This window comes from Serratia grimesii, from assembly GCF_900186025.1.
Classification (GTDB): Bacteria; Pseudomonadota; Gammaproteobacteria; order Enterobacterales; family Enterobacteriaceae; genus Serratia; species Serratia grimesii.
In genome coordinates, this window is sequence record NZ_LT883155.1 from 3,288,828 (window position 1) to 3,345,870 (window position 57,043).

A 57,043-nucleotide genomic window follows, 5' to 3' on the forward strand; every position below is an offset into this window, starting at 1 on the left:
ATCGGCCCAGCGAAACTGGCGATGATGCCCAGGCACTTCACCATCTACGGCAGATCGTGGCCCATGGCGATGAACACCGGCTGAAAGTCCTCGGACTGAGCTATCTGTTTTTTTCTGCGCTGATCGCCAATTCGGTACAAAGCAGCACCGACTACCCCAGTGACAAAACACTGCATCTTCACAAGGCCGTTAAACACATAGAAAACCGATACCATGAACACCTCACCATTGCGCGTCTGGCAGACTACTGCAATATCAACCGCAGCTATCTGTGCAGGCTGTTCAAAGGCGCATACGGCATTGGGCCGAAGGAATACTTACTTAATTTCCGCATGAATATCGCCGCCAGCCTGCTGCGTAATAGCCAGACGGCAATCAAAGTGGTAGGGATTTCTGTCGGTTATGAAAACCAACTGCACTTTTCCAAAGCCTTCAAACAGGTCCACGGCCAATCGCCGGCGAAATGGCGGCAAGAAAACGCTCAGGAACCACGATCCAGCACGTGACGATCAAACATCGTTACTGCCTGCCACAGCGCTTTCCTCAACAGCATGCGATTTTACGCGCGGGTACTTCCACAACCAGCGACCACTGACCATACGCCAATAGAACAAGGCACCGCGTACCGCCCAATCCATAAACATCCCCAACCAGACACCAACGACGCCCATTCCCAGCATAATGCCCAGCGTATAACCGGCTACCACACGGCAGCCCCACATGCCCAGCATCGACACCCACATGGCAAAACGCGCGTCGCGCGCGCCTTTCAAACCGGCAGGCAGCACCCAGGATGCAGCCCAGATCGGCATAAAGGCGGCATTAAGCCAAATCAGGACCTTCACCACCTCTTTCACGTCGTCTTGTTGGGTATAGAATGCGGCGAACACGCCGGCCAATGGCGCCGTCCCCCAGGCGATCACTGTAAGTCCAATCGTCGCTAGCCAGAAGATATGCCGCAGTTGCCGTTCTGCCTGGGCTATCTGCCCTTTCCCCAGACGTTTTCCCACAATAATGGTCGATGCCGACCCCAAGGCATTGCCCGGTAGGTTAATCAATGACGCGATAGAGAAAGCAATAAAATTGCCGGCGATAACATTGGTGCCCATACCGGCGACAAACATTTGTGTCAGTAACTTGCCACCGTTAAACAACACCGACTCGATGCTGGCGGGAATACCGATCCCCAACACTTCCCAGAGGATATTGAGTTTTAATGGGGTAAAGTAACTTTTCAGTGTGATGTGCAGCGCCGGGTTAAAACCGATCATGAGGACATAAATAATCGCAATAGCACCGATATAGCGCGAAATGGTCAGCCCCAGCCCGGCGCCGACGAAACCCAGGCCGTGCCAGCCCAACATGCCATAAATCAGGATGCTACTGATGATGATATTCAGGATATTCATGCCGCCGTTAATCAGCAGCGGGATTTTGGTATTCCCGGCGCCACGCAGCGCGCCGCTGCCAATCAGTGCAATGGCAGCAGCCGGGTAACTCCATACCGTAGTTTGGAGATAGGACAGTGCCAGCGCCTTTACCTCTGGCGTGGCAGCACCGGCGATCACATCAATAATTTGTTCGCCCGCCAGGTGAATACCCGCGGCCAACACCAAGGCAACCAGGGTCATCAACACCAAAGATTGACGTGCCGCCGCGCGTGCTCTTTTACGATCCCGCTTGCCCAGGCTGAAAGCCACCACCACCGTAGTCCCCAAGTCCACGGCGGCAAAGAACGAGATAATCACCATGTTGAAGCTGTCAGCCAACCCCACCCCGGCCATTGCTTCCTTGCCGATCCAGCTCACCAGAAAGGTACTTAAGACCCCCATCAGCAGGACACAGGCGTTCTCCATAAAGATCGGCACCGCCAGCGGCGTGATCTCACGCCAAAACAGCACGCGGTAGCTTTTCCGTTTGGCGTACCAGGGGGTATTTTCTACGCGCTGACGCAGGGCGGCATATGGGTTCAAGATCGGCTCATGAGATAAAAGTGAAACAACATTTCAAATAATGAGCGACAGATGCTTATCCTGCAAAGAATATTTTGAAAATGCGCCGAGAATTGGGGATTGCCAGGTGCGCAGCGTGCCGCACCGGCATTAATCATGCACTCACTACTCCATATAGTCTTCCTGATCGGACTTTGCTGCGGCAATAAAGTTCGCGGTGCGATTTTCCATCGAAGCGCATTTATCCGACAGCAACTGGCGGTCCTCCAGCACAGCCAGATAACGTGCCTGGGCCAATGCCGGCAATTTCTGATAGCCCGCGGCATGGGTATCCCAACCGCGATGCTCCGCTACCCGCATCGCGGTACGTTGTAATTTAACATCATCAGGAATGTCCGAACGGTGGCAGTTTTGTCGCAGGAAATGGCTACCAGCCAACATAGTGGAAAGATGATCCAATTGCGCTTGCAGCGGTGGAGCCGGTTTATGCTCCTTTTGCTGGCAACCCGCGATAAGTAACAATGCCGCAGCGCCAACAATGGAAGTGCGTAACAGTACAAACATAGTGATTACCCGCAAAAATAGTGATGGTTAAAATGATATTAGGTGAGCCATAAAATACTGCAAGGCGATGTACGGGCATTATTTCTGAGGGCGATGGGGAGAAAAGGCACAGTACATAACGAGCCGAATGCTGGTTGAAAACACAGTATTTACCGTGCAATGATAACGAAACACCTAAGGAGATTGGATGAAAACCGTCGAAATTCTTTTGTATAGCCTACAGCCCAATACTGGCGTGGCATTTCATCAAATTATGCATGAGATAAGTGTGCCATTGCACCTGGACTGCGGCATGGATGTCGTTCGCTACGGTCAATCCCTGCATGATCCGGACAACTATTATTTAATCCGGGCCTACGATAGCGCAGAACATCTCGAAGCTTCCCAAAATGCCTTCTATAGCAGCCATGCCTGGCGTGCAGGCCCACGGGAATCCATCATTGCGCTCATCGCCACCAGCATAAAATCCGTCATTACACTGGATAACGTCGCACTTGGGGCATTAAGGCAAGCTGACTTATGAACAACGCCAATGCGATGCGTTATTTTTTGGCTATTTGCTTACTCATTGCGACAATTAATCACCTTATTGCCGGCGTGAAGTTTGGTTTTCTCTGGGATTATGGTTACGGCGAGCAGGCATTCTTCGTCAGCCGTCTATTTTGGGGCAGTCTGACTTTCCTTGATCCGCTGGCGGCCTATCTTCTTTTTGCCAAACCCAAGGCCGGTATTGCCAGTACGTTAGCCATCATTACCCTTGATGTCCTGCACAATGGCTATTACGTTTACCTTAATCACCAATGGCTCGAACCTTTCTTTATCTTCCAATGTGCATTTCTGGTTATCAGCTATCTCTTTGCCGTCAGAATAAAAAGAATGGGTTTTGTTCAGGCAAGACAGTAAAGGGTGAAGCCGTAGGCAGCAGAAGTGATTTTTGATCGCGATGGGGCATGTGAGGCGTGGATCACAGACAAAATCGTCTGTAAGTGATTGAATAATGGCGGAGAGAGGGGGATTTGAACCCCCGGTAGAGTTGCCCCTACTCCAGTTTTCGAGACTGGTCCGTTCAGCCGCTCCGGCATCTCTCCTTCAAGTGCTTGCTATCATGCCCCTTTTTGCGGCATTTTTACAGAGTTAGCCTCCAGCCGAATGTGCAAGTGACGACTTTACGAGCAACGCGATGATTAAATGGCCGTGGAAAACGCATCAACCGCAGGCGGAAACGCTTGCCCAGTGGCAAGACGCGCTGGCAATTCCCCTGCTCTCTCCGCTGGACGAGCGGGAACAACAACGGCTGGTTGCCGTTGCCGGGCAGATTTTGCAGCAAAAACGCATTGTCCCCTTACAAGGGCTGGTGCTGACGTCGCAAATGCAGGCGCGCATTGCCCTGCTATTCGCCTTGCCGGTAATGGAGTTGGGCGCCGAATGCCTCGACGGTTTCAATGAGATCTTGCTCTATCCGACCCCTTTTGTAGTGGAGGATGAATGGCAGGATGATTTTGGGCTGGTGCATTCCGGGCCAGTAGTACAATCTGGCCAAAGCTGGGAACAAGGGCCTATTGTGCTCAACTGGCAGGACGTACAAGACTCTTTTGATCTCTCCGGTTTTAACCTAGTGATCCACGAAGCAGTGCACAAGCTGGATATGCGCAACGGCGGCAGCGCGACAGGCATCCCACCTATTCCGCTACGCGATATTGCCGCCTGGGAGCATGACCTGCACGCCGCGATGGAAAACCTACAGGACGAGATCGACATGGTCGGTGAAGATGCCGCCAGCATGGATGCCTACGCCGCGACCGATCCCGCCGAGTGCTTTGCCGTGCTGTCAGAGTATTTTTTCAGCGCCCCCGAACTGCTGGCCAACCGTTTTCCGGCGCTGTACCAGCATTTCTGCCGTTTCTATAAACAGGATACGCTCGCACGTTTGCAACGCTGGCAAGCTGACGGCGGCGCAGAACTGCTGTAACCACGCCCGCATTGCTCAGATGCTGAGCAGTCGCACCGAATCGGCGAATTTAGCGTTGACACACTCTGGGTGGCTGGATATGATGCGCCCCGTTCAGACAATTCCTCTGTAGTTCAGTCGGTAGAACGGCGGACTGTTAATCCGTATGTCACTGGTTCGAGTCCAGTCAGAGGAGCCATATTAGAGACGCCCGCTTAAGGAAACTTAAGCGGGCGTTTTGCTATTGCGCCGTTTCACACTTCCCCTTTCTCGCTAACCTCATCTTGTTGATCTTCCGTTTTTACTCGCATATAGTTAGGTGCCATACTATATGGCGAGATCAATCATGAAACTCGAGCAAAAATACCTCTCCCTGCTTCAAGAAGCTCACCGACGCCAGCTTCCTGATCTGGAAAATATTCGATTATGTTTTCAGACACTCTCGCTGGCTTCAGCCATCGATCGGGATTGCGCCTCACTGCTGGCACCTTATGCCCTGTCTGAGGGCCGCTTCGTCATGTTGTTCTTGCTTGATGCCGCCAAAGAAGGGCTGGCACCTAATGAACTGGCGGAAAAAGCAGGCGTGACCCGCGCTACAGTCACGGGCCTGTTAAATGGCCTTGAGCGAGAACATCTGCTTGAACGCCACGCCGATATCAGTGATCGCCGTGCACTGCGCGTTCGACTGACTCACAAAGGTGAACACGTTGCCAAACAGGTATTTGAGCAACATAGCCAATGGATTGCGGGATTGTTTGGAAACCTCTCCGCTGGCGAACAAGCTCAATTGGGTTTGTTACTCGAAAAAGTCGCAGCCAACTTAACACCGGTCGAAGAGGAGCCATCGATATGAGCCACTCTCCTACACGTAAAGGGGCAACCCGCGTTTCAGACATTGCTCCTGATATTCTGGATGCATTATCCCGTGGCGAGCAACAGAGCGCCACACTGGTCGAGGTATTGGCCCTTGACCAAATCTTATTGTTACACACCGCTTTTCCTGCCCTTTCCCCCCACGCACTACAAGCTGCCGAATCGGCTTGCAAGCAAGGAATCGTCAAGCGAATGGAAGGCATTGGTGCCATTTTACTGAGTGAACTTGGTACAGCAGGCATTGAACAATGCATGGCACACCGTTCAGATACAGTACGAGGCTGGGCCTGTTTTATGATTGGGGCGCAGACTGAAATGCGCTTAACCGAAAGACTGGACACCATCCGCCCTCTGGCTGACGACGGTCATTTCGGTGTTCGTGAATGGGCTTGGCTGGCGGTGCGCCCGCATTTGGCGAAAGAGCTCGATAAGGCTATCGAACACCTGAGCGTCTGGACAGGTGCGTCCTCTGAGCGTATTCGTCGTTTCGCCAGTGAAGCATTGCGGCCACGCGGCGTTTGGTCTGCGCACATCGCGGCACTTAAACAACAGCCTGAACGCGCATTACCCATTCTTTCTCCGTTGCGGGCTGATCCGTCCACCTATGTGCAAGACTCGCTGGCCAACTGGCTCAACGATGCCGCAAAAAACACCCCCAAGTGGGTAATGGATTTGTGTCAGCAATGGTTGCAAGAATCCCCCTCTGCCGCGACCCACCGTATTTGCCAACGCGCGATGCGCAATCTGAAATGAAGGAGAAACTGCCCATGGCCCATTATCTGATTGAGTTATATTCCCCCAATGCAAAATGGGAAGCATTGCCCGCCGAAGAACGGCGGCAGTTCATCGACAACATCCAACTTGCGATGGGCAATCTATCCCACCTTGGCGTCGACGTTCTGGCATTGGGTGAAACGGACAGCACTGTCGACAAACCAACGGAACATCGTTTTCTGGGTATCTGGCGTTTTGCTGATATTCAAACGCGGGATAGGTTGCTGGCGGGCATTAAAGCCAGCGGCTGGTATAACTACTTTGACCATATCAATGCCGCGGGGAGTGCCGCTGGTTTCGAGACCCATTTAGCTACGTTAGCCGCTGGCTAATCACGCAGTAGCCCCTCATGAGGTGTAATATTACGCCGATATCAGGCACCACGAATGGTCCCACGCCAGACAAAATCGGCGTGGTACAACCGTGTTTCACCCGGCATCTCCTGCCCTAATGCCGGCATCATGCTCTCTTCTTTCTTTTCTTCCGCCATCAGCCACGAGACCGCATCCTGCGCAAACAACGCCACCGGTTGCGTAAATGTGGTCAGGTTGTAAGAGGACCAGGCCGCCTGCGGAATATCATCGTAACCTGCAACACACAGGTCCTCTGGAATACGGAGCCCAAAACGATGCCGCGCCTCATCCATAAAACCGCAGGCCAACAGATCGGTCACGCAGAAGACCGCGTCTGGGCGCTCGCGCCGGGTCAACAGCCGGTGTGCCAGGATCTGGCCGCTTTCATAAGATGTGGTGCCAAAACGTTCAACGCTCACCTGCAACCCCGCACCTTCTGCCGCCTGAAGAAAGCCGCGTTCACGCGCCATCAGGCTGGGCGTGCCGGCCAATGAGTTGGCAAAAGCAATGCGCTGGCAACCTGCACGGGCAAACGCCATCACCACCCTGCCCGCCGCCTCTTCATTATCGAGTCGGATGCTGAGTGACCCCGGCAAGGTGTCGTTGCGGTTAATCAGCACCAGCCGCTGACCATGCTTGTGGCACAAGCGGGCAATGCCACTGTCCGGCATCCCAGATAGCACAAAAGAGGCATCTGCCCGAAAGTTAATTGCCTGCTGCAATGCCTGGGAAACGCTGTCATCAGAGCGATCGGTATTAATCAGCATGGCAATTTTCCCCGCATCCTGCAGATGTTGGGTCAGCAAGCGAACCAGGCTGGCCCGATAGGGTGTCGCCAGCTCTGAGACGATCAGGCAGACGATACCGCTACGGTTACGTACCAACCCCCTCGCCAGATGATTAACGTGATAACCCAGTTCTTCCGCCGCGCGCATCACCCTTTCACGGGTCGTTGCGGACACGCTGGCACCGGGCGTATAAGACCGCGAAACGGCCGAGCGGGAAACTCCGGCCAATTCCGCCACATCTTTCGCACTGATCATCACCTTATCCACTGCCATCTTCACGTCCATCCGTTTGTGCTCTGAGAAAAGTTTGCCGCACTTTGCAAAGCTGTGCAAATTTTTATCGGTTAAATTGTTTCATTTTTGTGACGGATAGGTTGAATTGTTTCATCACGCGATTGACAGCACAATTTTTATCCTCTAGTTATTTGCACACACGTGCAAAAAAAATAGGCGACAACGTATCGCCACCCTACACAACCAAGGAGAACACCATGCATCGCGTTACTCTGATAGCGGCCCTCGCCGCTGGCTCTGCACTCTCTGCTTCACCTGCTTTCGCCGCTGGGAAATTGAACATGATCTGCTCCGCCGATGTTGTGGTCTGCGAACAGATGACCAATCTATTTGAGAAACAACACCCGGACATCAAAGTCAGTATGGTGCGCCTTTCCGCAGGTGAAGCCTATGCGCGTATTCGTACCGAAGCCCGCAACCCACGCACCGATATTTGGTGGGCAGGCACGGGCGATCCCCATATGCAGGCCGCCGACGAAGGGTTAACCCAGCCGTATAAATCTCCACTGCTTGATCAACAGCACGACTGGGCGCGCAAACAGGCTGAAAGCGCTGGCTACCGTACCGTCGGTGTCTACGCCGGGGCGCTGGGTTGGGGTTACAACACCAAGCTATTGGCAGAGAAAAAACTCAAAGTACCTGCCTGCTGGAGCGATTTGCTGGATCCGGCCTTTAAAGGCGAGATCCAGATGGCCAACCCAAATTCGTCCGGCACCGCCTACAACACCCTCGCCACATTGGTGCAAATCATGGGGGAAGAACCGGCCTTCGATTATCTGAAAAAACTCAACGCCAATATCTCACAGTACACCAAATCTGGCTCTGCGCCGGTGAAAGCAGCGGCACGTGGCGAAACGACCGTCGGCATCGTTTTTATGCATGACGCCGTCGCAATGCAGGTGGATGGGTTCCCAATCAAAGCGGTCGCGCCTTGCGAAGGTACCGGATTTGAAATTGGCTCCATGTCTATCGTCAAAGGCGCGCGTAACCTCAATGAGGCCAAGGTGTGGTACGACTGGGCACTCGGTGCTGACGCTCAGTCACACATGAAAGATGCCAAATCCTTCCAGTTACCCTCGAACCGTAACGCGGCCATTTCCGAATACGCGCCACGCTTTGAGAACATCAAACTGATCGATTACGACTTTAAAACCTACGGTGCGACAGAGAAACGTAAGGCACTGCTCAGCCGTTGGGATAAAGAGATCGGCGCCAGCGCCCAATAATTCACGTCCTTTTCCTCACGCATGTTATGCGCTCTGCGATAAACCGGGCGAGGCAACACTCGCCCGTGCAAGCAGGGTGAAGGAAATATAAACACTCGAGGTTACGATGAATGCTCAAAACCGCCGCCTTGACGGGGCTCTTGTGCTGGGCGCATTGGCTTTGCTGCTACTGCCCTGGTACAGCCTGGAGGCCGGGTTCTTTGACTTTGGCTGGCTAAGTACGCTGTGGCAGGATCAAGCAAGCGCACCGGCACTGTGGCAAATTCTGGTGTTTCAGCGCCCCTGGCTGACAATCGCTTTACTGATGCTAGTGGTTTGCGCACTGGCGCGCTTGCTGCACGTTAGCCGCTTACGCTCACAGCTCCTGATGTGTGCCAGTGCCGTCGGCGTTGTTTTTCTTTTATTTGAAGGCCATGCCATCGGCTACAGCGGTTGGAATTGGCAATGGAGCGAGCATCTGTTTGGCGCGCTCAGCGACGGTCAACCGGCGTTTGGCGCGGGCGCTATTTTGCTGATCACCACGTTTCTGTTGCTGTTCTCTTTTGCACTTGCCGAACGCGGTGTACTGAAAGGTGATGCCTTTGTGGTGGCTGCCATTGTGCTGCTGGTCGCGCTGGTCACCACCTTTGTGCTTTACCCGGTGTTGAGCATGTTTGTCGCTTCCGTACAGGACGTAGACGGTTCATTTAAACCCGATGGCCTGATCGCCAATATGCAAGACCCGGCGATTTGGAGCCTCAGTTGTCTGAAAGGCGGCAGCTGTGGCACCGCCTGGCGAACGCTGACGTTGGCGCTGATGACAGCCAGCGGTTCTACGCTTCTCGGTCTGGCTTTTGCGCTGGCTGCTACACGCACGCCGTTGCCGTTTAAGAAAGGTCTACGCTTACTCACCGTCCTGCCAATCATCACGCCGCCGTTTGTGATTGGCCTGGCGCTAATGCTGTTGTTTGGCCGCGCCGGCGTCGTCACCGAACTGCTTGCCAGCCTGTTTGGCATTGAGCCAGGTCGTTGGCTGTACGGGCTGACCGGTATCTGGATTGCCCAGGTTCTTTCCTTCACTCCGATCGCCTTCCTGGTACTGATTGGCGTGGTAGAAGGTGTCAGCCCCTCACTGGAAGAGGCTTCACAGACGCTGCGTGCGAACCGCTGGCGCACCTTCCGTTATGTTTCGCTGCCGCTGATGGCACCCGGTTTGGCCAACGCCTTCCTGATCAGCTTTATCGAAAGCATGGCGGACTTTGGTAATCCGATGGTGCTTGGCGGCAGCCATGGCGTGCTGTCGACCGAGATCTTCTTCTCGGTGGTGGGTGCGCAGAACGATCCGAGCCGTGCCGCGGTTCTGGCAATCATCCTGCTGTGCTTTACCCTCAGCGCCTTTATCCTGCAACGCCTGTGGCTGGCCGGGAAAAGCTTCGCTACCGTGACCGGCAAAGGCGATTCGGGCATGCACTGTGGGCTGCCGCGTGGATTGCGTTATGGCGTGTACGCATTGGTCATTCCTTGGGGTCTGTTCACGCTGGTCATCTACGGCATGATCCTGATCGGCGGTTTCGTCCAGTCATGGGGACTCGACAGCAGCCTGACGCTGGGCCATTACGCCCGTGCCTTTGGCTTCCAGTGGAATGGTGGTCAGATAGTCTGGACCGGTGTTGCCTGGAACTCGTTCTGGACTACGCTGGAGATCGCGTTGATCGCCGCACCACTCACGGCCATCGTTGGCCTGCTCACTGCGTGGTTAATTGTGCGGCAGAAGTTTGCCGGTCGCCAAACCTTTGAGTTTTTATTGATGCTCAGCTTTGCCATTCCCGGCACGGTCATCGGTGTCAGTTACATCATGGCTTACAACCTGCCACCGCTGGAGATCACCGGCACCGCGCTGATTCTGGTCGCCTGTTTTGTGTTCCGTAATATGCCGGTTGGTGTGCGCGGTGGCATTGCCGCCATGAGCCAACTGGATCGTAGCCTGGATGAAGCGTCACTGACGCTACGCGCCAGCAGTTTCCGCACCCTGCGTAAAGTCATACTGCCACTGTTGAAACCGGCGATCAGCGCAGCGCTGGTGTATGCCTTTGTGCGTGCAATTACCTCCATCAGTGCGGTGATTTTCCTGGTTAGCGCCCAGTACAACATGGCCACTTCCTACATCGTTGGATTGGTCGAAAACGGGGAATACGGTGTAGCTATCGCCTACTCCTCCGTGCTTATCGTCGTGATGTTGGCGGTAATCCTCACCTTCCAGTTGCTGGTCGGCGAACGTCGCCTGCGCCGCGCAATCCGTATTGCCACACCGCCGGTGACGCCTCCACCGGCTCTACATCAGGAGAATGCCGTATGACTGCCATTTGTTCCGGCTCGGTGGTGTTTGAGAACGTCACCAAACAGTTTGCCGATTTCACCGCCGTACCCGGCCTGTCACTCACCGTCGAACCGGGCACACTGGTGACATTGCTCGGCCCGTCTGGCTGTGGCAAAACCACTACCCTGCGCTTGCTGGCAGGCCTGGAGCACCCAACCTCTGGCCGTATTCTGATTGGCGGCAAGGACGTCACGCATCTGCCCGCCAACGAACGCGACGTCGCGATGGTGTTCCAATCCTACGCATTATTCCCGCATATGAACGCGCTGGACAACGTCATGTACGGTTTACTCGCCAGCGGCCTGCCGCGTAAAGAGGCACAGGACCGCGCACGCGAGGGGTTGAAACTGGTTGGCCTGGAAAACATGGGCCAACGTCTCCCCGCAGAGCTCTCTGGTGGACAACAGCAGCGCATTGCCGTAGCGCGTGCGCTGGTATTGGAACCGCAGGTGTTACTGCTCGATGAGCCATTATCCAACCTTGACGAACGCCTGCGTCGCCGTGTTCGCACCGAAATCCGTGATTTGCAGCAACGCCTCGGTTTCACTGCGGTATACGTGACCCATGATCAAGAAGAAGCTTTAGCGGTCTCCGATAAGATTATCGTCATGAAAGAAGGGCATATTGCCCAACAGGGCGCGCCTCAGGAGCTTTATCATTCACCAGCATCCGTGTTTATCGCTGACTTTATGGGCGAAGCCAATATCCTGCCCTGTGATATTGAACGCGTCGAGGATGGTGAGGCGCTAATCACCCTCGGCAACCGTCAGTATCGGGTTCCGGGTGCCAAAGCACGCCCCGGCACGGCGCAACTGTCGGTACGCCCGCAATTTATTACTCTGCAGCCGGAGCAAGCTGGCGCATTAAACGGGGAAATAACCCATAGCACCTGGCTCGGGGACCATATCGAATATGAAGTGAAAACCGATCTCGGTGCGCTATTCATTGTCGATGTACAGATGGAGCGCCAACTGGCGCCAGCCACACGCGTGGCCGTTGATTTCAAATCTCAGGGGCTGGCACTGATAGCTCAGTGAACCTCAAAACGTTAAGGATCAAACATGAATGAGCCCATTTCCCAGCGTCTGTCGCTGGCCGAACAGGCGGCGCGTGCCGCCGGCACCAAAGCGCTGGACTATTTTAACCGCCGTGAAAGCCTGGTGATTGAAACCAAACGTGATGCACAGGACGTGGTATCCATTGCCGACCGAGAAGTTGAACTGTTGATCCGTGAACAGATCGCCAGTCAGTTCCCGGACGACGGTTTTTTGGGGGAGGAGTTTGGCTTGCAACCCGGTGACTCAGGTTACACCTGGGTGGTGGATCCCATCGATGGCACCAGCCCGTTTGTTAACGGCATGCCAAACTGGTGCGTGTCCATCGCCGTGATTCACCACGGTGAGCCGGTGATCGGTGTGATCGTCGCACCCTGCCAGCAAGAATGTTTTATCGCGGCACGCGGCGCGGGGGCGACGCTCAATGGCAAACCGCTGCGGGTCGATCCAAAACGTACGATGCAAAACCACGTCACCGGTTTTGGCGCTAACAGCTATGTCACACCGGAACGCGTCGGTGAGATCGCCGCCGGTATCACCGCGGCGGGCGGCAATTTCTTCCGTAATGGGTCGGGTGCCATGATGCTGGCTTGGGTTGCAGCCGGACGTTTGGTGGGTTACTACGAACCCTATATGCATGCCTGGGACTGTCTGGCGGGTTACTGTCTGGTCAACGAAGCCGGTGGCTGGACGCATCCGTTCAATACCGACGGGGAACATCTACTGCGTGGCGGGCCGGTGCTGGCCGTCGCGCCAGGGGCCAAACAAGATTTAATGCATATCGCACAACTGTAATTCAGACGGCTCACAAATCTGTTTAGAGTTAAACCGGTGGGGTCGAGCCTGTTCGACCCGATTTAACCCATTGATTATGTTATAGGGCGCAGTATGCAGCGCCCTTATTCTTAGAACCTACAACCCGCGTTTTTCCATCAACACAGCCAGATCAACCAAACGGTTAGAGAAGCCCCATTCGTTGTCGTACCAGGCCAGAACCTTGACCAGATTCCCACCAATAACCAACGTAGAAAGCCCATCAATAATGGATGAACGTGGGTCGCCTTTATAATCGCTCGATACCAAAGGCTCATCGCTGTAACCCAGAATATCCTTGAGTGGGCCCGACTGCGCCGCCTGACGGAACGCGGCGTTGATCTCTTCAGCCGTCACGTCACGTTTCAACGTCACCGTTAAGTCAACGATAGACACTACGGGCACCGGCACACGTAACGAATAACCGGTTAAACGCCCGTCCAATGCCGGGATCACCTTGCCAAGGGCTTTGGCGGCACCGCTGGAGTAAGGCACTATCGACTCCGCTGCGGCGCGAGCGCCACGTAAGTCTTTTTCCGGTTGGTCATGCAATGCCTGGCTGTTGGTGTAGGCATGGGTGGTATTCATCAGACCATATTCAATACCGAAGGCCTGATGCAGGACCTGAGCCGCGGGCGCCAGGCCGTTAGTGGTGCAACTGCCGTTGCTGACCACACGGTGCTTCGCCGGATCGTACAGATCCTGATTAACGCCCATCACTATCGTAATATCGTCGTCTTTGCCCGGAGCCGAGATAATCACTCGCTTGGCCCCGCCTTTCGTGATGTGCACTTCGGCCTTGGCTTTGTCAGTGAAGAACCCCGTCGCTTCGATAACGACGTCAACGCCCACGCTTTTCCATGGGATAGCGGCCGGATCTCTTTCGGAGAAAACATGAATCGGCCGACCATCGAGCAGTAGCTGGTTTTCACCGGCTTCAACATTGGCTGCCAATGTGCCCGACAACGAGTCGTATTTCAGCAGATGCGCCAAGGTTTTGCTGTCGGTTAAATCGTTGATCGCCACTATCTCAAAGTCACTGCGCCCCAACGCAGCACGCAACACATTTCTGCCGATTCTGCCGAATCCATTAATGCCTACTTTGACCATGATCTACTCCTTCGTTATTGGCTCTGCTGCCAATGTAGGTCGAAGGCGTTATGACGTAAATGACGTTTATAGATCAATTTACGCCAACATGCGTGAATGGAAACGTTCGCGATACTCGGTAGGTGTCAGTTGTAAATGTCGTTCAAAAACGCGCCGCAGATTGAGACCATTACCAAACCCGCAGTTCATGGCGATTTGCTCAATACCTTCAGCACTCTGTTCCAAACGTTGCCGGGCCAGATACAGGCGCCCTTCTTCAACAAATTTAGCGGGTGAAATGCCCGTCTCACGCGTGAAAACGCGGGTAAAGTTTCGCGGGCTCATCGCGACCCGCTCTGCCAGTTTTTCTACACCGAGATCGCTGGACAGGTTTTCCAGGATCCAGGACTGGAGATCGCGGATCGGGCCAGGGTTTTTAGCCTGATTCAACGGATAACGACTGAACTGCGCCTGACCGCCAGGCCGACGCAGGAACATCACCAGGTCTTGCGCCACTTCGCGTGCCTGAACAAAACCGTAATCGTCTTCCACCAGCGCCAGGGTGAGATCGAACCCGGAACTGACACCGCCGGAGGTCCAGACAGAGCCATCCTGAACATACAGCGGCCCATTTTCGACGTGTATTTTGGGGAAGCGGGCCTGCAACGTTTCCAGCAGTCGCCAATGGGTGGTTGCCCGGCGTCCATCGAGTAAACCAGCCTCTGCAAGTAGCAAAGCGCCACCGCATACCGACGCAATACGTCGCGCTTTAGGTGCGGCGCGGCGCAGCCAATCGACCACATAAGCACTTTCTTCCGCGGTCGCCCCTTTTCCCGTCACGATGATGGTGTCGCGCTCCTGATCAGGATCGAGATCCGAGAGACGATGATCGGCGAGCAGATTCAATCCAGACAAACCGTGCACCACCCGATGGGGTTGTGTGGTGGCCAGCGACATTTGATAAAGCGGCGCGTCATGGGGCCTCAAGCGGTTGGCCTGCATCAGGATGTCAGCGATTCCCGCCGACTCGAACAACATGCCCCCTTCGGGGACGATAATCAGAAATGTATGCATGTCCTTAAAATACAAATTGAGCAAAATAAGTCAAGAATGTGCTATCCGCAGAGGCACGTTAATTTGCTGCCCCTGCTTTGAATTTCAGAGAAGCCCACCACAGGCAGTTCAGGCGGGCTCGTCGTCATCGAACTATCAGCGCCAACCCAGCGCCGGGGCGACATGCGTCAAGATCGATTCAATCACATGGGCGTTATAGTCAACGCCCAATTGGTTTGGCACGGTCAACAGCAAGGTGTCCGCTTCGGCAATGGCTTCGTCCTGCGCCAGTTGTTTGATCAACAGCTCTGGCTCAGCGGCATAACTGCGGCCGAATATGGCTCGGGTCTGCTGATCGATATACCCCACCTGATCGCCTTCCTGACCGCTATTGCCGAAATAACTGCGATCCTGCGAATTCATCAATGCAAAGATACTGCGGCTGACCGACACACGGGGTTCGCGCTGATGCCCTGCTGCTTTCCAGGCTTCACGGTACTCGCGAATTTGCTTGGCCTGCTGCACGTGAAACGGCTCGCCCGTCTCGTCATTTTTTAACGTCGAGCTTTGCAGGTTCATCCCCAATTTCGCCGCCCAGACTGCTGTGGCGTTCGAGCTGGCCCCCCACCAGATACGATCCCTCAAGCCTGCGGAGAAAGGCTCAACACGCAACAGTCCCGGCGGGTTGGGGAACATCGGCTGTGGGTTCGGTTCGGCAAAACCTTCACCACGCAGCGCATCGAGTAACACCTCGGTATGGCGACGGGCCATATCGGCTTCGGTCTCGCCTTCGGCGGGCGTATAGCCAAAGTAACGCCAGCCCTCAATGACCTGCTCGGGAGAACCGCGGCTAATGCCAAGCTGCAAGCGTCCACCAGAAATCAGATCAGCAGCACCGGCGTCTTCGACCATATAAAGTGGGTTTTCATAGCGCATATCGATCACACCGGTGCCGATCTCAATACGTTGAGTTTTTGCGCCAATGGCAGCCAACAGCGGGAACGGCGAGCCTAGCTGACGCGCAAAGTGATGCACGCGGAAGTAAGCCCCATCCGCCCCCAATTCTTCTGCCGCGACAGCGAGATCGATGGATTGCAGCAACGCATCCGCAGCAGAACGGGTACCCGACTGTGACGAAGGCGTCCAGTGACCAAACGAGAGAAATCCAATTTTCTTCATAGGAGTAGCCCTTAGATTCAATTATGACCGGATTACAGTGACAAAAATGCCCCCGCTCAGGCCAGAAAAATTGTGTGCGATCGCACTAAACGAACCGTTTTGAGCTAACGAAAGACGCCCTTATTGCAGCCCAACTCGACCGCCCGATCGTTGTAATCAAAAAGTAAATATCGTATAACAGGCTCCTCCGAGGGGTGTCCTGTTACGGGCTGAGATGGCACAAGCCGAACCCTTTGAACCTGATCTGGGTCATGCCAGCGAAGGGACGGGTCGGCAATAACACCATCAGTCATTGCCTGTTCATACCTCAGCGCGCCCGGATCTCCACACACTTTTGGAGGTCCCATGTTTACCCCTCAATTTGATAATGGTCTTTACGGACGGCTGCGCCAGCAGGCCGGTAGCCACTGGCAGGACTATGTCGCACACCCTTTTATTCAGCAACTGGCTGCCGGCACACTACCTGAGCCCGCATTCCGCCGCTATCTGACCCAGGATTACCTGTTCCTGATCCACTTTGCCCGCGCCTATGCGCTGCTGGTCAGCAAACTGCGGACCCTGCCGGAGATGCGTGCGGCCACCGCCTCCCTCAACGCCATTGTCGCCGAACTGCCTTTGCATCTGGCCTATTGCGCAGACTGGGGGCTGAGCGAACCAGACATTGCCGCCGAACCTGAGGCCGCAGAAACCCTCAACTACACCCGCTATGTACTCGATATCGGCCACGCCGGTGATGCGCTTGATCTGCTCGCCGCGCTGATGCCCTGCGTCGCCGGTTATGCCGAAATTGGTTTGCGGCTGCTGGGCGACCCTGCCACGGTAATGCAAGGCAACCCTTATGCCTCATGGATCCGTAACTATGGTGATCCTGCCTATCTGTCCGGGGTGCAGGCCGCACTCGATCTACTGGAAAACGTTAGTCACCAGCGTGGAGCTGAAAGCCGACTGGCCGAACTGTCGACCATCTTCACCACTGCGACCCGGCTGGAGTCTGCCTTCTGGCAAATGGGGTTGAATGCCAAATGAGTAGCGGTAACGCTCAGTATGACGGCGTGCGACCGGGTATTCAGGTGCGGGATTTGACTCTGCGCTTTGGCCCGCAAGTAATTTTCGACCGGCTAAATTTCGATATCGCAGGCGGCAGTTTTGTCGCCTTGCTCGGCGCAAGCGGTGCAGGGAAAACCAGCTTACTGAAGATCATTGCCGGGTTGGCGAAACCCACGTCCGGCACGGTCACAGGCAGCGATGGCCTGCCGATCCCCGGACGCATCGCCTACATGGGGCAAAAAGATTTGCTCTATCCGTGGCTAACCATTGCTCAAAACATTAGCCTCGGCGCACGGCTACGGGGTGAAAAAGTCGACCGTTCCTGGGCAGAACATCTGCTGGAACGCGTAGGTCTGAGCGGGTATGGCAGTGCCTTGCCGGCGGCCTTGTCCGGTGGGATGCGCCAACGCGCAGCCATCGCCCGCACCTTGTATGAGCGCCAACCGATCGTATTGATGGATGAACCTTTCTCGGCGCTGGACACCATTACCCGCGCAAAAATCCAGCAGCTTGCCGCCGAGCTGCTGGCACAACATACCGTGTTACTGATTACCCACGATCCCATGGAGGCCTGCCGCCTTAGTCACCGCTTGCTGGTCTTGTCACGCTATCCCGCCGGCATTGACGACAGCCATGTCATTGAGGGCCTGCCGCCACGTGCACCGGACGATCCCCAACTGCTGAAAAGCCAGAGCGAGCTGCTGCTGCAACTGGTGAGGGCAGCCGAATGAAACCTATGGTGGAAAGCCGCCTGTCACGAATGCGCCGCAGCCTGACAGTATTTGTCGGCCTGTTATTGCTATGGGGATGGGCCACCTTGGGTGATATACCCGCCTTCCTGTTGCCTTCACCGTCTGCGGTCGCGCAGGCGCTTTGGAATGACCGGGCTTATCTCGCTTATCACACGCTGATTACGGCCTCAGAAATAGCCTGCGGCCTGCTGGCAGGGGTGTTGCTGGGGGCCGCACTAGCGCTGTGCATGATTTTCTCGCCACGGCTGCAACGCTGGCTGATGCCCCTGGTGCTGACCAGTCAGGCGATCCCGGTGTTTGCGCTGGCCCCGCTGTTAGTGCTGTGGTTTGGTTTTGGCATGAGCGCCAAAGTGGTGATGGCGGTGCTGGTGATCTTCTTTCCTGTCACCTCTGCGTTCTTTGATGGACTGCGGCGGGTCAATAACGACTATCTCGACCTGGCACGTACCCTGCGTGCCTCCCCCTGGGCCCAACTGCGGCATGTGCGGCTGATGGCGGCGTTGCCGGCCTTCGGTTCCGGGCTACGCATGGCCGCCGCCGTCGCCCCGATAGGCGCCATCATCGGCGAATGGGTCGGTTCGGCGGAAGGTTTAGGTTACGTAATGCTTAACGCTAACGCACGCATGCAGACCGACGTCTGTTTTGCTGCGCTGTTTATTCTGGTGCTGATGACCGTCTTGCTCTGGGTGACGGTAGACGCGCTGCTGCTACGCCTTATTAACTGGGCGCCGGAAAATGACTGATAAAAGGAATCAACAATGATTAAAAATACCCTCTGCGGGCTGCTGCTCAGCGCTACGCTGGCCGGGCAAGCAACCGCTGCCGAAAAACTGACGCTGGTGCTTGATTGGTACATCAACCCCGATCACGCGCCTATCATGGTGGCCGAACAGATCGGAGCTTTCAAGGCCGAAGGCCTCGACGTCAAGATTGTGCCCCCGTCTGATCCCGCGTTGCCTCCGCGGCTGGTTGCAGCAAAACAGGCCGACCTCGCCATCACTTATCAACCACAATTGCATTTCTTTGCCGATCAAGGTCTACCGTTAATGCGTGTGGGCACCCTGATTAACTCACCGCTGAATACCATCATCACGCTGGATAAAACCATCACCACTCCTGCGGGCCTAAAGGGCAAGAAAATCGGCTATTCGGTCAGCGGTATTGAACAAGCGACGCTGGCAACTATGCTCCAGCATGAACATATCAACCCCAATGACACCCACTTGATCAACGTTAACTTCCAGTTGACCAGCGCCTTGCTGGCAGGACAGGTCGATGCGGTTATCGGCGGTTATCGCAATATTGAAGCGCTTGAATTGAAGTTACAGGGAAAAGATCCGGTGGTGTTTAACGTTGAAGATTACGGCGTCCCCGCCTACGACGAACTGATCATCGTCGCCAATCGCGACACCGTCACAGAGCCGAAAATTAAAAAATTCCTCGCGGCACTGAAAAAAGGCAGCGATTACCTGCATGCCCATCCTCAGGAAAGCTGGTTAGCGTTCGCCAAGGCCCATCCAGAACTGAACACCGAGCTGAACAAACAGGCGTGGCAGGCCAGCTTACCGCTGTTTGCGCGTGATCCGGCCAAACTGGATAAGGCACGCTATCAAGCCTACGAGCAATTCCTTTTCGACAACAAGCTGATCAAGAAAATCACCCCCGTGGAACAATACGCGGTGGAACTGCATTAAGCCGTTATCGGGCGTAGCATGCTGCGCCCTTATCTATAACGCCCTACCTCAATGGGGGAAGCCATACAACACCATGATTGGCCTCTCTCTTCACTGGCGTGATTAGTGTCACACTATTGTCACAAAAACGTCCAATCACACTCTGACGCACCGGAGCAATGCAAACACGCATTGCCCTGACGGTTTCAATGCGCTATACCCTCCTCTTTCTCGCTGCGGCAGCGGTCAGCGGCGTTGGCCAGGACAGTAAAGTTTTTCTTTTTAATTAGACAGGGTACGGTGGATGGTTTCAGCATTAATCTCGTTTGCACTTTTTTTAGCCTCAATTTTAATCTACCGGACCCGGGGCGCTGCCAACCGTTGGTGGCTTGCCACTCTGCTGACACTGCTGGGCAGCTATCTGATCCTCAACGTTGTCCTGATCGCCAGTAACTACTTTACCGGTGACGGCATTACCGATGCAGTGATCTACACCCTCACCAGTAGCCTGAAAGGCGCGGGCGTCGGAAAATACCTGCTGCCGTTTATAGGGCTACTGGCAGTCCTGGCGCTGATCTTCGCCGTACTCACCTGGAGTCTGGTGCGGCGCAAAGCGAAAAGCAGCAGCGTGGTATACAGTGTGATCGCCGTGCTGCTGGCCTTGTTTTCCGTCGGTACCACCCCCGCCTTTCAGGATATCTCCCTGCTGGTCAGAAGCCAGATCAGCGGCGATACCGCCGACTTTGATACCTATTACAAAGCCCCCAAAAGAAGCGTACAGGGCAAGGCCCCGAATCTGGTGTATATCTATGCTGAGAGCCTGGAAAGAACCTACTTCGATCAACAACTTTTTCCCGGACTGGCTGACGAACTGAACCAACATCGCGAAAACAGCATCGACTTCAGCAACACCCAACAGTTGCCTGGCACCGGCTATACCATTGCCGGCATGGTGGCCTCGCAGTGTGGCATCCCGCTGTTTGCCCCTTTCGACGGTAACGCCTCCAGCGCCGTGTCCACCTTTTACCCGGAAAACGTCTGTCTGGGCGATGTGCTGAAGTCCGCCGGTTATGACAACTACTTTTATCAGGGTGCCGAGCTGGCCTTTGCTGGTAAAGACACTTTCCTGAAATCGCACGGTTTCGATCATGCTTACGGCTTCAAAGAACTGCGTGGGCAGGTCAGCGATCCAAGCTACAAAAATGACTGGGGCTGGTACGACGATACCGTTCTGGATGTGGTGTTCGACAAGTTTGTTGAGCTGTCTAAACAGAATAAAAAGTTTTCACTGTTTGCACTGACCGTGGACACTCACCACCCGGATGGTTTTATCTCCGCCAGTTGCAGTAAAAAATCATTCAGTTGGCAGAACAAAGAAAACCGCTCATTAAGCGCGGTCGCCTGTAGCCAGCAGCACATCGCGGCGCTGATCGATAAAATCAAGGCATCCGACTATTTCAAAAATACCGTTATCGTGGTGTCTTCGGATCACCTGGCGATGAACAACACCGCCTATGACATTTTGACCAAGCAGAAACGCCGTAACCTGTTCTTTATCATTGACGGCACTCGCCCGCAGACTGCGCTGCATAACGAGAAGCGCAGCACGCTGGACAACGGTGCCACGGTGTTGGATGTGATGGGCGGCGATAACTACATTGGCCTTGGCCGCAGCAGTTTCTCTAGCCCAACGTTGTCCACCGTTTTCATGAATATCGATGAGAAAATCAACGCATGGAAACCGGCAGTGGTGAAACAATGGGGGTTCCCAAACAGCATTAGCAATTTCACTTTGGGCAATCAGGGCAACAGTTTTACCTTTTCCGGCATTACCTTTAAGGTGCCGTTTATCCTGAAAGTGACGGATAACAAAGTTGAACCGATGTTTAATGTTTACCTGTCAACACCGCTGAAAAAACAGCTTGCTGGCCTGGGCGCAGGTGAAAAGTTCGTTTGGGTCGACAAGTGTTATGAAATAGGCCGGATATGGGCACCCGAAATGGCGCTGAGCACCGAAACCTGTGTTGCGTCAGGCAACCTGGCTTCACCGCCGCAGATTGTGCAGGCCAAAGGGGGGAACTACCGTGGCAAAGTCAGCTTTAGCGGCCCGGAAGCAGACAGCGTTGCTGCTTATCAACGTGCCATCGAACAGTTGAACGTGGACGATGCTGCCGTTAAATATCAGGCAGATGCCATTGCATTTATGCTGCCGGGCATGCCGGAAAAAGTGAAGGCAATTACCGGGGTTTCCAGCGTTGAAGACTGGGGGCGCTGGTCAGATGCCAATCTGGCACCGACGGTGAAAATCGACTATGTCGACCCATTACCGTCCACCTTCGATCTGGTGTTACGCGCCCGCGCTTACGGTAAAAACATCGGTGAACCGATCTCCGTGCGCGTCGGTGAGCAAGAGCAATTTGTGACACTCAGTGAGCAGGACACCACCGTGACCCTGCGTTTCGACAATACCGGCGGCGCACGGAATATCAGCATCACCCCACCTGCACCGACTGAACCGCAGGAAGGTGCCAGCGGTGGCTTTACCCCGAAAAAACTGGGTATTGGCCTGGTATCATTGAAGGTAGAACAGGCCGCTCCCGCTTCCTGATCGTTGCCTTGCAGAGGCGCTGCATGCAGCGCCCACGTTATTCGGGGCGAATTTATTCGCCCCTTACCGTTTCTCCAAAGCTTTTGTGCCCATCTTCGGCTAACCTGTGGCTGTGAATTAATATCCGCCTGCCTCCCACCACGAGTAGGGAGAAACAAGGAGAGAGTATGAGCAGTCAGCAATCCGGCACCGGCCTCACCCCCACTCAGGCGATCGACAAACTGGAAGCGTTGTATGACGCCTCAGTTGCCGCGCTGCGCCAGGCTGTGGGGGATTTTATTAGTCACGGCGGCCTACCCGACACACAGGCCCGTACGACAGGGTTGTTTGTTTATCCGGAACTGCGCGTTAGCTGGGACGGCACATCACCCGGCCAGACCAAAACCCGCGCCTACGGCCGCTTTACCCATACCGGTTGCTACACCACCACCATCACCCGACCACAACTTTTCCGCCACTATCTCATCGAGCAGTTGACGATGCTGGCGAGCGAATACGATGCGCATATTGACGTCAGACCATCACAGCAGGAAATTCCGTTCCCTTACGTGATTGATGGTTCCAACCTGATGTTGGATCGCACGATGAGTGCCAGCCTGGCACAGCATTTCCCGACAACCGAGTTGGCGCAAATCGGGGATGAAACTGCCGACGGCCTGTTCCACGCCACCAGTACCTTCCCGCTGTCACATTTCGACGCGCTACGGGCCGATTTTTCACTGGCGCGGTTACGCCACTACACCGGCACCCCGGTGGAGCATTTTCAGCCCTTCGTGCTGTTCACCAACTACACCCGCTACGTGGATGAGTTTGTCCGCTGGGCCTGCGCCGAAATAGCCGACCCGGCCAGCCCTTATATTGCGCTGTCCAGCGCCGGTGGCATCTACATCACGCCGGAAACGACCGCGCCAGACCAGGCCGTTTCTGACTTGGCCTGGAAAAATCACCAGATGCCGGCCTACCATCTGATCTCACGTACCGGCCAGGGCATCACACTGATCAATATTGGTGTCGGTCCGTCCAACGCCAAAACCATCTGCGACCATCTGGCGGTACTGCGCCCTAGCGCCTGGTTGATGATCGGCCACTGTGGCGGTCTGCGTGAAAGCCAGTCGATTGGTGACTATGTATTGGCCCACGCCTATCTGCGTGATGATCATGTGCTGGACTCGGTGTTACCACCGGATATCCCGATCCCCAGCATTGCAGAGGTACAACGTGCGTTGTATGACGCCACCAAAATGGTCAGCGGTATGCCGGGTGAAGAAGTTAAACAACGTCTGCGCACCGGCACCGTAGTGACCACCGACGATCGCAACTGGGAACTGCGCTATTCCGCTTCTGCGCTGCGCTTTAACCTCAGCCGCGCGGTCGCCGTAGACATGGAAAGTGCCACAATTGCGGCCCAGGGTTACCGTTTCCGGGTGCCATACGGCACACTGTTGTGCGTATCGGATAAACCACTGCACAGTGAAATCAAGCTACCAGGCCAAGCCAACCGCTTTTATGAAGGAGCAATTTCAGAGCACCTGCAAATCGGTATTTGCGCCATTGATTTGCTCCGTGCGGAAGGCGATCGCTTGCATTCCCGTAAGCTGCGGACCTTTAACGAGCCGCCGTTCCGCTAACGCGCTTCGGCCTACTACCGATCGGCTAAGCCTGTCGCGCTTTTTTTATTCGGTCTTTGTCAGTTCAGTACTGAAAGAAGTGCCGTTCATTTCGCTGCCACCGTCATGAACGGCATTGGAGGGGCCGAAGGCGCGGGTTGTAAGGGGCCGCACTTACGGCCCCTTGCTCGGCCTGAGCATAAAAACCTGAAGTGAACAGCATCCCCGCTTTTGCGGGCTTTTTAACTTTTCATCCTCAGACCGTTGATGTCTACGCCGCAAATCTGTTACAACAGCGGCTCCCATTCCCCAGTCATTACCACTCATATGATTGTCAGACCTCAGCAACACTGGTTCAGGCGGCTTTTCGTCTGGCACGGTTCGGTGCTCTCCAAAATTCTGTTTCGCCTCAGCCTTAACATCGCAATGTCGATCGTTGCCGTGCTGTGTTTTCAGTGGTACGAACATCTGGGCGTCAAACTCACCCTGGCCCCCTTCAGTCTATTGGGCGTGGCGATCGCCATCTTCCTCGGGTTCCGCAACAGCGTCAGCTATGCCCGATTCACCGAGGCGCGGCTGTTATGGGGCAGCTTGTTGATCGTCCAGCGTTCACTGCTACGTCAGATCAAAAGCCTGCTGCCTCAGCAGGATGAGGCAGCGCGCGAATTTGCCGCCCTGCTGATGGCGTTCAGCTACTGCCTGAAACACCAACTGCGCGGCACCGATATCACCGCCGATCTGCAACGCCTGTTACCCCACGCGGATTTACGGGCGATTGAAACTAGCACTTCTCCCTGTAACCGTCTGCTGTTGATGATGGGGCAATGGCTGGGAGAGAAGCGGCAATCGGCACAGCTGTCAGATATGCTGTTTCACAGTATCGATCAGAACCTCAATCGACTGTCCGAGATCCTCGGTGGCTGCGAACGCATTGCCAATACGCCGATCCCGTTCGCTTATAGCCTGATCGTTCACCGCACGGTATATCTGTTCTGCACGCTGCTGCCTTTCGCACTGGTGCCGGACCTGCATTACATGACGCCATTGGTGTCGGTCTTTATTTCCTATACCTTCATCTCACTGGACTCTCTGGCGGAAGAACTCGAAGATCCGTTCGGCACCGCCGCTAACGATCTGCCACTTAACGCCATGTGCAACGCCATTGAGATCAACCTGCGCGAAATGAACGACGAAACCGATTTACCACCAGCGGCGCGACCGGACAGCCATTATCAACTCAGTTAATTGACGACAATTTCAGGTGCGGTGATGACCGCGCCTGAAACGGCATGCGCATGCTATCCTCTACCAAAACCCCCTCCAACACCTTCGGTTTCTCACTGGCACTGTCGCTCCCGGAGGAACGCCAGACACCACCAGCACCAGGCTCGGTTCAGGCGGCCCCCGCCATCAGCAAACTTAAGCGGGAAAGCCTGTCCTGATTACTGCACCAACGCCAGCACGCGTTTTTCCTGACTGCGGCTGGCGGCGATTGACAGTAAAATCTCTTTCACCACCAACGCTGGCGCCGACAACGACTGCTGACTGGAGATACACAACGACAACGGGACGCTTAACGACGGCGTATTGATGCGTGCCATCCACGCCTTCGCGGGGCCAATCATCGCGCGCGCCACCGACTCCGGCAAAATAGTGGCGCCAAGGCCGCTGGCGATAGCCGCGCTCAGGGTACCTGGGGATTCAATTTCACCAATTACGTTGGCCGCCAGCTTGCGCACTGCCATGGCTTCATCCACCTGGTTCCGCACCACATCACCCTCGCGTGGTAAGAACAAATTCAGCCGCGCGACATCAAGCAGATCAACACTGTTGCCGGGGTTTGGTACCGCACGCGTCGCCACCAGATAGAGATCTTCCCGCATCAATGCTGTGGCCTGCAAACCGGTGGGCATTTTAGTCCCGTAAATTACCGCCATATCCAGGTTCTGGTTGGCGACCTGCCCGGCCAACGTTGAACCGATGTTCTCGTTCAAACTGAGCAAAATACCTGGGTGCTGATCGCGCACCGCCTGCAACAGCGGCAAGGCCAGTTGAGACGCCAGGCTACCCGGTGCCAACCCAACGGATACATGGCCGCTCATTGCCTGTCCGGCACTGTTGACCGCACTTTGCGCCTGCTCACACTGGCGCAAAATGGTTTGGGCATGCGCATAAAGAATGTTACCGGCCTCGGTCGGCATCACGCCACGCTTGGTGCGGATCAGCAGTTGCTGTTTCAGCTCCCCTTCCAGAGTGGCCAATTGTTGGCTGAGCGCTGGCTGAGCGATATGTAGCACCTCTGCCGCCTGCGTCAGGCTGCCAATGTCGACGATTTTCACAAAATACTTCAGACGTCTGAAATTCATATTGCCTCCGTCATGCCACTTAACTGCGTATGTACAGGAAGAAATACAGCAAGATCTGGGCCAGACCGACACAATAAGAGAGCATATGAACTAATCGACGGAAAAATAAGAAAAAATGATGCTGTCGTCGATAAAAGCGCCAGATGACGCGACGGGAAATAACAAAAGTGTGCACCAACATAAGGCATGGCAACGGTGGCAAATGGCCATCCCTGGATCACTGCGCAGCAGTGCATCAATAAAAGCGATAAAAAGCAGCAGGTTGAATAATCTTGCAGCAAACGAAACGGCAAGGTGTTTTCAGGCTTTACAAGCCAGAGCCACCCCGCTATTATTCGCCCCGTTCACACGATTCCTCTGTAGTTCAGTCGGTAGAACGGCGGACTGTTAATCCGTATGTCACTGGTTCGAGTCCAGTCAGAGGAGCCATATTAGAGACGCCCGCTTAAGGAAACTTAAGCGGGCGTTTTGCTTTGCGTCAAATCCGATCGTCGGCGAAAAACGGTCGTCATTCGTCAGCAGGCTAAAAATTCGTTATTATCCGCTCCCACTCTCCATCCGGCAGCCTGATGTCTACGATTATCGATACCTTTATTGCCCCACCGTGCCATGACGAGATAGAAACACTCTATCAGGACGAGCATCTGGTGCTGATCAATAAACCCAGCGGGTTGCTTAGCCTTTCGGGGAAAAATCTGCAAAATCTGGATTCGGTACACCACCGATTAGTACAGATCTTCCCTGGCTGTACCTTGGTTCACCGCTTAGACTTCGGTACGTCCGGGCTGATGGTAATTGCCCGCAATAAAGCGATCAATGCTGCCCTCTGCCAACAGTTCAGCCAACGTGCGGTGACCAAGGTATACAGCGCATTGCTCTGTGGGCATCTGGATGATAAGGAAGGGATAATAGACGCAGCGATAGCCAAAGACCCGGCGTTGTTCCCGCTAATGTCAATTTGCGCAATCCACGGTAAACCCGCTCGCTCCCGCTATCGGGTGGTTGAACGCTTTTACCATGAATTGGAAGACGGGACGTTACTGCCATTGACGCGGGTCCAGCTCATCCCGGAAACCGGACGTACTCATCAGCTCCGCATCCACTGTCAGCAGTTGGGCCACCCTATTTTAGGCTGTGATCTGTATGGCGGCCTGCTGGTGCCAGGCACCGAACAAACACCGCGACTGATGCTGCATGCCAGTGAGCTGCATTTTGTTCATCCCATCAGCGATGAGCTGATCAAGGCCCACAATGCCAGCCCGTTCTAAACGCGTTTCACTGAATTCCGCTGACGTCCGGTGATTATGCGGAGTATGTATCTCTGATGATGGTTGCCGTGCATATCCCAGCGCGCAACCCCCTTTGATTCCTGATGTGAAACTTGTCGGCCAGGGGCTTTTGTCACAATACCAGCCGCTACCCTACCCCAGATCATGAATATGACTCATGTCGTAATGAAATTAAGTCGCTTTCACTCCGCTAATGGCTCTGGCATAAAATATGCAATGTTAACTTATTGACAACATGAAGACTGATGAATCAAAAATCCAGTAACCGCTGGAAAATAAAGAAATAAATTCATTTTTCATGTCAGAACCCAGGGTGCAAGATTACGATGAATAAAGATTTTACCTTTACGATTAAGCGCAGTTCCTTCGATGAAAACTATAACCCTTCAGAAGGTACGCGTATTACAACCAACTTTGCTAACTTGGCCCGAGGAAAGAATCGTCAGGAGAATTTACGCAATACTTTGGTGATGATTGATAATCGGTTCAATTCATTAGCCAATTGGGATAACCCCAAGAGCGATCGCTATTCTGTCGAACTTGAAATCATTTCCGTTGAGATGAGTATTGAAGGCAATGGCAATACCTTCCCAGTGATTGAAATATTAAAAACAAATATTATTGATAAGAAAAACAACGAGCGTATTGAAGGTATTGTGGGGAATAATTTTTCTTCTTACGTACGAGATTATGACTTCAGCGTATTGCTGTTAGAACACAATAATAACCAACCCCAATTTAACATTCCAGATAACTTTGGGGATTTGCATGGGAACATATTTAAATATTTCGTTAACTCAAATGAGTACAAAGAGAACTTTAAAAAATCGCCTGTAATATGCTTAAGTGTCTCAAGTAAAGACACCTATTACCGGACGGGGAACCAGCATCCTGTATTAGGCATTGAGTATCAGCAGAATGATTCTTCTTTGACTGAAAAATATTTCAATAAAATGGGGTTGCAGGTTCGTTATTTCATGCCTAAAAATAGCGTTGCGCCTTTGGCTTTTTATTTTTCTGGTGATTTACTTAGTGATTATACTGATATTGAGCTTATCAGTACTATCAGCACGATGGAGACTTTCCAAAAAATTTACCGACCTGAGATCTACAATAGTAACTCTGCCGCAGGACAATACTATCAACCCAGCCTGAATCATCAGGATCATTCATTAACAAAAATTGTTTATGACCGGGAAGAACGCAGCCAGTTAGCTATTGAGCAGGGGAAATTTACTGAAGAGCACTTCATCAAGCCATACAAGAATATTCTTGAACAATGGTCCGCTAACTACGCTCTTTGATTAACCGAAAATAAAAGGTCATCTATTATGAAAATATTACTTCCCACTTCAACTGCTGGCAGTTTGCCTAAACCTTCCTGGCTTGCACAACCAGAGACACTTTGGTCCCCTTGGAAATTGCAAAATGAAGAATTAATTGAGGGGAAACAAGATGCACTGCGTTTGTCCCTGGAAGACCAACTGCGGGCAGGCATTGACATTGTCAGTGATGGCGAGCAAACGCGACAACACTTTGTCACTACGTTTATTGAGCACCTCAGCGGCGTTGACTTTGAGAAACGTCAGGTCGTTAAAATTCGTAATCGTTATGATGCAAGTGTACCGACCGTCGTAGGTTCTGTGGCGCGTCAAAAACCTGTTTTTGTCGAAGATGCCAAATTTTTACGTCAGCTCACCAAGCAGCCTATTAAATGGGCCCTGCCAGGGCCTATGACGATGATCGATACGCTCTATGATAGTCACTATAAGAGCCGCGAAAAGCTTGCGTGGGAGTTTGCAAAAATTCTCAATCAAGAGGCAAAAGAATTAGAAGCTGCTGGCGTCGATATTATTCAGTTCGATGAGCCTGCCTTTAACGTATTTTTTGATGAGGTGAACGATTGGGGGATCGCCGCGTTAGAAAAAGCCATTGAAGGACTTAAATGTGAAACGGCTGTGCATATCTGCTATGGATATGGTATCAAGGCCAATACCGATTGGAAAAAGACGTTGGGATCAGAGTGGCGACAATATGAAGAAGCTTTCCCAAAACTGCAAACATCTAATATCGATATAATCTCACTGGAATGCCATAACTCGCATGTCCCAATGGATCTGCTTGAACTTATTCGCGGTAAAAAAGTAATGGTTGGGGCCATTGATGTGGCAACCAACACCATAGAGACACCAGAAGAAGTCGCCAATACATTGCGTAAAGCACTTCAGTTTGTAGATGCCGATAAACTCTATCCTTCTACCAACTGTGGCATGGCTCCCTTGTCTCGTCAGGTTGCCACAGGCAAACTCAATGCCTTAAGCGCGGGTGCAGAGATCATCCGCAGAGAACTCTCAACGAAATAACATCGCTAAATATTCGGTCTATCTAAAGGAAATCCCCAGGGTGTTAGGCGTACAGCACAACCTGACTAATGTGGAACGATAAAGTGCGAAGTTGTTTAGTGCGTTTGTATTTTGAATAATGTCTACTTTGCCACTGAGCAGTCCAGATGACATCGGGCTGCTTAGCAGCAAACAGCAGAAGTTCACGATTTCTTATATGGTCGAATAAAGGGTGTGCTCCTCTAGAACGCCGAAACTCTATCGTTTTAATAAAGTTATAGACTAATTAACACACCGGAAAGCCATCAAAAATGCGAATGACTTCATCTTTGATGGTTTCTGAATCCGTTGTTACTCAGCGCGGATAATTACCGACAGCGCGATTCACTGCCGCCCATGCCGTCATGACATCTCGTTGGCTCATGGCCAGCGCCTGCCTTGCCTGGATATTGCTGCGCTGTGCATCCAACACATCGATAAAATTGCTAAGTCCGCCATCGTAACGTGCCTGGATTAGCTTCAGTGCCTGTCCGGCACTGTCCGCGCGAATCTGCTGCTCGTTTAATTTTTGCTGCGCCGCTGCATAACGACTTAAAGCATCATCAATTTCCTGCCACGCCTTCAGAACTGTTTTGTGGTAATCGACTGCAGCCTGCTGTTGATCGGTTTCCCGTAAAACCACCGTCGCTTTACGACGTCCTCGGTCAAACAAGGGCAGATTCAGGCTCGGTCCTACTGACCAGCTGCGGCTGCCCCACTCAGTAAAGTTATCCGCACTGTAGGTATCCATACCAATTCGTGCGCCCAATGTAATACTCGGGTAAAGTTCGGCTTCCGCTACACCAATTCTCGCCGTTGCCGCATGAAGATTGGCTTCTGCAGCCCGGATGTCAGGTCGGTTGAGTGCCACTTCGGACGGAATACCCATATGCAATGGTGGCAAATTACCCGGTTTTAAGCTGTCCGCGTGATATTGCAGCTGCTGTTGCAGCGCACCCGGCCGTTCGTCCAACAGCAAGAGGAGCTGGTTCATTGCCACACCTTCTTGTGCCTGAAGGTCGATCAGGTTCGCTCGGGTGGCAGCCAGTTCACTGCGCTGTCTTTCCTGGCTGGTCTCATCCAGCTCTCCACCCTCTGTTCGTGCCTGAATCAGAGAAAGGCGTTCATCCAGCGCTTTTTCATCCTGTTTGGCGAGCATGATTTGCTGCTGAATGCCACGCAAGTTGTAATAGTTATTCACCACATCACCGACAATACTCAGCCTTGCCAGCTCCAGCATCGCTTTCTGGGATTGAACATCCGCGTCAGAAGCTTCTATTGCGCGGCGTACATGCCCCCACAGATCGATTTCCCATGAGAAATCCAGCCCACCTTGATACCAGTTCGACGGCGCAGCCATCAGCTGTATGAGTTCATCCGGGTTGGGCAGCGCTTCTTTCAGAGCTCGCGTTGAAGGGCTGTTCTCGCTTTGCTGGATCCGGGTGACACTGCCAGTGGCGTTCACAGTTGGAGTTTGCTGCGAAGCGGTTATCTGCTGCTGTGCACGGGCGCTAGCAAATCGCAACGTTGCGGTGCGAATATCCGGGCTCGCCGATAAGGCTTTGGTAACCAGTGCATCAAGTACAGGATCGTTATAGCGTTTCCACCACTGGTTATCTGAAACGGCGTTCCCTCCTGGTAGCGTATGCAACGCGGCATCACCGCTGCGCCAGGTTGTCCAGTCTGTTGGTGCATCTGCCTTTGGCTTTTGGAAATCCGGACCAACTGTACAACCACTGATGAGAGTCAGTGCAGTCATCGCCGCCAGCGCGGATAATGCATGACGATTGAAAAGTGAAAAACGGTTATTCATCTGGATCCCTGCATCAGTAGAGTCGGTTACGAAACAGCCACGCGGCCAACGGCATGGTGATAAGTGCCATGGCTATCATGGGAATAAAATCAAAGGCGACGTCGCTAAACCCAGCGCCTTCGAGATAGACCCGCCGCACAAGATCAATGGCAAAACGCAGTGGATTAGCATAGGTCAGGGTATCAAGCACCGCAGGCATGGTTTGCACAGGAGTTAGCAATCCGGAAAGCAACATGAGCGGCATGATGAGTAAGAAGGTGTACAACATGGCCTGTTGCATGTTGATGGAAACCGCTGAAATCGACAGCCCCAGACCGACAGCTGCAATATTGAAACTGAGCAGCCCGAAATAGAGAAGAAACAGCGACCCGTTCATTGGGATCTGGAACCAGAATAATATGACCAAGAGGATGATTGTCGATTGCACCAACCCAACCAACACCGGTGGGATGGCTTTGCCAATTAGCAACTGCATGGGCGTAAAGGGTGTGACCAGAAGTTGGTCAAAGGTCCCCTGCTCCCGTTCTCTGGCGACCGAAAGAGCCGACAACAACAACGTCTGCATCATACTGATTGCCGCAATCAGCGTGGGCATCAATCCCCATCGAGACTCAAGATTCGGATTATACCAGGCGCGGACCTCAACATTTATCGGTGAAAGGTTGCCTGTCCTGCGCTGGTTAAAGTCGTTGACCACCGCGCTGATATATCCTGCTGCCGCACCTGCGGTAGAGGAATTACGGCCATCGAGGATCACCTGCAATGGTGACGTCAGTCCCTGGTTAAGCTTATTTTCAAAATCAGGTGGGAATGTCAGTACCATCAAGGCTTTCCCGTCCATTACCACCTGCTGAATTTGCGAGGCTGACGTCAGCGTGGCGGTTCGGTTAAATACGCCAGTCCCGTCCAAGTGCGAAATAATTTGTGTTGAAGCCTGACCCCGGCTTTGATCCAGTACAGCATAGTCTACGTGGTTAACATCATAGGTTGCCGCGTAGCCGAACAGTAATGCCTGCATAAAAACGGGAGCAATCAGGATCACTCTGTTGGCGGGTTCTTTGACAATGGTCAGGATTTCTTTTCTTATCAGAAAGCTGATGTGCCGCAGCCATTGTTGGAATTCAGATATCATGCGCTACCTCAGCCGTTTGCGAAGGGAAAGCCGTGAGGCATTAATCAGGATAACCGCATAGAGCAGCAGGATGCCGCATTGGCGGAAAAACATCGGCCAGTCATCACCACCCAGAAACAGCGTCTTGATAAGTGACATGAAATGGGTTGCGGGTAAAATCTGACTGACAACCTGAACGACTATCGGTAAGTTACGGATATCAAACACAAAACCAGATAGCATCATCGCAGGCATAAAACTCGCAATCAATGCAATCTGGCTGGCCAAAAACTGGCTTGGCGCGAAGCCTGATATGGTCAACCCCATCCCCAGCGAGACCAACAAATACAGTAGTGAAGACGTAATGATGGCGAAGAGAGAGCCTCTGATTGGGATCGCAAACAGGTAATGCGCAGCAAGCAGGCAGATAACGAGATCGACAGTGCCAATCACCATATAAGGTGCAAGTTTGGCCAACACCAGTTCCAGTGGGCGAACGGGTGTAACAAACAAGGCTTCAAGTGTTCCCCGCTCACGCTCACGGGCAATCAGCAGTCCGGTAAGAAATGCCCCAATCAGCGTCAAGATGAGGACGAGGATCCCCGGCACAATAAACCAAGTACTGATCCCGGCTTCGTTGAACCACATGCGTTGTTCAATGGATACCGTGCCTGTCGTTGACGCGAGATTTTGTCTGTCAGACTCAATCGCCGTCTGCGTACCCAATGCACCGGTGATATAGCTCTGTGCCGCAGAGGCAACGCTGGTGACAGCCCCGTTGAGCAATACCTGCAATGTGCCATTTCCCGACGCCGTGCTTTCGGCATAGTCTGAAGGAATCCGAACAATGGCATCAATCTCATCTTTCTGAAGTGCTGCCTGCGCAGCAACGAGGCTCGGGTACTCCTGCACGGAGAGATAACGACTGCCCTGTAATGCGGTAAGGACCTGATGGCTCTGAGTGGTATGCTGCTCCTGCACCACCGCGACACGCGCCGTGCTCAGATCAAAAGAGACGCCGTAACCAAACAGCAAGATCAGCACGATGGGCAGTAGAAACCCGACCGCAAGGTTGCTTTTATCGCGTATCAACTGGCGGGTTTCTTTGCGAGTCAGCGAGATCAGACGACGAAGGAACGTTGAATCATTCATTGCTGAGCTCCTTTTGAGCCACCTGAGCACGGGAATTTTCGACAATGGCAATAAAGGCAGTATTCATGTCTGCTGTATGGTCAAGTCCTGCGAGCTGACGGACTTCTTTAGGCGTACCCAACGCCAGCAGCTTTCCCGCATCCTGAATCGCAATCCTGTCGCAATATTCGGCCTCCTCCATAAAATGCGTTGTGACGATAATAGTGATGCCTTTGTTCGCCAGTTCGCCAATGGTGTACCAGAACAGACGCCGCGCCAGTGGATCGATACCGCTGGTCGGCTCATCGAGAAAAACAATTTCCGGTTCATGCAACAAAGCTACTGCCATGGATAAACGCTGTTTGAATCCTCCAGGCAGTTCACCGCTAATGGCATCTGGACTCAGTTCAAATTGCTTCAGAGAAGCCTCTATCTGGCGGTTCAGTTTTTCACCAGACAGGCCATACGCTCCCCCAAAGAAAGTCAGGTTGTCCCGTACGCTGAGGTTGCCGTAAAGGGCAAATTTCTGCGAGACGTAGCCAATACGGGCACGCGCTTTCGCCCGCGCTGTGCGCAGGTTCATTCCGGCTACTTCCAGTTGCCCGCTGGTCGCAGGCAGCAACCCACACAGCATACGGAACGTGGTCGTTTTCCCTGCGCCATTCGGCCCTAACAAGCCGAAGATTTCGCCGCGTTTGACGTCAAAAGAGGTATTGGCAACCGCGGTGAAATCACCAAATTTTCGCACCAGATCTTTCACGACGATGACCGGCTCGTCACTGTCGCTATTACTGTTTTGTGCGGAGACCATTTCCGCTTTTACCGGCCCGCCAGGCGCAGTCGAATCGTGCTGCTGTGCTTGATGCAATAACAACATGAAACCATCTTCCAGTTCGGCTTCCCTCGGAGTGGCATTCACTTCACGCGGTGTGGTTTTATCATCGGCAGATAGGCAGATAAAGCGGACGGCATCGCCTTTGGGTACTGCATCAGCAATGGCGTCGCGCTTTTCGAGTAGATGAGCCTGTAAAATACGTGATTTAGTGCCTTGTGCAGGAACGGCCAACCATGTTCTACCTGCGGCCTTATGACGCAGCATTTCAGGTTTACCCTCTGCGAGGATTTTGCCCTGATTCATCACATAAATTTGCGCGCAGCGCTCGGCCTCGTCCATATAGGCGGTACTGATGATAACGCTCAGTTTTTCATCTTTAACCAGCTGTTCGATGATTTTCCAAAGATCACGACGAGAGAGAGGATCAACCCCGACGCTCGGTTCATCAAGCAGCAGCAAATCAGGGGAACGCACCAGCGTGCAGGCCAACCCCAGCTTTTGCTTCATACCACCTGAGAGCTTTCCGGCTGGGCGCGCCGTAAAGCGGGTCAAATCGGTTATCGACAGCAGTCGTTCGAAGCGTTCTTGTCTGACCTGCGAGGGAACGCCATGCAAATCCGCGTACAAATCGAGATTTTCCTGCACGCTGAGATCCTCATACAGCCCAAAACGCTGCGGCATGTAACTTATGCGGTTTTGCACTGACTGCGGATCTGCGGTCACATCTGTGCCCAATACGGTCAAGCTGCCTGAACTGGGTTCATAAAGCCCGGCAATCAGCCGCTGAAAGGTGGTTTTCCCCGCACCATCAGGGCCAACCAGCGCAGTCAACTCCCCAGCACGAATGTTAAGCGTCAGGCCATCCAGTGCACGCGTTTCAGGAGCATTTTTGGTGACACCTGGAAACAGACGCACCAAGTCGTGTGCAATGACGACATGCTGATTATCAGTTACTGGCATCGCGCTGATTCTCTGGCTGAGTATTGATAGTCACCGTTGCGGGTTGCCCCATACGCAGAACGTTATCAGGGTCGTCAACGACAATGCGGACTTCAAATACCAGATTGGTTCGCAGATCTTCAGTCTGGACAGATTTTGGCGTGAACTCAGCCACAGATGAAATGAACCCAACTTTGCCAGTTACTGGTTTATCCGGAAATGAATCAGTGAAGACCTCTGCCGGCATGCCAGATTTCACACGCCCCAGATCACCTTCATTCAGCCATACGCGGACCCATTTCGGCTTGCTAAGAGCCAGGGTATAGACCGCTTTTTGTGGACCGGTCATGTCACCGGGTTCCTGAAGACGTGCCCGGACCACTGCATCTACAGGAGAACGTAATTCTGCCTGCGAGAGATGGTATTGCATCAACGCCAGCTGTGCCTCGGTAGCGCGAACCTGCGCAACGGAAGCTTCACGTTGCTCTGAGCGCACACCTTTTTCCATCAACGTCAGGCTGGCCTGACGCTCTTTCACGTTAGCCTGGGCGATACGGAGATTACTGCGGGCCGTGTCCAGTTCCTGCTTACTGACCCCCTTTCCTCCTGTGCTGGCGGAAATGCGTTGAATGCGGCTGATGTCTTCGGTTGCTTTTTGTAATTGGGCCTGTGCCGAGGACAATTGGGCTCGGGCCTGAGCCAGTTCTTCAGGCCGTGCCCCAGCCTGCTGTTCACGCACCGTTTGCTTCTGCGCATCTAGCTGCGCCTGGGCCTGCTGCTCCTGAATTTTCAGCGCACGAGTATCCAGTGTGGCGATAACCTGTCCGGCACGAACCTGATCGCCCTCATCGACAGTGAGCGTGCTGATACGGCCGCTGTCTTCAAATGCCAGTGAGACCTGGCGAATGTCGACATTTCCATGCAGCGTCAAGTGACGCTTATCTCCATCGTGACGACCAACCAGCCAGAAAGTCGCCACGGCAATGATAAGAGCCACAACAACTACCCCGGCGATGATTTTTTTATTCATCATAAAAATGTCCTGATGTTCCCTGAGATACTTAGTTTAAATTCAATTTAAACTTTAATTGTGTAATAATAAACCCTTCTTGTCGAATTAACTTATCTGGAAGTTGTGGATTATGAGCAGAGCGCGCCGAAGCGATGGGAATATCACCCGGGAAAGCATCCTCGAAGCAGCAGGAGAGCTGATCGCAGAAAAGGGATTTGCACAGACCACTAACAAAGAAATTGCTAAAAAAGCCAGTGTTGATCTGGCTGCAATCAACTATCACTTTGGTGGTCGTGACGGGTTATATCTCGCTGTACTGACACATGCCCATCACCATTATCTGGATGGTGAGCAACTCGCACGACTTGCTGCATCTGAGCTACCCGCAGAAGATAAGTTAGGCATTTTTCTGGAAACGTTTCTGTCAAAACTGAGCAATCCGGATGACTGGCATGGCAGAGTGTTTGCACGTGAGATGTTGTCTCCATCAGCACAACTCGGTGATTTTATTAATGCTGAAGGTGCTGGAAAGATTCAGTCGGTAAGGCGGATTGTGGGTGAAGCAGCAGGTCTCTCAGCAGAAGATCCCCGCTTGCTCCCTTGCATGCTGAGTGTAGTTGCACCCTGTATGATGCTGATGGTGGCGGGTAATCGTATACCAGGACCTGTGAAGGAAATCGTCGCGATGCAAACGAAAGTGCTCACGACGCATTTCAAACTTTTCTCTCTGGCCGGATTAAAAGCTATACGTGAGAACAAACCAAGCTGATTGATTCAGGAATAGTTAATCGTCATCGGTTAACTGGCCGCGTTCTTTTTAAAAGGTTGTTTAGCGCTTACTGAACGCCAGTCGGGCTGCAAATAACAGAAAAATCATACCTGTTGTACGATCCAGCCAACGGATCACTTTCTCTTTTTGCAGCAGGGATGCCAGCGGACGCGTTGCACCAATCAACATCATTGACCAGGTAATACCAATCGCCATATGAATACTCACCAGCGCAAAAGTCCAGATAACGGGTGAATGCCCCTGTGGTATAAATTGGGGTAAAAAAGAAACATAAAAGATACCCACTTTAGGATTCAGGGCATTACCGAGAATGCCTTTCAAGAACCAGTTTGAAGCAGGCTTTCCGGAAGTAGCTGCGACTGCAAATTGCTTCCTTGGACGCAGCAACATATTTATGCCTAGCCATGTCAGATAAGCTGCGCCGCAGTACTTTAGAATGTCATAAGCAAGTTCTGAAACAGCGATAAGTGCACCCAACCCGAAGGCTACCGCTGCCCCCCATATTAAACAGCCGACACTGATACCAAGCGCAGCATGAACGGCCTGTTTTCTGCCTTCAACAGTCGCCGTTCTTAATACCAGTGCGGTATCCAGGCCCGGTGTTAAGGTCAACAGTACAGCGGCAAAACTAAACGCCAGAAGCGCGTCCATAACGGACATAGCACAATCTCCAGGTCATTAAAATTACGTATGCGTGCTGGATTATGGATTCCAGCCCCTTTCACTTTACGAACACATCGTATAAAGCTTACTTCTCCGGGTCACGGCTTTTCTTATTTCATCAAAGGAATGTGGTGTGCTGCATTAAAGTCCTGCGATTTTGAACCACCAAGATAATCTGCGCCCTATTTATCACCCCCCCGTGCTGTTAGTAATGTCCCCTTTTTGCATTAACAACCAACACATAACTACCAACACAATAACAAGGGCCTTTGGATTGCCACTACAACATACCGCCGTAGTTTTTATTCATGCCGAGGAGTAACCTTTCATGGAAGAAAAACCTTAATTTTTACTATTTTTCAAAGAATTAATAGTCATCACCACTTCAAAAATGGCCCAGCCTACTGCCTGATGGGCCCAGATTGTCGGTCAGGATCTTTAGCAATGCACGGACTTTAGGCAATGCCTGACGGCTTTTGAGCCAAGCCAAATTAATCGGCAGACCATCGGTGGCCAGATGGGGTAACACTTCAACCAAGGTACCCTCTTCAAGCTGTCGCTTCACCAACCAGGTGGGCAATTGTGCAATGCCGTGCCCGGCCAATACCGCGGTGAGCTGCCCTTCTGCATCGCCGATCGCCACCCGTGCGGGTAACACCTTTTTCTCGCTGCTGTTGGGTTGCACTCCGGCAAAATGCCAGGGCGTGGGCAGACCGTTTCCTTCACCGTAAACCACGCAGCTGTGATTTTCTAAATCCTGCTCGGTTTCTGGTGTACCCCGCTTTTTCACGTAGGCCGGTGAAGCACAAAAAATATGCCGTTGTGCCCCCAGATAACAATGCCCCAAGGTATTTGGCCAAATATCAGCGCCACCGATACGTACGATGATGTCGATACCTTCTCTTACAGGATCAACAAAGCGATCAGAAAAGGAGATATGCGGCATCAACAACGGGTGATCCTCAATCAGCTTCAGGATCACCGGCAATGCATGCAGACGGCCATAGGAAGCAGGCAGATCAACACGCACTTTCCCCTGTGGTTGGGCGTTTTCGGCCTGTATTGAGAGTTCCGCCTCCTCCAGTTCGCCAAGCACGCCGGTGCACGTGCGATAAAACGTTACCCCCGCATCAGTCAGTGACAATCGCCGCGTGGTGCGGTGAAACAACCTAACCTGCAAACGCGCTTCTAAACGTGCAATGCCTTTACTGATAGCAGAGCTGGTCAAATTCATACGTTCTGCGGCGGCAGTAAAGCTGCCCATGTCCGCCACACAGACAAACAAGTCGATACCTTTCAGTCTTTCTGAAGAATACATAGCCCACCAAATTGATGAATTTAATTCCATAAACTTGGTAATTTATAGCCTAAATAGGAATATTTTTCTCAGTAAACTCCTCTCTATCGCCAGGCATTAGACCCATGCCTTATTCAGTTATAAACAAAAGGAGTTTATTCATGAGCATAACGAAACCCAGGGTGCTGATTACCGGTGCCACCGGCCAGATAGGCGGTGATACTCTGCGTATTCTCCAGACGGACCCTTCCATCACTCTGGTCGCTGCCGTGCGTTCATCGCAAAAAGCTGCGCCTTTTGAGGCTCAAGGTATTCGCACTGTCATTATGGATTTTGATAAAGAAGACACGCTGGCGCCCGCGCTACACAGCATTGACCGTGTCTTTCTGGCAACCGGTTACACCGTCGACATGTTGCGTCAGAGCAAAGTGTTTCTCGACAAGGCAAAACATGCAGGCGTGCAGCATATTGTGCACCTGGGCGCCTGCGGCCGTGACGATACCACTATTGCACACTGGGCCTGGCATCAACTGATAGAACGTTATATTGAAGCCTTAGATTTCTCCTTCACGCATTTACGGCCAGAGTGCTTTATGCAAAATCTGATCGGCTACGGCGGTGTTCCGGCGGTCGTCAACGGCGTCATTGAGCAATACACCGGCGATGCCCCTTTCAGTTGGGTGGATGGTGAAGACGTTGCGCTGGCAGCGGCCTATTCACTGCTGCATCCTGAAAAACACGCGGGCAAAACTTATCGTCTGGGTTATGACGCCAAGTCTTATGGCGAGATCGCTGCCATGATGACCGAAATACTAGGCCAATCGTTCCGCTATGAAGCACATGATCACCGCGTTTTCCTCGAGAATATGCGGCAATCCGGAGCCGAAATGGCTTATATGAATTGCGTGGGTGACAACCTGCGGCGCATTGCCGAACGTGATATTCCCGGCGTCGAGGAAACGTTTGATAACTTCCCGGAAATAGCAGGCAGAGAGCCTGTGCGCTGGCCTGCGTTTATTCGCAAGCACCGGGCCGCTTTTGCCTATTAAAATTTACTAGTACGCCATTATCAGGCCCCTTCGCTCAAACCCGAACGGGCCTTTATGTACACTCATCCCACCGTTTGATCCCACCTCTTACTCACTGAATTAAACATAAAGATTATGCATTCCCTGCATGCCTGAGCCGCCTGAAACAGAATGTGGAGATATTGTGAATTTGCACTTCCTTTACGATAAATGTAAATGATTATCGTTACCATAATCATTCAATAATATTTGCACACACTTTCAGGGATAAGATGCATGATTTACACAAAAGCTTTCAAATTGAGACCGGGCGCGATACTGCTGGCAGGGTTGATTAGCGGTAGCGGCTATGCCGCTGATGATCTGGCGGGTGAAAGTGAAGAAATGGTGGTCTTGGCACCGGCAGAGGAACAATTAAAACAGCAACCTGGCGTCTCCATTATTACCGCTGAAGACATCGCCAAGGATCCTCCGGTCAATGATTTATCCGACATTATTCGAAAAATGCCTGGCGTGAACCTCACCGGTAACAGCGCCAGCGGCAGCCGGGGCAATAACCGTCAGATCGATATACGCGGGATGGGGCCAGAGAATACGCTGATCCTGATCGACGGCGTCCCGACCACGTCACGTAATTCGGTCCGCTATAGCTGGCGCGGCGAAAGAGATACCCGCGGCGATACCAACTGGGTGCCAGCAGAAATGGTTGAACGTATCGAGGTTCTGCGGGGCCCGGCGGCGACACGTTACGGTTCCGGTGCCGCAGGTGGGGTAATCAATATCATCACCAAGCGCCCAACTAACGACTGGCACGGAAGTTTATCTCTGTTTACCAATCAGCCAGAAAACGACAAAGAGGGGGCGACAAAGCGCACTAACTTTAGCCTCAGCGGCCCATTAGCTGGCGATGCACTCACCATGCGGTTATACGGAAACTTCAACAAAACCGACGCCGATGCTGCTGATATCAACACGGCACAAAACGGTTCCTATGCTGCCGGTCACGAAGGCGTGCGCAACAAAGACGTCAATGCCCTCTTCTCCTGGAAAATGACCCCAACGCAGATCGTTGATTTTGAACTGGGCTACAGCCGTCAGGGGAATATCTATGCCGGCGATACCCAGTACAGCAACGGTAACCTTAGCCCGAACGATCTGGTGTCATCACTGTACGGGCAAGAAACCAACCGTCTATATCGCCAGACCTATGGCATCACCCATAACGGCATCTGGGATTGGGGGCAGTCACGCGTCGGCATCTATTACGAAAAAACCAATAATACCCGCCTGCAAGAAGGGTCTACCGGGCGTGTGGAAGGGATGATAAACAGCGACCAATACACGACCAGTCGGCTGCAAAATGTCAGAACTACCGGTGAAGTGTCACTTCCGTTAGACCTGTGGTTAGACCAAACCATGACGCTCGGTGCAGAGTGGAACCGGGAACAGCTTAACGACCCCGCATCCATGCAGGTCACGGATGCCAGCGGCATCACCATTGGCGACATATCCGGCGATCCTGGCGGCCGCAGTGCTAAAAACAGTGCTGAACTTAGCGCTCTGTATTTCGAAGATAATATCGAAGCCGTACCCGGTACTTTGCTGATTCCCGGCCTGCGTTTCGATTATCACAGTAAATTCGGCAGTAACTGGAGCCCAAGCCTCAACGCTTCACAAGAGCTTGGCGACTACTTCAAACTGAAAGCGGGCATTGCACGCGTATTTAAAGCCCCTAACCTGTACCAATCCAGCGAAGGCTACCTGCTTTCTACCCGTGGCAACGGATGCCCAAATAATATTGCCTCAGGAAGTTGCTACCTGATGGGTAACAACGATTTAGATCCCGAAGTCAGCATTAACAAAGAGATTGGTCTGGAATTCGCCTATGAAGGATTCAATGCCGGTATCACCTACTTCCGTAACGATTATAAAAATAAAATCGTCTCGGGTACCGATCTGGTGGGCTACGCCTCTAACGGTTACAACATTTTACGCTGGGAAAATGGCGGCAAAGCGGTGGTCGAAGGCTTAGAAGGCAGCCTGGTGATCCCGGTGATCAAAGATCGGCTTAGCTGGCGCACCAATGCTACCTACATGATCACATCAGAGAATAAGGAGACCGGCAATCCACTTTCCGTGATCCCCAAATACACCGTCAATACCATGCTGGATTATCAGTTGACCGATAAGCTTTCAACCAATGTCACCTGGACCTTTTATGGCCGTCAGAAACCACGTGAGTATGCCGAAATCCGCAATGAAGTGGGTTCGCTGGCAACCAATGAGGTAGGGTCCTATTCCGTAGCAGCGGTTGGGGTGAATTATGATCTGGCCAAGAACCTGCGTCTGAATGCAGGCATAAGTAATCTGTTTGATAAGGAGCTGTATCGTGAAAACGAAGGTGCGTCGACTTATAACGAACCCGGCCGCGCTTATTATGCTGGTATGACGTTGTCATTCTGATTGACTAAGATGCAGACTAGCCCGTTCGGGGAAACTGAGCGGGCCTTTTAGCGTTCAAAAACTTCGCCTGGCCACCAGAAAAGCACCAATGACCAACAATACACCGCCCAAGAGTGCAGGCAAATTTTCGCGCAGTGCCGCTGGCCCGGCTTTGTAGATATCCACCATCAGCCCCGCAACTAACTGGCTGGCAACCAGGACGGCAATGGTAGTCGCCGCCCCCAGCTTCTGGTAGCCCAGGATACCGGAGAAAACAAAAAATGAACCCAGCAAACCGGGCAGCAACATCCATATCCTGAGTGTGCCAGTCACCTCCGCCAACGCGCTCACGCCGTTTTTGGCAAACAATAACCCCATCAACAACAACAGGCCAACGCTGGAGTTGATCACCAACGTAATCAACACCGTCGACACACTTTCAGTAATACGCACCATTAGCAGGTTCTGGATAACCAGACTGATCCCGGCGGCCACCAGCAGCAATAGCATGATATTCATAGCGATCCTGAATTTTTCGGCATGATTAGCGGGCCGGTGGCTCGTTGTTGTCATCGAGTTTTAACTGCAAAAAGGTCAAATCCAGCCATTTACCGAACTTGGCGCCCACTTCGCTCATCCGTCCGACCATCTCGAACCCCAGATTGATGTGCAACTGCACGGAGGCATGGTTACCGGACTCAATACCCGCCACCATCACATGTTTGCCAATTGCCCGCGCCTGCTCAATCAGAGCGATCAGTAACGTTTTACCCACTCCGCCACCACGGCAATCCTTGCGGACATAAACCGAGTGTTCGACAGTGTGTCGGTAACCGTCCCAGGCCCGCCAGTCACCAAATGAGGCATACCCCATCACCTCACCCGCCTCATTAACCGCGACCAATACCGGATAACCCGCAGCTTGCCGTTCCGCCATCCAGGCCTCACGGTTCGCCGCATCGACGCTAAGTTCATTCCAGATCGCCGTCGTATTAAGCACAGCATCATTATAGATAGCCGCAATACCTGCACTATCGGTTATAGTCGCGTTACGGATAAGCATGTTGACCTCTTGGTTGACTGTCTACTATCATACTACGATATGAATAATAAATTAGACAACTTAAATCAACGCATCGGTGCGCGGATCCGCATCGAACGTGAAGCACGCCATTGGTCATTGTCCGATCTGGCCGAAAGGGCCGGAGTTTCGCGTGCCATGGTGCACAAAATTGAACGCGGTGACAGTAGCCCTACGGCGATGTTGCTAGGTCGCCTCTCTGGCGCGTTCGGCCTGAGCATGTCAAAACTGATCGCCCGGGCGGAAACGCAAGAAGGTCGGTTGATGCGCCAACAGGATCAGCCGGTTTGGGTCGATCCCGACAGTGGCTACATTCGCCGTCATGTGTCTCCGCAGTCGGATATGCCACTCGATCTGGTGCGCATTGAACTGCCTGCCGGCGCGGAGATCCCCATGCCAGCCTCAGCCTACGCTTTTATGCGGCAACTGCTGTGGGTGCTGTCAGGTTCGTTGGTGTTTCAGGAAGGCGAAACCCGCCATGAGATGGCTGAAGGTGATTGCCTTGAACTCGGTCCGCCCACCGATTGTGTATTCAAAAATGAGAGCGCCGAAACCTGCATTTACCTGGTGGTAGTGATGAACAAGGCCTGACGCTGTCAGGCCCTAAACGGATGACGCTTAACGTTGTGGGTCCCGGTTATAGCCTGCACAGAAAAATTTCTCGGCCAAGCGATTAGCGCCGCCAGAGAAGAACTCACTCATCAGCTCCCCATTGAGATCGTAGGCCCGGCAAAGCAGCCCGGCCTCGAACGCTGCCTGATTTTCATCTCCTAAGCTTTCCGCCAAATGGTGGGCATACCCCAACACGAAACCCCGCTTGTAGTCACAGCAGAACCGGGATAACTGACCTGGTGGGCTGGCGTCCTGCGCTTTTAAACCGGCCATCAGTCCCTTGCCGAAGTGATTGTTCATGGAACCCCCTTTTCTCTCAATGATCGCTATATAAAACATTATATAGCGATCATTGTGGCCATGGACATACTCACAAAGTTTTACCTCAACGTCTTACGGCATAAAAAAGCCCGCAGAGCGAAACCCTGCGGGCTAATCAGTCTTTGAAGATCTATTACAGGGTGAAGTTCAGCCCTTCCACCACAGTCTGCTCAAGTGGCAAACGGCCTGAAGGGATCTCTTTTTGCTGCAGGAACTCAGGCAGACGGGATTTATCCCCCGCTTTACCGATAGCCACGATGCCATGCACTTGATAGTTGTCAGGCAGATTGAGCGCAGCTTTGATTTTATCGTGATGGATGCCCCCCATGCAGTGGGTCAGCCAGCCTTTCAAATGTGCCTGCAACGCCAGGTTAGCCCAAGCGGCACCGGCATCGAAGGCGTGGCTTGGGTTACTCACTTCTTTTTCACCGTTCAAACTGGTGGTTTTGGAGATGACCACCACCAGCGCCGAAGCGTGTTGCGCCCAACCGCGGTTAAATTCAACCAGGAAATCCAGGTAGCTGTCCCAGCTGGCCGAACCATGCTTGCTGTAGGCAAAGCGCCATGGCTGAACGTTATACGCTGAAGGCGACCAGCGCGCGGCTTCAAAGAAACTCAGCAGGGTTGCATCGTCAATAGGATCATTCGCCAGCGCGCGCGGCGACCAACGTTCAATAAACTGCGCATCAATCGGGTGATCGGAAATTCTTGGCTGGCTCATGGACATCTCTCTCATGGGTATGGAATAACAACGTTATCTGATATTCCCATGACTCACACCAGCAAAACTTTTATTTTGTGCTATTGCTCAGCGCAGGAGCTCTTGTTGCAGCCAATCCAGGAACGCCCGTACCGGCGGATGTCGTTCGCGACCCGGTACACACAGTGCGGTATAAGCGGCACCCGGCACGCGTATTTCCGGACGATAGGAAACCAATAAGCCATTACGTACCTGATCGGACACCATCACCGAACTGGCCAACACCAGCCCCTGCCCAGCCACCGCTGCCTGCAACGCATAATGCTCTTCGTCATACGCCCGTAACGTCGTGTGCTGTTGCCACCAATCAACCCCGGCAGCCTGACACCACTCGCGCCAGCCGTTTTCATACAAGGTAGAGTCATGCCAGCGAACGGTGATCAGTGCGGGCGTCTGCTGTTCCGCTGCGCACAGGCCCGGGGCACCATAAACACCAAAACTCTCCTCCAGCCGCGCCGCCTGATGCAACTGCGGGTAGTTTGCACTGCTGTAGCGAATAGCAATGTCCACACTGGCGTCCTGCTGTAGGTCAATAACCTCGCCGCAGGCTTCCAGGCGGACCAGATAATGCGGATAGGCCTGATAGAACCGCCCCAGACGCGGGACTAACCACAGTGCAGCGAATGAATGGGTGACCGAAACACACAATGAGCCGGCACTGGGTACAGGGCGTAGCGCATCCAACGTCATTGCCACATCAAGCAGCGCAGTGTGCACCCTGGCAAACAGGCGTTCACCCTTCTGCGTCAATCGCACGCCGCGCGGTACCCGATCGAACAAGGCGAAACCCAATTGCTGTTCAAGGACTTTGATCTGATGTGACACCGCCGTCGGCGTAACCGCCAACTCCAGTGCGGCTTGTTTAAAACTGCGCAAGCGGGCAGCGGACTCAAAGGTGCGTAGCGCAGTAACCGGCAGCGTAGCAAACATGGTGTTGGTTCCGTAAAGGTGAATTCAATTCATCTTGGCAGAGTAAAGCTCATTTGTCGCTGGCGCTGAACACAACGTAAATTGACTATTCACACTCGTTGCCAGCAAACGGAGAGTTACATGAATTCATCTCATCACCCAAAACATCTTATCGTATTGGTCGGCAGCCCACGCCGTGACGGCAACAGTGCCGCTTTGGCCCAAGCCGTGATGACCGGCGCCGCCGAGGCAGGAACAACAGCCAGCCTGCATTTTCTGGATGATTACATCAGCGGTTTTCTAGCTGATGAGCGCCATGCAGCTCCGCCTTCCGACCGTTACGGTGAACTGTTCCTGACACATTTTCTGCCTGCGGACGCGGCTGTGTTTTGCACCCCACTTTACTGGTATGGCATGTCGGCGCAAACCAAAGCCTTTTTCGATCGCTCTTTCAGCTATTACGCCAGCACCTACCCCGATGCGGAGCAGGTGCACCAGCGTATGAGCGGTAAGCGCATCGGGCTGGCCGTGGCCTCAGAGGAAACGTACCCCGGTGGTGCTATGGGGATCGTGCATCAGATTCAGGAGTTCAGTCGCTATACGCATTCCGAGTTTGTCGGCGTGGTACAGGGGGCAGGCAACAACCGCGGTGAAATCAGCCGTGATCCACGCAATCCACTGCTGGCCGCTCACGAGTTGGGACGCGATATTTTCACACGTCACTACTCGGATTACCGAGTGGATACGCCACGCAGCCCGCAAGTTTGGCAACGTTGATTCGCCAAAAGGGGCAGTTTGCTGCCCCTTTATTAAGGTTGCGCAAGTATATGTAGCAATATATTGCCGCCCATTGGCCCGTTAGGATAAACATCATATGATGTGTCCGTCAGACCGGCACGCCAATCAACTCAAAGTGAAATAAGATGTCAAAACAATGGAAAATAACGGCAGCCAACGCCTGTCTGCAGGTGTACACCCGGTTCGGCGGCAGTGTTAAAGATAAAGCCAGTTTTCATCCGGGCCTGACGTTTAATCGCATTGTTATTTTCTCCACCACCGCACTTGGCGATCTTATGTTTAATACGCCAGCTATTCGCGCGGTGCGTGAACGCTACCCAACGGCACACATCACGCTTATTTCAAGCTATAAAAACAAACAATTGGTCGCAGAAAGTCGTTTCTTTAATGATGTTATTTATTGGGATCATAAAGCAAAAGACATGCTCAGCGTTATTCACCAGCTGCGTAAACATAAGCCTGAACTGGCGATCATCCTTCACTCCAAATCCCCTTATGACGTCATTGTCGCCATTACCGCCGGTTGCCACTATGTGTTCAAAGATGCTTACGGCAACAAAGCCACCGGCATGGAACCCTGGCTGAGCGGAGTCAGCCGCAGCACCGGCGGGCATTTAATTCAGCGCAAGTTGGATCTGGTGGCGCAATTGGGGTGTCGCACAGACAATACCGAGATGTTTATTCCCATTGAGTTTCCACCGGTGAATAAAACCAGCGGCAAAACCCTGATTGGTTTCCAAATGGGGGCTTCAGAAACCTTACGCTGCTGGCCCGTTGAACGTTTTACTCATCTGGCCAAACTGCTGCTGGCGCACTCGCCACACAACCAGATTGAGTTAATTGGCACCCCTAAAGAGCTAGCCATCGAAAAGGCCTTCATGGCCGGACTGACGCTAGCCGAGCAACAACGCGTGGTCAGCCACATGGGCAAAACCACCCTGCCGCAACTGCTGGCAGTGATGTCAAACATGCAGGTTTTGGTCACCGGCGACACTGGCCCCCTGCATCTGGCCATTGCCCTCAAAACCCCCACCGTCAGCCTGTTTGTCACAGCGAATCCGCAGCATACTGGCCCCTATCAGAATAGCGAGTTGCATCAGGTTATGTACGTGCCCACGGATACGATACAGCTCAGTGCAGCCCAACGTCGTCAACCGCTTAGCATCATCACTGAGCATCAGGTTTTTGATAAAGTGGCGGCTGCGCTTCAACGCGGCTGATCAGCGATCGCATTGGCAGGTTGGGCAAACACCATGGCCAGCGGGAACCAAAACAGGTACCAAAACTCGGCCGGATTGGCGATAACAAACATACCCTGCGAGCAATAGAAAATCAGCATGAAAAAATACAACGCGGCTTCCAGCCGTCGCCCGGCGTTGAGATGACGTACAGCGAGCACTGCGCCAAATACCAGTAATCCTGCAAACAGGCTAAACCCGATCAGCCCCCCCTTGAGTAATGCCCCCAGGTACAAGCTATGCGTTGTATGAATAAACTCGCCGGTGTAATTGGTGAACGTCAGTTCTTTATCAAATCCATAGCCAAAAAATGGCGCCTGCGCTATCAACATCCCACTATGCTGCCAAATACTCATTCGTACAAAACTCTGCTGATACAGTTCTTCAAAACGTGTAATCAGCATCTCGCCAATGGGTGAAAAAACAACCACCATTGCGGCAAGTATCATCGCGGCCACAATAGAAAAAACCGTTTTTTTATTCAGTGCCAGGTAGGATGTGGTTAATGCAAGTGCGGCTAGCAGGGCAATCAAAGGCCCACGGCTTTGCGTCAGCACCATAAAAGCAAAAAGCACCGGGATCGACAGCAGGGCTTTTTTTTGTTGGGTATCACGAAAAACCATCAGGCTTAAAATAATCCCCAACGCAGCATAGCCGGCAAGGTCTATCACATTACGCGGGCCGGGATTGGCGTCAGATGTTTCTCTTAGGGTATAAATTACACGGTAATCAACCCATGCCAGATACAGGCATAGCAAGGTGATGCCGGCAATCACCCCGCACAGTAAAAGAGTACGTCGTGGACTTTCCAGCACAGTGACCAACAGGCCAAGATAAATCAGGATATAAGCACTGTGCGTCAAAGTTGACGCCATATTATCCGGCGTGCCCCCCCAGAGATTACTGGCAGAGTAATAGGTGAGAAAACATGCGGCCAGCAGTATCCCCACCACCGTCGAACGTCTGTTAAGCCAGGCTTGTCGAAATGCAGGTTTGGAGAGCAACGTAAGCAAGAAGAAAAATGCTGCGATATGGAATAAATTATTTACCCGGGTGAAACCACAGAAAATAGCACTGAAAAAAGAGAATGCCAGAAAAGCGTAAACAGAGATCAATGCCGTTACATCAGTTCTTTTTGAAAAAATCATTACAATCAACCTTTTCAAAAATACTTGTATCTATGGCACTCCCCAACGAAAAATTCCTTACGACAATATTCTTTTTTTTCATTCTTTCTCCAGCATGACTAAACGCCGGGATAATCAGGTCATCAACCTTCTCCGGTAAGAAGGTTGGCAATTGGTTTTCCGGTGTCTCATAAAATCGTGGCAAGTGGAAATTGTTCATATCCAGCCCTGCAATAAAGAGCTGTTTAAACCCCAAAAAGGCAATTATCTGAAAAGCCCAATACACCACGGTACCGGCATCGAAAATACCATGTCGAATGTCATGGCTAAATGCGATGGATTTACAGACCGGCGAGAAATCAACACACTGATCATGGCGATAATGCTCCCACAAAGCCAGCGGATTGATTTTGGGGTTATAAATTTTGAAGGCTGCGTCCTCAACCACGGCAAACCGGCATTTCACCCCGGCCAACGTGAACCGGTCAATTATTTTCGCCACGCCGTGTACCGTCGTAAACAGGATTAAGTCAGACTCAAGGATAATATCCTGGATAATATCCGGCCGCCGATCGATAAAGCCCATATCGACAATCACGTAAAAGCGAAAGCGCACCTGTTGGCTTAAGCAATAGGCACCGTTGACTCCGATAGCCGGCATATCCGGGATATCGCTAAAGCACATTTTTTTTACCGAGGGTCCCGTTGCCGTCAGCAATACCGGCCCCTGGCAACTGTCTTTCAATGCTGACAAGGTCACTATCGGCACTGTTTGTCTTTTGTACTCTAATACCGCAATTTCTCCGCTTTCTGCACGTTCAATTTTCACATACGGCCAGAGGTTTTCATTGTGCCGGTAAGGCCGTGTATGAGAATAACGATATACCTGCTTAAAAAAACTTCCCATCGCGCCGTATCCCATCGAAAATGCGTCCTGCCAAAATTAACTGTCTATTTTTGAATTAAATTCACTGATGGGCTGAGTATCGGAGCATTAGGGGTGATGGGGCAATTTTTTCAATTTGAATTATTCGTCATGATAATGACAAGAGATGTGTGTATTTGTTAATCAGGTTAATAATGTGTAGGGAACAGTAATTATTATTTTAATTATACCGGGGCGAATAACGTATCCCCGGTTATTTCAGCTAGGGCTTTGCACTCACTTTACCGATCGTCGAAGGGTTCTCCAAGGGTCAGCATCAGCCGATTCGCCCAGGCAAAGAAGGCCGTTGACTGTATCAGATCCAACAGGGCTAGCTCATCCAACCCCAACCCGCGCAGCTCCGCCAGATGAGCGGCATTAGCCTGCGGCGGCGTAGCAGACAATGCAGCGGCAAAGTCTATTAGCACGCGCCACGGTTCTTCTTGCCCTTCACTCAATATCTCTCCCGGCGCTACGTCCAGCAGACGTTGCACCTCATCCGCCTGCCTGGACAATTGCGCTGCCTTGCGAGCATGTACCGAAGCGCAATAGATGCAGCCATTCACCTTGCTCGCGACCGTCGCCGCGAGTTCACGATCTTTACGCTCCAATCCGTCCGAGGTATAGAAAATCGCGCGATCCGCTAATGTCCGCTGTTCCAACACCGGATGATTGCGGGCCAACAGACGGAAATATTCCGAATCGCTATGCCCAAAGCGTGTCAACAGCGCCTGACCTGCTGCGTCAAACTCCGTCAACGGTTTAGCGGCGATCCACGGCTCCCAACCCAGTTCCTGACGCGTAAATACCGGCGGCGCATGGCGACCACGCAGCGTGGTGGATTCTGTACGCCAACGGCCTGCCCTGACCGGTGCACCAACAGCGCCCTCTTCTATCGGCTTGCCGCCAAGCAACCTATATCCCGTCAGCAGACGGCTTTGAAAGCTGACAAACGCGATCAGTTGCGACAAGGTGACAATATCGTCCAGCGACCAACCGGCCTGTTGGAGCACCTGTAGATGTTGCGCGTCGGCGCTGGCAGGTTTAAACGCCAGCCGCTCGGCATGATCCAGGGCTGCCTGTAAATGTGCCCCTTCCTCTGCACCGCCTTGTTGTTGCAGCAATGCCGCATAATGCGTGGAGAGTGGCTTGTCTGCATGCCATTCGCTGATACGCTGCGCGATTTGCAGCCGCTGTGCTAAGGAAAATCCGCCCACGTCTGCGGGGGAAAACAGCGCAAGGTAACTGGCATGAATCGCATCTGTCGCCGCCTGCCGTGTTGCTCTCGCCTGTGCCAGCGCAGAACCGGGCGCAATCTCTGCCAACGCAGCCAACAGGTCTTCATTGTTCAATTGTGCAGTCATACCTTTTCCTCAGCGTGATGTTCATAGGAGACAGTAATGGGTGTACGACGTTGCCAGCCCAGTTCAGGCGCAACATGGCGGGCGATTAATTCAATCGAACGCAGGATATGAGCATGCGGCGGATCAATGGAATGCACCTGAAATGCCAGGTCAGTCACCCGCGCCAGCGCACTGTCTTTCTGTAAAGAAGCAATGACCTGATCCGGGCTGCCAAGATGCACATCAAAGGCGCGGATCAGCCCATCGAGCGATTCATCAGACGGGCGATGGCCGCTGGCACGCAGGCGTTCAAGCCCACGGCCAAGCCCCTGCGCGGCAAAATCTCGTGCCAGTTGGCCATTGTCAGTGACCAATGCCGTGCGCGAGCCCATAATGCGCGGCGCGATCCCCGGCGGTAACGCTGCCAGATAGGCGTCAATAATCGGGTTCTGCAATTCGTCTAGCGGCAGATCCGGTGTATCTGCCGGACGTGGTTGAGTCCGCGACAGCATCAGGCCGTCACCGGCGCGTCCGGCGCGTTCGCCCCCTTCCACCGAAAAAGTGGCCTGCCAAACCCGATCAGCCAACTGAGGTGCCGCCGGATACAAGCGATTGGTTTCATCCCCCAATGCCTCGCCGCGCCAGGCACGCAGCAGAATGTTGAAGTTGTCGGTGAACACTGCGTGGCGCTGCTGAGCATCGAACCCGAAGGCGCTGAACGAAGACGGCGTACCACCGGCGGCAATCCCCACCTCTAGCCTGCCGTCGGACAGCAGATCCAGCACGGCGGTATCTTCCGCCACACGAATGGCCGACTCCATCGGTAGCGTGATCACCCCGGTGCCGAGCCGGATATGGCGAGTACGCGCCGCCACCTGCGCCAGAAATACCAACGGAGAAGGCAATCCTCCCTCATCCTCATGAAAATGGTGCTGTGCCACCCAGGCGCTATCAAACCCGGCCCGTTCGGCATGTACAATCTGTTCGGTCGCCAGTCGGTAGCGCTGCTGCGCACTCCCCTGATCCAGTAACCGGGTGAAAAAACCGAGTCTTTTACTGCTCATAGATCGCATCCTCAACCTCAGGCGGTTCGGCATTAAACTGACGACCGGGAATGGCCTCAATCAACTGACGGGTGTAATCACTGCCAGGCAGCGCGAACAGCTCGCCAGTCGCGCCATTGTCCACCTGTACCCCACGATGCAGCACCGAAACACTGTGTGAAATCTGCCGTACCGTCGCCAGATCGTGTGAGATAAACAAATAGGTCAGCCCCAGTTCCTGCTGCAAATCCTGCAACAGCCGCAGGATCTGCGCCTGTACCCGGACATCCAATGCCGACGTCGCTTCATCGAGCACCAGCACGCGTGGTTGCAAGACCAGCGCACGGGCGATCGCCACCCGTTGGCGCTGGCCGCCGGAGAGTTCGCGGGGTTTACGACTCAGCAATTCATTCGGTAGCGCGACCCGTTCAAACAAATCCCGCACCCGGCGATAGCGCTCCGCTTTGCCCAGTGGTTCAAAATTTAGCAACGGCTCTTCAATCACCTGATACAGCGTTTGCGATGGATCGAGCGAGCCGAAAGGATTCTGGTACACCAACTGAATACGGCGGCGGAACTGTCGCAGCGCTTCGCCTTTCAACTGGGTAAAATCGACCCCGTCGATAATGATTTGCCCGGCGTCCGGTCGTTGAAAACCGAGCAGGCAGCGCGCCAGGGTGGTCTTGCCGGAGCCAGACTCCCCCACTAACGCATGGGTGGTGCCGCGCGGTACGCTAAACGACACCTGATCCAACGCACGGTAGGTTTTGCTACCGGTGCCATTCAGGCGAAAGTCTTTCACTAGCCCATTGACCTGGATCGCCTGTTCTTGCAGGGCATGCCCGATAGGTGGCCGCGGCGTGGCGCGACCCAACGACGGTACGTCGGCAAACAGTTGGCGGGTATAATCACTGGCAGGTGCCCCCAACACCGCGGCGGTTACACCTTGCTCCTGCACCCGGCCATGGCGAAACACCAGCAGCCGGTCGGCACGCTCCGCCGCCACAGCCAGATCGTGGGTCACCAGCAACACCGCCGTACCGAACTCTTGCCGCAACTCGTCGATCAGATCGAGGATGCGTTTTTGCACCGTGACATCCAGCGCGCTGGTTGGCTCATCGGCAATAATCAACGCAGGTTGTAAAGCAATGGCTATCGCAATCAACACGCGCTGCTTCATGCCGCCGGAAAGCTCGTGCGGGTACTGACGAGCCCGCAGTTCCGGGTGCGTCAGACCTACACGGGTCAACAGGGCAACCACTCGCTGTTGCACCTGCTTACGCGGTAACCGACTGTGAATATTGAGGATTTCCGCCACCTGTTCGCCAATGGTTTTTACCGGGTTGAGCGAGCTGGACGGGTCCTGCGGGATCAAACTGATTTGCGCGCCGCGCACGGCGTCTAAACGCCGCGACGACCAGTGGCTGATGTCAGTTCCGTTGAGGCGGATGGCCCCTTGTTCCAGACGACCATTTTCCGTCAGCAGGCCAATGATCGCCTGCGCGGTGGTCGTTTTACCGGAACCTGACTCTCCCACCAGCGCCACCACTTCTCCGGGCTGGATCGAGAACGATACCTGGTGAACCACGCGCTGGCTGCCGGTTGCGCTCTGATAGGCGATAGACACCTGATCCAGCTCCAGCACCGGCGTCGCTGCCGATCGTTGCAATGCAGTCTGAAGGCTCATCGTTGGGTTCTCCCCAAAGAACGGCTGATGCGGTTGGTCGCCAACACCACTGCTACTACCGCCAGCCCCGGGAAGGTCGTCAGCCACCAGGCGGTCGAAATGTAGTTGCGCCCTTCAGCGATCAATAGCCCCCATTCCGGCGTCGGCGGCGGGGTGCCATAGCCCAGAAAACTCAGAGTCGCGATCGCCAGAATAGCGCTGCCAAACTGCAGCGCCGAGAAGGCGATCACCGATGTCAGCGAGTTCGGCAGAATGTGCCGCCATAGCACCGCCCAGAAGGTGCCACCGCTACCATAGGCCGCCTCGACGTAATCACTGTGGCGCACCCGCACCACTTCGGCACGCGCCAGGCGGGCAAAGTTGGCAACCGAAGTAATACCGACGGCGATGGCGGCATTAACCGTGCCAAAACCCAACAAAATAATAATGCTCAGTGACAGCAGCAAACCGGGGATCGACAGCAACACATCAACGAAGCGCATCACTGCCTCATCGGCAATCCCCCCGACTGCACCGGCAATCAGCCCCAACGCTGTGCCCAGCAGTAACCCCAGAGCAACCGCCACTAACGCGGCAGACAGTGTCTGCGAAGCGCCATACACCATACGTGCATACAGGTCGCGCCCGAGTTGATCGGTGCCCAGCCAATGTGCGCCGCCCGGTGCCAGCCTCTGGGCGCCGGCAATGCCTTCTGTACCGCTGTACGCGGTAAATAACTGCGGTGCCAGCGCCCATAGCACCGCAAAGGCGATCACCGCCCACGCCAGCAGCAGCGTCAGCGGTACCCGACGACGGCGCGGACGGCTGGTGGATAAGGTCCCTTCGCTTTCCAGGCCACCCAAATCACGCTCGTGCACGACAGTTTTTTCAAAGGAGATACTGCTCATACGGCGGCTCCTGTGTGGATTTTCAGACGGGGATCCAACAGTGGGAACAGCAGATCCACCAACAGATTGAGGCTGACGAAAGCGGCGGCCGAGATCACCACAATGGCTTGTAACACCGCCACATCCTGATTCAGGACTGCCTGTAAGGTCAGTTGCCCCAACCCGCTACGACCAAATACGGTTTCAGTGATTAATGCGCCCGCAATAAGCTCGCCAAGCAGAATGCCCGCAATCGTCAATGTGGGCAGCATGGCGTTGCGGGCTACATGCCGCCACAGCACACGGTTACGGCTGGCACCTTTGGCGCGGACCACGGCAACAAACGGCTGAGTCTGCACCTGATCAATACTGCGGATCAGGATCTGCGCCAGTGGCGCGGAGATCGGCACGGCCAATGTCACAATCGGCAAAATCAGTCCCTGCCACTCACCCGGGTTAATCACCGGGATCAGCTTGAGTTGAAACGAGAAAACCTGAATAAGCACGATACCCAGCCAGAAGGTCGGCACCGAGACAAAGAGCGACGGTAGCGATTGCAGTGTCGATCTTAGCCAGCCAAAACCACTCAGATTGGAAGTAAACGCAATTGCCAATGCCAGGATCAACGCTACCGTGAACCCCAACACCGCCAGTTGCAGCGTCGCGGGCAGGTTAGTCGCCAACAGTTCGGTCACCGGCACACCAGCCTGAATGGAATACCCGAGGTCACCGCGCAACACATTGCCCAGCGCATGCAGGTACTGCTGCCACAGCGACACATCGGCACCATAGGCGGCGCGCATATCAGCGATCTGGGCCGGACTGAGCCCCATATCCGGGTTCTGAAACTTAATCAGGATGGCATCGCCGGGCAGCACCTGTAGCAAGATAAACGACAGGCTAAAAGTCGCCCACAACACCAGCAGCGCCAGCCCAATGCGCCGCGCCAAATATCGGCTCATCATGACCTCCTTAGTGTTTCTCTAACCAGGCGCCGTAAAAACTCGGGCGACCGACAGCTTCGAAACTGACCCCCTTCAAATAAGGCGCACCGGCAAACACCTGCGGCTCTTCGAAGAACGGGATCACGTAGGCCTGATCGAGCAGATAGTTTTGCGCTTCACCGGCGATAAGCAGGCGTTTTTGCGCATCCACCTCAGAGGCAATGCCCAACAGCAAAGCGTTGAGCTTGTCATCTTTGAACGTGCTGTTTTTACCCGTCCCGCCTTGCT

The 57,043-nt window shown here is 53.3% G+C and carries 55 protein-coding genes, 3 tRNA genes and 1 riboswitch (2 of these 59 only partly in view); of the genes, 30 read left to right on the top strand and 28 right to left on the bottom strand.

Annotated elements, in window-relative coordinates; genetic code table 11:
• A protein-coding gene (locus tag SGBXF1_RS15550) for an AraC family transcriptional regulator (RefSeq protein ID WP_037417147.1) crosses the window boundary here: on the top strand, nt 1–506 show its 3' portion. It extends 334 nt beyond the left edge of the window; only the last 506 of its 840 coding nucleotides appear in the window; the start codon falls outside the window, past its left edge; it ends in the stop codon at nt 504–506.
• Nucleotides 507–509: 3 nt separating this feature from the next.
• Here the strand turns inward: SGBXF1_RS15550 and SGBXF1_RS15555 are convergent, their stop codons facing one another.
• Nucleotides 510–1,973 carry an EmmdR/YeeO family multidrug/toxin efflux MATE transporter gene (locus SGBXF1_RS15555; protein ID WP_061806610.1) on the bottom strand — a complete coding sequence of 488 codons (1,464 nt, stop codon included), beginning with the start codon at nt 1,971–1,973 and terminating at the stop codon, nt 510–512.
• Nucleotides 1,974–2,117: 144 nt separating this feature from the next.
• Complete coding sequence (gspS, locus tag SGBXF1_RS15560; protein WP_037417141.1) at nt 2,118–2,516, bottom strand: type II secretion system pilot lipoprotein GspS; 399 nt, start codon at nt 2,514–2,516, stop codon at nt 2,118–2,120.
• A 187-nt stretch (nt 2,517–2,703) separates the two neighbouring features.
• On the opposite strand from gspS, the gene SGBXF1_RS15565 reads away from it, so the two are divergent.
• Both SGBXF1_RS15565 and SGBXF1_RS15570 read left to right on the top strand, forming a co-directional pair.
• Nucleotides 2,704–3,039, top strand: a complete 336-nt coding sequence (locus SGBXF1_RS15565) for an NIPSNAP family protein (RefSeq protein ID WP_061806611.1) — start codon at nt 2,704–2,706, stop codon at nt 3,037–3,039.
• Complete coding sequence (locus SGBXF1_RS15570; protein WP_061806612.1) at nt 3,036–3,419, top strand: hypothetical protein; 384 nt, start codon at nt 3,036–3,038, stop codon at nt 3,417–3,419. Before SGBXF1_RS15565 ends, SGBXF1_RS15570 begins: the two co-directional genes overlap by 4 nt.
• 95 nt (nt 3,420–3,514) lie before the next feature.
• Here SGBXF1_RS15570 and SGBXF1_RS15575 read toward each other — a convergent pair.
• Nucleotides 3,515–3,604, bottom strand: a tRNA-Ser gene (locus SGBXF1_RS15575).
• Nucleotides 3,605–3,696: 92 nt separating this feature from the next.
• On the opposite strand from SGBXF1_RS15575, the gene mtfA reads away from it, so the two are divergent.
• From mtfA to SGBXF1_RS15600, 5 genes are all read left to right on the top strand, one after another.
• On the top strand, nt 3,697–4,485 hold the full coding sequence (mtfA, locus tag SGBXF1_RS15580) for a DgsA anti-repressor MtfA (protein WP_061806613.1): 789 nt from the start codon (nt 3,697–3,699) through the stop codon (nt 4,483–4,485).
• A gap of 102 nt (nt 4,486–4,587) precedes the next feature.
• Nucleotides 4,588–4,663, top strand: a tRNA-Asn gene (locus SGBXF1_RS15585).
• A 147-nt stretch (nt 4,664–4,810) separates the two neighbouring features.
• Nucleotides 4,811–5,317, top strand: a complete 507-nt coding sequence (locus SGBXF1_RS15590) for a MarR family winged helix-turn-helix transcriptional regulator (RefSeq protein ID WP_172479786.1) — start codon at nt 4,811–4,813, stop codon at nt 5,315–5,317.
• A complete protein-coding gene (locus tag SGBXF1_RS15595; protein WP_186427124.1) occupies nt 5,314–6,090 on the top strand; it encodes a DNA alkylation repair protein in 777 nt (258 codons plus the stop codon). Before SGBXF1_RS15590 ends, SGBXF1_RS15595 begins: the two co-directional genes overlap by 4 nt.
• Before the next feature lie 14 nt (nt 6,091–6,104).
• Nucleotides 6,105–6,443 (top strand): DUF6616 family protein, encoded by a 339-nt coding sequence (locus SGBXF1_RS15600; RefSeq protein WP_186427125.1) that lies wholly within the window; start codon nt 6,105–6,107, stop codon nt 6,441–6,443.
• Between the two features lie 41 nt (nt 6,444–6,484).
• Here the strand turns inward: SGBXF1_RS15600 and SGBXF1_RS15605 are convergent, their stop codons facing one another.
• On the bottom strand, nt 6,485–7,537 hold the full coding sequence (locus tag SGBXF1_RS15605) for a LacI family DNA-binding transcriptional regulator (protein WP_238320975.1): 1,053 nt from the start codon (nt 7,535–7,537) through the stop codon (nt 6,485–6,487).
• 206 nt (nt 7,538–7,743) lie between these two features.
• On the opposite strand from SGBXF1_RS15605, the gene SGBXF1_RS15610 reads away from it, so the two are divergent.
• From SGBXF1_RS15610 to SGBXF1_RS15625, 4 genes are all read left to right on the top strand, one after another.
• A complete protein-coding gene (locus SGBXF1_RS15610) occupies nt 7,744–8,772 on the top strand; it encodes an ABC transporter substrate-binding protein (protein WP_061806617.1) in 1,029 nt (342 codons plus the stop codon).
• A 106-nt stretch (nt 8,773–8,878) separates the two neighbouring features.
• The gene (locus SGBXF1_RS15615; protein ID WP_186427127.1) at nt 8,879–11,107 is read left to right on the top strand and encodes an ABC transporter permease; all 2,229 of its coding nucleotides are present in this window, start codon (nt 8,879–8,881) and stop codon (nt 11,105–11,107) included.
• Nucleotides 11,104–12,165, top strand: coding sequence for an ABC transporter ATP-binding protein (locus SGBXF1_RS15620; protein WP_186427128.1), 1,062 nt, complete (start codon nt 11,104–11,106; stop codon nt 12,163–12,165). The genes SGBXF1_RS15615 and SGBXF1_RS15620 overlap by 4 nt, the downstream gene beginning before the upstream one ends.
• 24 nt (nt 12,166–12,189) lie before the next feature.
• Complete coding sequence (locus SGBXF1_RS15625) at nt 12,190–12,978, top strand: inositol monophosphatase family protein (RefSeq protein ID WP_130381304.1); 789 nt, start codon at nt 12,190–12,192, stop codon at nt 12,976–12,978.
• Nucleotides 12,979–13,095: 117 nt separating this feature from the next.
• On the opposite strand, the gene gap is transcribed toward SGBXF1_RS15625, so the two are convergent.
• The 3 genes from gap to SGBXF1_RS15640 all read right to left on the bottom strand — a co-directional run bounded on the left by gap (nt 13,096) and on the right by SGBXF1_RS15640 (nt 16,317).
• The gene (gap, locus tag SGBXF1_RS15630; RefSeq protein WP_037417112.1) at nt 13,096–14,106 is read right to left on the bottom strand and encodes a type I glyceraldehyde-3-phosphate dehydrogenase; all 1,011 of its coding nucleotides are present in this window, start codon (nt 14,104–14,106) and stop codon (nt 13,096–13,098) included.
• Nucleotides 14,107–14,184: 78 nt separating this feature from the next.
• Entirely contained in the window at nt 14,185–15,159 is a 975-nt protein-coding gene (locus tag SGBXF1_RS15635; protein ID WP_037417110.1) for a GlxA family transcriptional regulator, read from the bottom strand.
• Nucleotides 15,160–15,294: 135 nt separating this feature from the next.
• Complete coding sequence (locus SGBXF1_RS15640) at nt 15,295–16,317, bottom strand: LLM class flavin-dependent oxidoreductase (RefSeq protein ID WP_037417107.1); 1,023 nt, start codon at nt 16,315–16,317, stop codon at nt 15,295–15,297.
• A gap of 180 nt (nt 16,318–16,497) precedes the next feature.
• A riboswitch (TPP riboswitch) is annotated at nt 16,498–16,600 on the top strand.
• Nucleotides 16,601–16,662: 62 nt separating this feature from the next.
• Between SGBXF1_RS15640 and tenA the strand changes: the two genes are divergently transcribed.
• The 8 genes from tenA to SGBXF1_RS15680 all read left to right on the top strand — a co-directional run bounded on the left by tenA (nt 16,663) and on the right by SGBXF1_RS15680 (nt 25,446).
• Nucleotides 16,663–17,343, top strand: a complete 681-nt coding sequence (gene tenA, locus SGBXF1_RS15645; RefSeq protein ID WP_186427129.1) for a thiaminase II — start codon at nt 16,663–16,665, stop codon at nt 17,341–17,343.
• Entirely contained in the window at nt 17,340–18,095 is a 756-nt protein-coding gene (locus SGBXF1_RS15650; protein WP_186427130.1) for an ABC transporter ATP-binding protein, read from the top strand. Before tenA ends, SGBXF1_RS15650 begins: the two co-directional genes overlap by 4 nt.
• Complete coding sequence (locus tag SGBXF1_RS15655; protein WP_186427131.1) at nt 18,092–18,859, top strand: ABC transporter permease; 768 nt, start codon at nt 18,092–18,094, stop codon at nt 18,857–18,859. Before SGBXF1_RS15650 ends, SGBXF1_RS15655 begins: the two co-directional genes overlap by 4 nt.
• Nucleotides 18,860–18,874: 15 nt before the next feature.
• Entirely contained in the window at nt 18,875–19,810 is a 936-nt protein-coding gene (locus SGBXF1_RS15660; RefSeq protein ID WP_061806626.1) for an ABC transporter substrate-binding protein, read from the top strand.
• Nucleotides 19,811–20,093: 283 nt separating this feature from the next.
• A complete protein-coding gene (gene opgB, locus SGBXF1_RS15665) occupies nt 20,094–22,397 on the top strand; it encodes a phosphatidylglycerol--membrane-oligosaccharide glycerophosphotransferase (protein WP_186427132.1) in 2,304 nt (767 codons plus the stop codon).
• 167 nt (nt 22,398–22,564) lie between these two features.
• Nucleotides 22,565–24,025, top strand: coding sequence for an AMP nucleosidase (locus SGBXF1_RS15670; RefSeq protein WP_186427133.1), 1,461 nt, complete (start codon nt 22,565–22,567; stop codon nt 24,023–24,025).
• 306 nt (nt 24,026–24,331) lie between these two features.
• Nucleotides 24,332–25,249 (top strand): bestrophin family protein, encoded by a 918-nt coding sequence (locus tag SGBXF1_RS15675; protein ID WP_037417413.1) that lies wholly within the window; start codon nt 24,332–24,334, stop codon nt 25,247–25,249.
• Between the two features lie 44 nt (nt 25,250–25,293).
• The gene (locus SGBXF1_RS15680) at nt 25,294–25,446 is read left to right on the top strand and encodes a hypothetical protein (RefSeq protein WP_186427134.1); all 153 of its coding nucleotides are present in this window, start codon (nt 25,294–25,296) and stop codon (nt 25,444–25,446) included.
• On the opposite strand, the gene nac is transcribed toward SGBXF1_RS15680, so the two are convergent.
• Nucleotides 25,447–26,370, bottom strand: a complete 924-nt coding sequence (nac, locus tag SGBXF1_RS15685) for a nitrogen assimilation transcriptional regulator NAC (RefSeq protein WP_130381322.1) — start codon at nt 26,368–26,370, stop codon at nt 25,447–25,449. It abuts the gene before it with no gap.
• 353 nt (nt 26,371–26,723) lie between these two features.
• Here nac and SGBXF1_RS15690 point away from each other — a divergent pair.
• The 4 genes from SGBXF1_RS15690 (at nt 26,724) to SGBXF1_RS15705 (ending at nt 30,022) form a co-directional block, all read left to right on the top strand.
• Nucleotides 26,724–26,799: transfer RNA gene (locus SGBXF1_RS15690), tRNA-Asn, on the top strand.
• 140 nt (nt 26,800–26,939) lie between these two features.
• Nucleotides 26,940–27,638, top strand: coding sequence for an RluA family pseudouridine synthase (locus SGBXF1_RS15695; RefSeq protein ID WP_186427135.1), 699 nt, complete (start codon nt 26,940–26,942; stop codon nt 27,636–27,638).
• Between the two features lie 347 nt (nt 27,639–27,985).
• The gene (locus tag SGBXF1_RS15700) at nt 27,986–28,963 is read left to right on the top strand and encodes a DUF1852 domain-containing protein (RefSeq protein ID WP_130381324.1); all 978 of its coding nucleotides are present in this window, start codon (nt 27,986–27,988) and stop codon (nt 28,961–28,963) included.
• A gap of 27 nt (nt 28,964–28,990) precedes the next feature.
• Nucleotides 28,991–30,022 carry a methionine synthase gene (locus SGBXF1_RS15705; protein WP_186427136.1) on the top strand — a complete coding sequence of 344 codons (1,032 nt, stop codon included), beginning with the start codon at nt 28,991–28,993 and terminating at the stop codon, nt 30,020–30,022.
• A 334-nt stretch (nt 30,023–30,356) separates the two neighbouring features.
• On the opposite strand, the gene SGBXF1_RS15710 is transcribed toward SGBXF1_RS15705, so the two are convergent.
• Genes SGBXF1_RS15710 through SGBXF1_RS15730 form a run of 5 tightly spaced genes read right to left on the bottom strand, consistent with a single transcriptional unit; the run spans nt 30,357 to nt 36,902 of the window.
• Complete coding sequence (locus SGBXF1_RS15710) at nt 30,357–31,853, bottom strand: efflux transporter outer membrane subunit (protein WP_186427137.1); 1,497 nt, start codon at nt 31,851–31,853, stop codon at nt 30,357–30,359.
• A 13-nt stretch (nt 31,854–31,866) separates the two neighbouring features.
• A complete protein-coding gene (locus tag SGBXF1_RS15715; protein WP_186427138.1) occupies nt 31,867–32,985 on the bottom strand; it encodes an ABC transporter permease in 1,119 nt (372 codons plus the stop codon).
• A 3-nt stretch (nt 32,986–32,988) separates the two neighbouring features.
• Complete coding sequence (locus SGBXF1_RS15720) at nt 32,989–34,116, bottom strand: ABC transporter permease (RefSeq protein ID WP_186427139.1); 1,128 nt, start codon at nt 34,114–34,116, stop codon at nt 32,989–32,991.
• The gene (locus SGBXF1_RS15725) at nt 34,109–35,890 is read right to left on the bottom strand and encodes an ATP-binding cassette domain-containing protein (RefSeq protein ID WP_186427140.1); all 1,782 of its coding nucleotides are present in this window, start codon (nt 35,888–35,890) and stop codon (nt 34,109–34,111) included. The genes SGBXF1_RS15720 and SGBXF1_RS15725 overlap by 8 nt, the downstream gene beginning before the upstream one ends.
• Entirely contained in the window at nt 35,877–36,902 is a 1,026-nt protein-coding gene (locus SGBXF1_RS15730; RefSeq protein ID WP_238320976.1) for an HlyD family secretion protein, read from the bottom strand. The genes SGBXF1_RS15725 and SGBXF1_RS15730 overlap by 14 nt, the downstream gene beginning before the upstream one ends.
• Nucleotides 36,903–37,011: 109 nt before the next feature.
• Here SGBXF1_RS15730 and SGBXF1_RS15735 point away from each other — a divergent pair, with 109 nt between their 5' ends.
• Nucleotides 37,012–37,650 carry a TetR/AcrR family transcriptional regulator gene (locus SGBXF1_RS15735; protein WP_186427141.1) on the top strand — a complete coding sequence of 213 codons (639 nt, stop codon included), beginning with the start codon at nt 37,012–37,014 and terminating at the stop codon, nt 37,648–37,650.
• Between the two features lie 60 nt (nt 37,651–37,710).
• Here SGBXF1_RS15735 and SGBXF1_RS15740 read toward each other — a convergent pair whose 3' ends face one another.
• Entirely contained in the window at nt 37,711–38,331 is a 621-nt protein-coding gene (locus SGBXF1_RS15740; RefSeq protein WP_061806638.1) for a LysE family translocator, read from the bottom strand.
• 388 nt (nt 38,332–38,719) lie between these two features.
• On the bottom strand, nt 38,720–39,652 hold the full coding sequence (locus SGBXF1_RS15745; RefSeq protein ID WP_186427142.1) for a LysR family transcriptional regulator: 933 nt from the start codon (nt 39,650–39,652) through the stop codon (nt 38,720–38,722).
• Nucleotides 39,653–39,792: 140 nt separating this feature from the next.
• On the opposite strand from SGBXF1_RS15745, the gene SGBXF1_RS15750 reads away from it, so the two are divergent.
• Both SGBXF1_RS15750 and SGBXF1_RS15755 read left to right on the top strand, forming a co-directional pair.
• Nucleotides 39,793–40,680, top strand: a complete 888-nt coding sequence (locus SGBXF1_RS15750; RefSeq protein ID WP_186427143.1) for an NmrA family NAD(P)-binding protein — start codon at nt 39,793–39,795, stop codon at nt 40,678–40,680.
• Nucleotides 40,681–40,935: 255 nt separating this feature from the next.
• Nucleotides 40,936–43,122 carry a TonB-dependent siderophore receptor gene (locus tag SGBXF1_RS15755; RefSeq protein ID WP_186427144.1) on the top strand — a complete coding sequence of 729 codons (2,187 nt, stop codon included), beginning with the start codon at nt 40,936–40,938 and terminating at the stop codon, nt 43,120–43,122.
• A 54-nt stretch (nt 43,123–43,176) separates the two neighbouring features.
• Here the strand turns inward: SGBXF1_RS15755 and SGBXF1_RS15760 are convergent, their stop codons facing one another.
• Nucleotides 43,177–43,626, bottom strand: coding sequence for a DMT family transporter (locus SGBXF1_RS15760; protein WP_370452813.1), 450 nt, complete (start codon nt 43,624–43,626; stop codon nt 43,177–43,179).
• 19 nt (nt 43,627–43,645) lie between these two features.
• Nucleotides 43,646–44,164, bottom strand: a complete 519-nt coding sequence (locus tag SGBXF1_RS15765) for a GNAT family N-acetyltransferase (protein WP_037417069.1) — start codon at nt 44,162–44,164, stop codon at nt 43,646–43,648.
• Nucleotides 44,165–44,203: 39 nt separating this feature from the next.
• On the opposite strand from SGBXF1_RS15765, the gene SGBXF1_RS15770 reads away from it, so the two are divergent.
• On the top strand, nt 44,204–44,773 hold the full coding sequence (locus SGBXF1_RS15770) for a helix-turn-helix domain-containing protein (RefSeq protein WP_037417067.1): 570 nt from the start codon (nt 44,204–44,206) through the stop codon (nt 44,771–44,773).
• A 27-nt stretch (nt 44,774–44,800) separates the two neighbouring features.
• On the opposite strand, the gene SGBXF1_RS15775 is transcribed toward SGBXF1_RS15770, so the two are convergent.
• The 3 genes from SGBXF1_RS15775 to SGBXF1_RS15785 form a co-directional block, all read right to left on the bottom strand.
• Nucleotides 44,801–45,094 carry a DUF2623 family protein gene (locus SGBXF1_RS15775; RefSeq protein WP_037417066.1) on the bottom strand — a complete coding sequence of 98 codons (294 nt, stop codon included), beginning with the start codon at nt 45,092–45,094 and terminating at the stop codon, nt 44,801–44,803.
• Nucleotides 45,095–45,248: 154 nt separating this feature from the next.
• A complete protein-coding gene (locus SGBXF1_RS15780; protein WP_037417064.1) occupies nt 45,249–45,836 on the bottom strand; it encodes a nitroreductase family protein in 588 nt (195 codons plus the stop codon).
• Nucleotides 45,837–45,923: 87 nt separating this feature from the next.
• On the bottom strand, nt 45,924–46,805 hold the full coding sequence (locus SGBXF1_RS15785) for a LysR substrate-binding domain-containing protein (protein ID WP_186427145.1): 882 nt from the start codon (nt 46,803–46,805) through the stop codon (nt 45,924–45,926).
• A 120-nt stretch (nt 46,806–46,925) separates the two neighbouring features.
• Here SGBXF1_RS15785 and SGBXF1_RS15790 point away from each other — a divergent pair, with 120 nt between their 5' ends.
• Both SGBXF1_RS15790 and SGBXF1_RS15795 read left to right on the top strand, forming a co-directional pair.
• On the top strand, nt 46,926–47,561 hold the full coding sequence (locus SGBXF1_RS15790) for a flavodoxin family protein (protein WP_037417062.1): 636 nt from the start codon (nt 46,926–46,928) through the stop codon (nt 47,559–47,561).
• A gap of 146 nt (nt 47,562–47,707) precedes the next feature.
• A complete protein-coding gene (locus SGBXF1_RS15795; RefSeq protein ID WP_186427146.1) occupies nt 47,708–48,802 on the top strand; it encodes a glycosyltransferase family 9 protein in 1,095 nt (364 codons plus the stop codon).
• Here SGBXF1_RS15795 and SGBXF1_RS15800 read toward each other — a convergent pair.
• The 8 genes from SGBXF1_RS15800 to SGBXF1_RS15835 form a co-directional block, all read right to left on the bottom strand.
• On the bottom strand, nt 48,790–49,968 hold the full coding sequence (locus SGBXF1_RS15800) for an O-antigen ligase family protein (RefSeq protein WP_186427147.1): 1,179 nt from the start codon (nt 49,966–49,968) through the stop codon (nt 48,790–48,792). The genes SGBXF1_RS15795 and SGBXF1_RS15800 overlap by 13 nt on opposite strands.
• Nucleotides 49,946–50,854: a sugar glycosyltransferase gene (locus tag SGBXF1_RS15805; protein ID WP_037417409.1), complete on the bottom strand. Its 909-nt coding sequence runs from the start codon at nt 50,852–50,854 to the stop codon at nt 49,946–49,948. Before SGBXF1_RS15805 ends, SGBXF1_RS15800 begins: the two co-directional genes overlap by 23 nt.
• Before the next feature lie 260 nt (nt 50,855–51,114).
• Nucleotides 51,115–52,236, bottom strand: coding sequence for an alkylhydroperoxidase domain protein (locus SGBXF1_RS15810; protein WP_186427148.1), 1,122 nt, complete (start codon nt 52,234–52,236; stop codon nt 51,115–51,117).
• A complete protein-coding gene (locus tag SGBXF1_RS15815) occupies nt 52,233–53,279 on the bottom strand; it encodes a putative FMN-dependent luciferase-like monooxygenase (RefSeq protein ID WP_130381344.1) in 1,047 nt (348 codons plus the stop codon). Before SGBXF1_RS15815 ends, SGBXF1_RS15810 begins: the two co-directional genes overlap by 4 nt.
• A complete protein-coding gene (locus tag SGBXF1_RS15820; RefSeq protein ID WP_186427149.1) occupies nt 53,269–54,945 on the bottom strand; it encodes a dipeptide ABC transporter ATP-binding protein in 1,677 nt (558 codons plus the stop codon). The genes SGBXF1_RS15815 and SGBXF1_RS15820 overlap by 11 nt, the downstream gene beginning before the upstream one ends.
• Nucleotides 54,942–55,832 carry an ABC transporter permease gene (locus tag SGBXF1_RS15825; protein WP_186427150.1) on the bottom strand — a complete coding sequence of 297 codons (891 nt, stop codon included), beginning with the start codon at nt 55,830–55,832 and terminating at the stop codon, nt 54,942–54,944. The genes SGBXF1_RS15820 and SGBXF1_RS15825 overlap by 4 nt, the downstream gene beginning before the upstream one ends.
• Entirely contained in the window at nt 55,829–56,773 is a 945-nt protein-coding gene (locus tag SGBXF1_RS15830) for an ABC transporter permease (RefSeq protein ID WP_186428522.1), read from the bottom strand. The genes SGBXF1_RS15825 and SGBXF1_RS15830 overlap by 4 nt, the downstream gene beginning before the upstream one ends.
• A gap of 10 nt (nt 56,774–56,783) precedes the next feature.
• Nucleotides 56,784–57,043 carry the final stretch of a TIGR04028 family ABC transporter substrate-binding protein gene (locus SGBXF1_RS15835; RefSeq protein WP_186427151.1) on the bottom strand. Its footprint extends 1,366 nt past the window's final position, so the window shows 260 of its 1,626 coding nt (coding positions 1,367–1,626); the start codon falls outside the window, past its right edge; it ends in the stop codon at nt 56,784–56,786.

Coding starts and splice junctions, on each gene's coding strand:
- SGBXF1_RS15595 (WP_186427124.1), top strand. CDS start 5,314: ATGAGCCACTCTCCTACACGTAAAGGGGCAACCCGCGTTTCAGACATT.
- SGBXF1_RS15655 (WP_186427131.1), top strand. CDS start 18,092: ATGAAACCTATGGTGGAAAGCCGCCTGTCACGAATGCGCCGCAGCCTG.
- SGBXF1_RS15815 (WP_130381344.1), bottom strand. CDS start 53,279: ATGAGCAGTAAAAGACTCGGTTTTTTCACCCGGTTACTGGATCAGGGG.
- SGBXF1_RS15810 (WP_186427148.1), bottom strand. CDS start 52,236: ATGACTGCACAATTGAACAATGAAGACCTGTTGGCTGCGTTGGCAGAG.
- nac (WP_130381322.1), bottom strand. CDS start 26,370: ATGAATTTCAGACGTCTGAAGTATTTTGTGAAAATCGTCGACATTGGC.
- SGBXF1_RS15670 (WP_186427133.1), top strand. CDS start 22,565: ATGAGCAGTCAGCAATCCGGCACCGGCCTCACCCCCACTCAGGCGATC.
- SGBXF1_RS15650 (WP_186427130.1), top strand. CDS start 17,340: ATGAGTAGCGGTAACGCTCAGTATGACGGCGTGCGACCGGGTATTCAG.
- SGBXF1_RS15660 (WP_061806626.1), top strand. CDS start 18,875: ATGATTAAAAATACCCTCTGCGGGCTGCTGCTCAGCGCTACGCTGGCC.
- SGBXF1_RS15615 (WP_186427127.1), top strand. CDS start 8,879: ATGAATGCTCAAAACCGCCGCCTTGACGGGGCTCTTGTGCTGGGCGCA.
- SGBXF1_RS15750 (WP_186427143.1), top strand. CDS start 39,793: ATGAGCATAACGAAACCCAGGGTGCTGATTACCGGTGCCACCGGCCAG.
- SGBXF1_RS15705 (WP_186427136.1), top strand. CDS start 28,991: ATGAAAATATTACTTCCCACTTCAACTGCTGGCAGTTTGCCTAAACCT.
- SGBXF1_RS15610 (WP_061806617.1), top strand. CDS start 7,744: ATGCATCGCGTTACTCTGATAGCGGCCCTCGCCGCTGGCTCTGCACTC.
- SGBXF1_RS15790 (WP_037417062.1), top strand. CDS start 46,926: ATGAATTCATCTCATCACCCAAAACATCTTATCGTATTGGTCGGCAGC.
- SGBXF1_RS15795 (WP_186427146.1), top strand. CDS start 47,708: ATGTCAAAACAATGGAAAATAACGGCAGCCAACGCCTGTCTGCAGGTG.
- SGBXF1_RS15735 (WP_186427141.1), top strand. CDS start 37,012: ATGAGCAGAGCGCGCCGAAGCGATGGGAATATCACCCGGGAAAGCATC.
- SGBXF1_RS15625 (WP_130381304.1), top strand. CDS start 12,190: ATGAATGAGCCCATTTCCCAGCGTCTGTCGCTGGCCGAACAGGCGGCG.
- SGBXF1_RS15805 (WP_037417409.1), bottom strand. CDS start 50,854: ATGGGAAGTTTTTTTAAGCAGGTATATCGTTATTCTCATACACGGCCT.
- SGBXF1_RS15730 (WP_238320976.1), bottom strand. CDS start 36,902: ATGATGAATAAAAAAATCATCGCCGGGGTAGTTGTTGTGGCTCTTATC.
- SGBXF1_RS15700 (WP_130381324.1), top strand. CDS start 27,986: ATGAATAAAGATTTTACCTTTACGATTAAGCGCAGTTCCTTCGATGAA.
- SGBXF1_RS15720 (WP_186427139.1), bottom strand. CDS start 34,116: ATGAATGATTCAACGTTCCTTCGTCGTCTGATCTCGCTGACTCGCAAA.
- SGBXF1_RS15600 (WP_186427125.1), top strand. CDS start 6,105: ATGGCCCATTATCTGATTGAGTTATATTCCCCCAATGCAAAATGGGAA.
- SGBXF1_RS15780 (WP_037417064.1), bottom strand. CDS start 45,836: ATGAGCCAGCCAAGAATTTCCGATCACCCGATTGATGCGCAGTTTATT.
- SGBXF1_RS15775 (WP_037417066.1), bottom strand. CDS start 45,094: ATGAACAATCACTTCGGCAAGGGACTGATGGCCGGTTTAAAAGCGCAG.
- opgB (WP_186427132.1), top strand. CDS start 20,094: ATGGTTTCAGCATTAATCTCGTTTGCACTTTTTTTAGCCTCAATTTTA.
- SGBXF1_RS15825 (WP_186427150.1), bottom strand. CDS start 55,832: ATGAGCAGTATCTCCTTTGAAAAAACTGTCGTGCACGAGCGTGATTTG.
- SGBXF1_RS15680 (WP_186427134.1), top strand. CDS start 25,294: ATGCGCATGCTATCCTCTACCAAAACCCCCTCCAACACCTTCGGTTTC.
- SGBXF1_RS15635 (WP_037417110.1), bottom strand. CDS start 15,159: ATGCATACATTTCTGATTATCGTCCCCGAAGGGGGCATGTTGTTCGAG.
- gspS (WP_037417141.1), bottom strand. CDS start 2,516: ATGTTTGTACTGTTACGCACTTCCATTGTTGGCGCTGCGGCATTGTTA.
- SGBXF1_RS15570 (WP_061806612.1), top strand. CDS start 3,036: ATGAACAACGCCAATGCGATGCGTTATTTTTTGGCTATTTGCTTACTC.
- SGBXF1_RS15755 (WP_186427144.1), top strand. CDS start 40,936: ATGATTTACACAAAAGCTTTCAAATTGAGACCGGGCGCGATACTGCTG.
- SGBXF1_RS15765 (WP_037417069.1), bottom strand. CDS start 44,164: ATGCTTATCCGTAACGCGACTATAACCGATAGTGCAGGTATTGCGGCT.
- SGBXF1_RS15785 (WP_186427145.1), bottom strand. CDS start 46,805: ATGTTTGCTACGCTGCCGGTTACTGCGCTACGCACCTTTGAGTCCGCT.
- SGBXF1_RS15740 (WP_061806638.1), bottom strand. CDS start 38,331: ATGTCCGTTATGGACGCGCTTCTGGCGTTTAGTTTTGCCGCTGTACTG.
- SGBXF1_RS15820 (WP_186427149.1), bottom strand. CDS start 54,945: ATGAGCCTTCAGACTGCATTGCAACGATCGGCAGCGACGCCGGTGCTG.
- SGBXF1_RS15725 (WP_186427140.1), bottom strand. CDS start 35,890: ATGCCAGTAACTGATAATCAGCATGTCGTCATTGCACACGACTTGGTG.
- SGBXF1_RS15830 (WP_186428522.1), bottom strand. CDS start 56,773: ATGAGCCGATATTTGGCGCGGCGCATTGGGCTGGCGCTGCTGGTGTTG.
- SGBXF1_RS15640 (WP_037417107.1), bottom strand. CDS start 16,317: ATGAAGAAAATTGGATTTCTCTCGTTTGGTCACTGGACGCCTTCGTCA.
- SGBXF1_RS15590 (WP_172479786.1), top strand. CDS start 4,811: ATGAAACTCGAGCAAAAATACCTCTCCCTGCTTCAAGAAGCTCACCGA.
- tenA (WP_186427129.1), top strand. CDS start 16,663: ATGTTTACCCCTCAATTTGATAATGGTCTTTACGGACGGCTGCGCCAG.
- SGBXF1_RS15770 (WP_037417067.1), top strand. CDS start 44,204: ATGAATAATAAATTAGACAACTTAAATCAACGCATCGGTGCGCGGATC.
- SGBXF1_RS15620 (WP_186427128.1), top strand. CDS start 11,104: ATGACTGCCATTTGTTCCGGCTCGGTGGTGTTTGAGAACGTCACCAAA.
- SGBXF1_RS15800 (WP_186427147.1), bottom strand. CDS start 49,968: ATGATTTTTTCAAAAAGAACTGATGTAACGGCATTGATCTCTGTTTAC.
- SGBXF1_RS15745 (WP_186427142.1), bottom strand. CDS start 39,652: ATGTATTCTTCAGAAAGACTGAAAGGTATCGACTTGTTTGTCTGTGTG.
- SGBXF1_RS15715 (WP_186427138.1), bottom strand. CDS start 32,985: ATGATATCTGAATTCCAACAATGGCTGCGGCACATCAGCTTTCTGATA.
- SGBXF1_RS15565 (WP_061806611.1), top strand. CDS start 2,704: ATGAAAACCGTCGAAATTCTTTTGTATAGCCTACAGCCCAATACTGGC.
- mtfA (WP_061806613.1), top strand. CDS start 3,697: ATGATTAAATGGCCGTGGAAAACGCATCAACCGCAGGCGGAAACGCTT.
- SGBXF1_RS15695 (WP_186427135.1), top strand. CDS start 26,940: ATGTCTACGATTATCGATACCTTTATTGCCCCACCGTGCCATGACGAG.
- SGBXF1_RS15605 (WP_238320975.1), bottom strand. CDS start 7,537: ATGGACGTGAAGATGGCAGTGGATAAGGTGATGATCAGTGCGAAAGAT.
- gap (WP_037417112.1), bottom strand. CDS start 14,106: ATGGTCAAAGTAGGCATTAATGGATTCGGCAGAATCGGCAGAAATGTG.
- SGBXF1_RS15675 (WP_037417413.1), top strand. CDS start 24,332: ATGATTGTCAGACCTCAGCAACACTGGTTCAGGCGGCTTTTCGTCTGG.
- SGBXF1_RS15710 (WP_186427137.1), bottom strand. CDS start 31,853: ATGAATAACCGTTTTTCACTTTTCAATCGTCATGCATTATCCGCGCTG.